Origin of the sequence: Streptomyces sp. NPDC048462 (assembly GCF_043200175.1) — a bacterium.
Classification (GTDB): Bacteria; Actinomycetota; Actinomycetes; order Streptomycetales; family Streptomycetaceae; genus Streptomyces.
Window position 1 is genome coordinate 112,894 of record NZ_JBICXG010000020.1, and the last position, 48,212, is coordinate 161,105.

Sequence of the window (48,212 nt, forward strand, 5' to 3'; positions counted from 1 at the left end):
GCCGCTCTACCGGCGTCCCGGCGGCCTCGAACCCAATCTGGCGCCCGGCCTGATCGCGCTGCTGCGCGCCCGGCACGGGGACGCGGTCTCCTGCGAGTCCGTACTGGCGTGGATCCTCGCGGCGGCCCGGCACTCCCCGGCCGGCTGCGTGGTGCCGCTGCCCTCGGACACCGCGCGCTGGACGACGGGGGTGGAGCTGGGGCGGGAGCTGCTGAGGCTCCAGCTGCGCGGGGCCCGCGGCGGGGAGCGGCCGAGGCTGCCGGGCGGACGCCGCCCGTACGTGCGGGCCACCGTGCCGCCCGCCCCGTCGGAGCTGGCCTACGACGCCGAGGAGCAGGTGCTGCGGATCGGTACGGGGCGCGTCTCGCCGGTGCCCGCGGGGGCGTGGGAGTTCCGGGTGGGCGGCGTACGGATGCTGGAGCTGTGGTTCGGCCGGCGTACGGCGGCGGCCGGGGCTGACGGGCTGGAGTCCGTACGGCCGCGCGCCTGGCCGCAGGAGTGGACGTCCGAGCTGCTGGAACTGATCACGCTGCTCGCCCTGCTGGCCGAACTGCGGCCCCGGCAGGACGCTCTGGCACCCGGCCCGCTGATCGGCGCGGCGGAGCTGCGGGCGGCGGGCGTGCTGCCGGTGACGCCCTCGGCCCGGCGGCCCGCGTCCGTGCTCGACCACCAGGAGGAGGGCCCGGACGGGCAGTTCGCGCTGCTGTGACCGGGCCCGCCCTGATCCGAACTAGGGGCGGTCGAACCCGTCCAGCACCCGGGCGAGCGCCCGCTCGAAGACGGCCTCCAGGTCGATCGGCCCCGGGTCCTCGGCGAATCCGGCCGCCATCCGCGGGTACTTGCCGGTCATGATCTGACTGATCAGATACTCGGTGCGGGCCGCCTGCTCCTGCTCCTCGGACCAGGGCAGCGACCGGCTGCGCTCCGCCGTGGCGATCTCGTTGGCGGTGTAGGTGGTGACCACGCCGTTGATCATGGCGATGAGTTCCATCTTCTCGCCGAACCGCACGTCGAGCCCGTCCAGACAGCTCAGCGCGTACTCCAGGTAGCGCAGGACGTTCGGGCTGAAGCCGTACACCGGTGACATCAGCCGGGGCATCCAGGTGTGGCGGTGCATCATCGCCCGGGCCTGGTGGGCGACGGCGAGGAGATCGGCGCGCCAGTCACCGGACGGGTCCGGGTAGTCGTAGTCGGCGCTGACCGTGTCAAGCATCAGCTCGTACAGATCCTCCTTGCGGGGCACGTAGTTGTAGAGCGACATGGTGCCGCAGCCGAGCTCGGCCGCCACCTTGCGCATCGACACCGCGTCGAGCCCGTCCGCGTCCGCGATGCGCACGGCGGCCGCCGCGATGTCCGCACGGCTGAACGCGGGTTTGGGCCCCCGGCCCGCCCGCTCGGGACGCGCCCAGATCACTTCCGGTACAGCGGGTCGCCCCACCATTGATCATCACCTCGACCACCATGGTAGTTACGTACACCGTACGTAGTGCGCTATCGTTGCGACATGACAACTACGTACGCCGTACTTAGTGAAGGTCTGGAGAAGCGCTACGGCTCCGTCCACGCGCTGCGCGGCCTCGATCTGGCCGTCGCCGAAGGCACCGTCTGCGGAGTGCTGGGGCCCAACGGCGCAGGCAAGACCACCGCCGTCCGCGTCCTCACCACGTTGACCGCGCCCGACAGCGGGAGCGCGCGGGTCGCCGGTCACGACGTGGTGCGCGAGGCCGGCGCGGTACGGGCGGCGATCGGCGTCACGGGGCAGAGCGCCTCGGTCGACGGCGAGCTGTCCGGCCGGCAGAACCTGCGGCTCTTCGCCCGGCTGCTCAAGTTCCGCGGCGAGGCCGCGCGCGGCCGGGCCGACGAGCTCCTCGAACGCTTCGAGCTGACCGACGCGGCCGACCGCCCGGCCCGCACCTACTCCGGCGGGATGCGGCGCAGACTGGACCTCGCCGCCAGCCTGCTGACCCGCCCGCACGTGCTGTTCCTGGACGAACCGACCACCGGTCTCGACCCGCACAGCCGCAACCAGATCTGGACCGCGGTGCGCGAGCTGACGGGCGCCGGCACCACGGTGCTGCTCACCACGCAGTACCTGGAGGAGGCCGATCAGCTGGCCGACGACATCGTCCTCATCGACAGCGGCCGGGCGGCCCACCGGGGCACCCCCGCCGAACTGAAGGCGCAGATCGGCAGCTACGCCGAGGTGGTCGTCGGCCATGCGTCGGCGCTCCTCCCGGCCGCCGCCGTACTGGACCGGCTGACGGGCTCCGAACCGCTCCTGGACCACGAGCGCCGCACGGTGGGCGTCGTCGCCACCGACCCCACGCTCACGCTCCCCCGGATCGTGCGCGAGCTGGACGCGGCGGGCGCCGCGGTGATCGACGCGAGCCTGCGCCCGCCCACCCTCGACGAGGTCTTCCTCCGGCTGACCGGCCGCGACAGCGGCCGGGCGGCCCCAGCGACGAAGGAGATGGCGGCATGAGCGGAAACGCACTCGTGGCGGAGCGGCCCACCACAGGCGCCGGGAGCGGCGCGAGCACACCGGTCACGGACGGACTGGCCGTCCTGGGCCGCCACCTGCAGCGGATCAAGGCGGCCCCGGGCGTACTGATCCTGACCCAGACCATGCCGATCACGATGCTGCTGTTCTTCGGGTACGTCTTCGGCAGCGCCCTGGCCGTGCCGGGCCAGGAGTACCGCTCCTTCCTGGTGCCGGGGCTGCTGGCGGCGACCGCCGCGAACGGCATCATGACCGGGATGTTCCAGTCCGCCCAGGACTGCCACCGGGGCGTGATGGACCGCTTCCGGACGCTGCCGATGAGCCGTTCCGCCGTGCCGTTCGGGCAGACCTCGGCCGATCTGCTGACCACGGCCGTCGGCATGATCCCGCTGGTTCTGGTCGGGCTCGCGGTGGGCTGGCGGATCGAGGGCGGCCCGGCTGCGGCGGTGGGGGCGTTCGGCCTGCTGATGCTGTTCCGGTTCGCCACCTCGTGGGTGGGCTGCTGGCTCGGACTGCTGATCCGGAACGAGGAGGCGGCCGGCCAGATCGGCTCCGCCACGTTCATCCTGCCGCTGCTCTCCAGCGCGTACATCCCGACCGGCAACCTGCCCGGCTGGCTGCGGGTCCTCGCGGAGTGGAACCCGATCAGCGCCGCCGCCTCGGCCGTCCGCGACCTCGCCGGGAACACCGCACCGGCCGCGGACTCCGCCTGGCCGGTCGCGCACCCGGTGGCCGGGACGCTCCTGTGGTCGGCGGTACTGCTGGCGGTCGCCGTACCGCTGTCCGTACGCCGGTACGCGCGCGGCGGCGAGTGACGGGCGCGGGGAGCCTCAGGGGCCGTCGGGCAGTGCGGCCGGGCGGTCCAGCGCGCCCAGCAGTGAGATGAAGCTCGACTCCAGAAAGGCGCCGAGCTCCACCAGCGCGTCCGGCTCGTCGAGCGGCCAGCTGGTGACCGCCTCCTCGGCGAAGGCCATCCAGGCCCGTGCGGCGACGAGCAGCCGCGGCGAATCCGGCATCCCGAGCCGCCGCTGCCCCTCCTCCACCCGCCGGGCCAGGGTGGCGCGGGTGGACTCGACGATGTCCTCCACCGCCGGATGGCTGCCGGCGGCGCCGCGCACCAGGGCGAGGTAGACCTTGCGGTGCTCGGTGACGTAGGCCGCGAATCCGGCGATGAACGACCGCAGCCAGGGGACGGGCTCCAGTGAGGGGTCCGGCTCCGTGGCCGCGGCGAAGTCGTCGCACTCCCGCCGCACCACACTGCGGTAGAAGTCGCGCTTGGAGTCGAAGTAGTGGAAGAGCAGCCCCCGGGAGATACCGGCGCGGCGCGCCACGTCGTCGGTGGAGAGCTCGTCCAGCGAGCAATCGGCGAGCATGTCCACGCCAATCGATACCAGCTGCGCCCTTCGCTCGTCGGGACTCAGACGCGCGGCTCGCTTCTCGGGCATGCCGTCAGTCTAGAAGTATTTCGGCGCCGAATTACCTGGACACCCGCTCGACCCCCGTCCGACATGCACCCCCGGCGACACCGAAGCCCCCACGCGGACATGGCGACGCGCCACTGCCGACTCCGGGGATGACGGAAGAGTGGGCAGCAGCGCGATACCTGGACCGGGGCCGTCGAATCAGCGGCGGCTGCCGAAGAGCGAGCGTCGCAGTCGTCGCAGAGGCGCGAAGAGCGAGACCCGCGCGCTCTTGCTCCGGCGTGTGTGCGCGGCGTCGCGCGAGGTCAGCTCGCGCATCAGCAACGTCGCCTCCGCGGAATCGCGCTGCGGGACGACAGGGCCGCCCAGCACCGCGAGATGGCGGTCGAGGCGCGAACTCGTCGCACCGCTTCCGCAGGTAATAGCAGGCACTCGCGGCCTGCTGCGCACCGTTATCTGTTCCATGTCACTCCCCACCCGTACGAGGGCACCCGACCCGGGCAGGTTAACCCTATCCCCCCGCGGCGACACTCGTGTATCCCGGGCACAGGATTGAGCACACACATACGGAGGTTGACGACGGTACTCCGGATTTGCCCGATTCCAGGGCGAGTTGGACAGAACGTCGAGGACCGGACACCGCCGGCCCGGTCTGCGGAAGGCACCCGGAAGAGGGCCCCGGCCTGCGGGACCCCCTCCCTGCGGAAGGGTTCTGGCGCCGGCTCAGGCCACCGAGTCCAGGACCGGAAGATAGCCACCGGACTGCCCGGCGGCGAAGGGGTGGTAGGACTCGCCGATGTCGAGCCAGTTGAGACTGTGCAGCCAGGCGCTCCCCGAGCAGATCTCGTGCCCGGTGAACTTCCCCGCGACATCACCGAAGGTGAAGCCGTGGTCGGCCGCACGCTTGGCGGTGGCCGCGTTCAGGTAGTCGGACGCGCCGTTGATGGCGGCGCGCACCTTGTCGCTGAGCCCGACGACACAGCTGCCGCCGATCTTGTAGAAGCGCGGGTAGCCGAGGACGACGACATGGGCGGACGGGGCCTTGGCACTGATGGCGTCGTACACCGTATTGAGCTTGCCGGGCAGCGTGGAGTCCACGTAACTGCGAGCGGTGGCGATCCGGTTGAGGCAGGTGGCCTCCGACTGGAGGACGCAGGTAGTCATGACGTCGGAGAACCCGGCGTCGTTGCCGCCGATGGAGATGGAGACGAGGTCGGTCGAGGCGTTGAGCGGGCCCAGCTGGCCGGCCGTCACATCGCCGGTGCGCGCCCCCGAACAGGCGGTGAAGGCGAACGAGGCGGGCGAGTTGGCGGCCGCCCAGAGCGAGGGGTACGCGAGGGTGCTGCGCTTGCAGTCACCGCTGGAGCCGATGTAGCTGCCGGAGCCGACACCCGAGGAGTACGAGTCGCCGAGGGCGACATAGTCGACGGCCTGGACGGACGGAGCGGCGTTCGCGGTGGCCACCCCGGTCAGGGCGATGACGGCACCGAGCAGGAGCGAGGACGAGAACGCCACGAGTCTGGACATTTTCATGGAACCTCCCTTGGACCGACCAGCAGGATCTCTGCCACATACGTGGTAGCAGCAGGGACAGCCATTCCGGAAGTGTGCATGCCAAGTCCATCGGATGAGCTTTTGGCGCCGGTCCCCTGAGGGCGCGTCACTCCGGCGCTCCGGGGGAGCGCGCGCAACGGCGGGCACCGCGGTCCGAGCCGCGCAAGGAGCGAAACCTGGGTGCGCCCGGTGCCCCGGTGCCGGATCATGGGCGCCATGTCTGCCACCCCCGAGTCAGCTCTGCCGATCCGGCTCACCATCGACGACAGCGACTCCCCGTCCGACGTCGTCGACGCCCTGTTCCTCGGCCGGTTCGCGACGGGCGAGCAGTCGTACGCGCACGCCACCTCGCTCGACCGGGTCCGGAGCGGGGCGACGCTGCTGCCCGCCTCCGCCACGGTGCTGCGCGCCGCCCGGGACGACTCCCGCAGCGCCATGCTCGCGGAGGGCGAGGGCTGGACGCTGCTCGTCTCGCGGTGGAACCGGGGCGCCGACGTCACCGTCACCGCGACCAGCCCCGAACTGGCCCGGAAGGTGCTCGACGAGGCCACCGACGGCGCCCAGGACGAACCCGAGCCGCAGCCCGACAGCGTGACGATGGGCTTCTGGCACATGTCGCCGCGCCGCGGCCCGAGCCGCACCACCCGGCAGATCACGGCCGGCGCCTGGGACGAGGTCCGCGCCAACTACACCGCACCGGTGGCCGATGCCATGGACGGGCTGATGAAGCTCACCCCGCAGGACATCGCGGGCCGGCTGCTCCTGCTGCACGGTCCGCCCGGCACCGGCAAGACCTCCGCGCTGCGCACCCTTGCACGGTCCTGGCGGGACTGGTGCCAGGTCGACTGCGTCCTCGATCCCGAGCACCTCTTCAACGACGTCGGCTATCTGATGGACATCGCGATCGGCGAGGACGACGGCACGGCGGAGGGCCGTTGGCGGCTGCTGCTCCTGGAGGACTGCGACGAACTGATCCGCGGCGAGGCCAAGCACACGGCCGGCCAGGCGCTCTCCCGGCTGCTGAACCTCACGGACGGGCTGCTGGGCCAGGGCCGCAACGTCCTTGTCGGGATCACCACCAACGAGGACCTGGAACGCCTGCACCCGGCGGTCGTCCGGCCGGGCCGCTGCCTGGCCCGGATCGAGGTGGGCCCGCTGACCCGCAAGGAGTCGGTCGCGTGGCTGGGCAACGACGAGGGCCTGGCCCGCGACGGGTCCCCCGGCGGCGTGACCCTGGCGGAGCTGTACGCGCTGCGCCGCGGCAAGGGTCCCGCCTCGGTCCCGAAGCAGGACTCGGGCGCGGACGCGGGTCTGTACCTCTGAGCACCGGGCCGGACCCGCGCGGGCCCGGCCGCGACAGCCCGCACGTCCCGAACCGGCCCGTACGGCCCGATCCGCCCGGCCCGAACCAGCCCCCCGGCGCGCACCGCCCTCACCTCACCCCGCGTACACCGCCCGCACCGCGTCCTGGGCGAGCGCGAGCGCCCGTGCGCGGGACAGCCCGAGCCGCCGGGCCTGTTCCGCGTACTCCCGCGCGGCCGAGGCGGCGTTGCGCTCGGCCGCGTCCCCCGCGGCGGCGATGAGCGTCCCGTTGCGCCCACGGGTCTCGATCACCCCGTCCGCCTCCAGGGCCCGGTACGCCTTGGCGACCGTGTTGGCGGCGAGGCCCAGCTCCTCGGCCAAGCCGCGTACGGTCGGAAGTCTGTAGCCCACCGGCAGGGCGCCGGAGCGCGCCAGTTCGGAGATCTGGGTGCGCAGCTGCTCGTACGGGGCGGCGCCGGAATCCGGGTCAACGGAGATCTTCAGAGTCACGGCCCGATTCTCCCCCCACCCCCCGGGGCCACCCGCGCCCGCCCCGCCGACGCCTCCCGGGGCGGCCCCCACCGCGGCAGGGGCCGGCGCCGGGAAAATCACGGGCGGACCGGCGGTGCCTCCGGGTACGGTCCGGCGCATGACTGTCATCGTTCGCGAGTTCCGCACCTCCGACGCCGAGGACTGGGTACGGGTGCGACGCGCGGCGCTCCCGTTCATGGTGACCACTCCGGAAGCGGTCGTCTCCGGCCTGGCGAACGCCCATCCCGACAAGCGGTCCCGCCTGCTGGTCGCGGAGGAGGACGGTGAGATCATCGGAACCGCCGAGGCCGGTCTCGCTCATGAGAGCCCCACACCCGGTCAGGCGTCCTGCAATCCGCACGTCCATCCGGAGCGGACCGGCCGGGGTGCGGGTTCGCTGCTGCTGCGCACGGCCGAGGAGTATCTGGCTCTGGCCGGTGCGAGCGAGGTCTACGCCTGGGTGCTGGACACCCCGCGCGACCGGGCCTTCGCGGAGCGGCACGGCTACGCGCCCAGCCGGCCGGCGCACTTCATGCACCTGGATCTGGCCGGCGGCACGCTGCCGCCCCGTCAGGAGCTCCCGCCCGGTGTCGAGCTGCGGACCGCCGCCGATTTCGATCACGATCCGCGACCGCTCTTCGAGGCGGACGCCGAGACGACGGCGGACGAGCCGAGCGACACTCCGGCCCAGCTGTCGGGCTACGAGGAGTGGCTCACCGAGATCTGGGGCAATCCCGCGTTCGACCACCGCCTCACCTCGGTCGCGATGGTCGACGGCGAGGTCGCCGCGTTCAGCGTGGCGGAGTGCGACGGCTCGGGCCGTTACTGGTCGGGGATGACGGGCACCCGGCGGGCGTACCGCGGCCGCGGTCTCGCGAAGCTCGCCAAGAACGACTCGCTGCACCGGGCGCGCGCCGCCGGGTACACCGACGCGTTCACCGGCAACGACGCCGACAACGGTCCGATGCTGGCGATCAACCGCTGGTTCGGCTACGAGATCTGCGCCTCGGAGGTACGCCATGTCCGCAAGCTCGGCTGACACCGGACGGAACGCCGGACCGGACTCCGCGACCGGCACCGGGCTGACCGTCGTCCTGGTCAAGGCCGGGAAGACCAAGATCCGGTACCCCGCCGCCCTGGTCGCCGACGACGGCACCCGGGTGACGGTGCGGGCGCCCTGGGCCGCCCCCGGGGTCCGCGACTTCGGCTTCGTACGCTTCGAACCGGGTGACGTCTTCACCGAGCACTACTGGCGCGACGCCTGGTTCGCGGTGAAGGAGGTCCGCAGCGGCGCGGGTGAACTCAAGGGCTGGTACTGCGATGTGACCCGCCCGGCCGTGCTGCGGGGCGGTGAGCTGCTCGTCGAGGACCTGGACCTCGACCTGTGGGTGTCGGCGGACCGCTCCGGCGTACTGCGGCTGGACGAGGACGAGTTCGAGGAGAGCGGGCTGGCCGGACGCGATCCCAAGGCGGCGCGGGCCGCCCTCGCGGCGCTGGACGAGCTGGAACGCCTCGCCCGCACACCGGAGGGTCTCGCCGCTCTGCTGGGCTGAGACCCCGCACCGCCCGGCCCGCCCGCGCGCGGGGCCCCTCAGCCAGCCACCAGCTCGACCTCGTACCCCGCCGCGTCCTCCAGATACGCGGCCACGTGCCCGTCGCCGCCCGCATGCGGATGGCGGTCCGGGAAGAGCAGCCGCCAGCCGTGCTCGGGGGCTCGGGCCACCAGCGCGTCGAGGGCCTCCCGGTCCGCCACGTGGAACGCCAGGTGGTTGAGGCCCGGACGGCGCCGCTCGTGGGCCCCGGGGACCAGGTCGGGCGACTGCTCGACGACCACGTAGCCGTCGCCCCGGCGCCAGCTGCGCCCGTGCGCCCACCGCTGGTACGGGACATGGCCCAGCTCACCGAGGAGCCAGCCCCACCCCGCCTCGGCCGCCGCCAGATCGGGCACCCACAGCTCGATGTGGTGGACCCGGCCGGTGCGGTCCCCGCCGGCCGGCAGCGGGACCGCGCGACGGGGGCCGCGCGGTTCGTAAGCGACGGTGTCGCCGTCCTCGTGCCAGTGGACCAGGAAGCGCTCCCCCGCCCGGTAACCGTCGAGCCCGGCCCGGCAGTACGCCACCATGTCGTCCGGAAGGGCGTCCAGCGGGAACCAGGCCAGCTCCGAGCACTTGTCCGGTTCGCGGTTGTACGGGGGTCTGGCCGGGTCGTACTCCGCCTCGAAGAACCAGCCGGTCCTGGGGCTGCCGCCCGGCCCCCGGTGCTGCATGACGAGGGCCACCCGCAACTCCTCCGGCTCCAGGGCGATCCCGGTCTCCTCGGCCGCCTCGCGGATCATGCCCTCGCGGACGTCCTCGCCGTCCTCCAGATGCCCGGACGGGGCGTGCAGCAGCCCGTCCGCGTACCCCGTACCGGCGCGGCGGGCGAGCAGGACCTCGGAGCCGCGCCGCAGGATCAGATGCACGTCCACCACCTCGGTGTGCCGGCGCGGCGGTTCGGCGCGGGCCACCAGGGTGTAGCGCTCGTCGTCGACGTCCTTGCCCCAGAGGTCGCGGTCGCCGGAGAGCCGTTCGTGATGGATGCGTTCGGTGAACGGGGCGAGCAGCGCGGTGAGCTGCCGGGCGGACAGCCCGGCCCCGTTCCACACGCCCTCGATCAGCACCAGTCTGCCGCCGGGCCGCAGCAGGCCGAACCAGTGCCGCAGGACCGCCGCCGGGTCGGGCAGCAGCCACACCACGTGCCGGGCCAGGATCACGTCGAACCGCTGCTTGCCGACGGGCGGTGCCGCGGCGTCCCCGGTGAGCACCTCGGTGCCGGTGCCGGCCAGCTTGGCGCGCGCCTGCTCCACCATGCGCGGCGAGCGGTCCACGGCGGTGACCCGGTGCCCCTGCCCGGTGACGAGCAGGGCCAGGCTTCCGGTGCCGCATCCGAGGTCGAGGACTTCGGAACGCTCCCGGGGCAGCCAGCTCTCCAGGCGTTGCGCCCACGCGTGCCGGACCACGGGGTCGAGCAGTCCGTGGTCCGGCTCCTCGTCGAAGGAATCGGCGGCGGAGTCCCAGTCGATCGTCGTCATGCTCCGATCGTGCCATCCACCGCTGACAGTGGCGGATCCCCCGGGAAGCCCGGTCCCGGGGGAGGGACGGAGCGCCCTACCCGACGGCCGAGGCGCAGTTGGTCCTGGTGGCGTGCGCCGGGTCGAGGGCGTTGACCACCTCGTGGTAGGCGACCCGGTCGACGGTCCCGATCGCCACGTGCTCGGACAGGTCGACCGGGCACAGGTCCTGGAGCAGGACGTTGTGCACGTCGGGTCCGTCCAGGAACTGTGTCCGGTACGGGGTCACGACCTCGTCGTACTTGGTCGCGATGACGGTGTAGTGCACGCCGGGCACGGTGTCGGGTACGGAGTTGAGCTTGGTCACGAAGGGCGAACCGGCCACCTGGTCCGCGAGTCCGGGCGTGTGCTCGTTGAGCAGGTCGCCCGCGCCGGGGAAGTACGGCAGGAGCTTGGTCAGGCCGAGGAGGGTGGTGCCGTGGTTGTCGGGCGCGAGCCCGATCATGGCGTTCACCTTGGCCGCCCCGCCCAGGAACTTCAGGTAGTAGTTCGGCATCATGCCGCCCTGGGAGTGACCCACGATGTCCGCCTTGGGCGCCCCGGTGGAGGCGAGCACCTTGTCGACGAACGTGGCGAGCTGCCCGGCCGACTTGTCGATGGGGCCCAGGCCGTTGAAGAGCGGCACACCGGGGAGCTGCCCGTAGTCGAGCGAGTAGACGCAGTAGCCCCGGTTCACCAGGTAGGGGGCGAGGACCAGCCAGTTGTCGACCGAGTTCCCGAAGGTTCCGTGGACCAGGACGACGGGCCGGGGGTGTGCTGCGGAGGGTTTGCAGGAGTAGTCGTTCCAGCCGTGTGAGGTGGCCGTGGCGGCGGTGGGGGTGGCGGCAGCGGCGGTGGCCGTGGGGGTGGCGACCGCGGCGACTGCGAGGAGCAGTGCGGCGAGGGTTCTGCGCGCTCGTGGGGTGCGCGGCGCACGGGTCCAGGGCAGCATCGTGGGTTCTCCTTGCGGCTCAAGGGAGTTGCGATGTCTGTGCACCCTGCGGTCCGGACCACAAGTGATGACGGTGTTCTGCACGCTCACGTTCTGCGTGCTCATGCCAACTTACGCACGAGTAGGGTTTCCTGGGAAGTTACGCGTCGGTAAAAACTGACCGGCGGTAACCGCGACTTCCGGACAGGCCCCGCCCGGCGGTTCAGGCCGCGAGCCGCCCCGGCATCACGGCCTGCGGCCCGAACCTGGCCCGCAGCCGGTCCGCCACCGCCTCGATCCGCCGCGCCCGCTCGTCCACCGGATCGAAGGTCAGCTGGTGCGCGGCCCGCCCCGCGTCCCCGAGCCCCTCGGCACGCAGGGCGATCCCCCGCACCCGGGCGCGCTGCAGGGCGAACGAGTCATGGATGCGGTAGGCGAGCGCGGTGAGCTCCGCGGAGTGCGCGGTGGGCTCGCGGAGCGTACGGCTGCGGGTCAGCGTCGAGTAACCGGTCCGGTCGGCATAGCGCACGGAGACCGCGAGCGAGCGGCACACCTGCCCCTCACCGCGCATCCTCGCCCCCAGCTCCTCGGTGAGCGACATGAGCGCACGCCGCTGCCGCTCCCGGCCCAGCTCGTCGCGCGGGAAGGTGCGTTCGGCGGCGACCGACCGGGCGGCGGCGTTCGGTACCACCGTCGTACGGTCGATGCCCCGGGCCCGCTCCCACAGCTCGCGCCCGGTCCGCACCCCGGTGATCCGCTGGAGGGTGCCGAGCGGGGCGGCCGCGATCCGGCCGACGGAGTCGAGCCCGTACCCGCACAGGGTTCGGGCCGTCGCCGCCCCGACGCCGTCCAGCGCGGCGGCCGGCCGGTCCGCGAGAAAGGCGGCGCCCCCTCCGACGGGCACCACGAAGGTCGTCCCGGGCGTCGCCCGCCGCGCCGCCATCCGCGCCAGCATCGGGTTCTCGGCGGCCCCGATCGCGCAGTCCACGCCGTGCAGGGCCAGCGCGCGGACCCGGACGACCGCGGCCAGCCCGGCCGCGTCCCGCCCGAAGTAGCGCAGCGCGCCCCGCACATCGGCGAGCGCACCGTCCGGCGGCGCCGCCTCCACGAGCGGGGTGAACGAACCGAGCAGGTCCAGCAGTCCCGCGTAACCGGCCCCGTCCATAGGCCCGCCGCCGACCCGCCGGAACCGCAGACAGAGGATCCCGGGCCGCTCGTTCGCCCCGGGCCGCTCGTTCATCCCGCGCTCCCCGGGCTCTGGTGCCACAGCTTCCTTCCGGTGGGCGTGCCCTCGCCGGGCGGCTGGAGGTCCGCCCAGGGGTTCATCTCGTAACCGGTCGGCATCCGGATGCGGCGGCCGTCGTCCCCGCCGGCCGGGGACTCGTCCGGCGCGGGGGCGTCCTCGGGCTCGGGCTCCCGCGCCAGCCTGGCCGCGACCGCGTCGAGCCCCCCGGTACGCCGCAGTTCGGCCAGCTCGGCCAGATTCCAGGCGGCGGCGCCCACCACGCTCAGGCTCCGCGGCCCGCGCCGCTGCACCACTCCGCGCACCAGCAGCAGCCAGGAGTGGAAGACGGTGTACGCGCAGTCGGCGTGGCTGTCGTCGAAGAACGCCAGGTCGACCAGGCCCGTGCCGTCGTCCAGCGTCGTGAAGACGACCCGGCGCCCGGAGCGCACCGGCGGGGTCTGGGTGGCCGCCTTGGCGCCCGCGACCAGCACGGTCTCCCCGTGCCGCGCCTCGCGCAGCCGCTTGGCGGATACCGCTCCGAGCTCGGCCAGGAAGGCGTGGTGATCGCTCATCAGGTGGCGTGAGACATCCATGCTCAGCACGCCCAGCTCGGCGCTGAGCCGCTCCGCCTCATTGAGGTCGGGCAGGCCGATGGAGCCGGTACGGTGTCCGCCGCCGAGCGGGAGCTGCGCGCCCGAGCCGCCGGAACCCGCGCCCCGCTGGGCGCGGTGGAGCTCGGACAGATGCAGCAGCAGATCACGGCGGTTGGCGCCGAACGCGTCCAAAGCGCCCACCTGGGCCAGCCGTTCGGCGGCCGGCTTGGCCGGACGGGCCCGCTGCCAGAAGTCCAGCAGCGAGGTGTAGGGCTGCCCGTCCTCGATCCGGGCGACCTCGGCCGCACTGATCCCGTGGACGTCGGAGAGCGCCAGCCGCAGCCCCCAGGATTCCCCGCCCTCTCCATTACCGGACACCAGTTCGATTCGGTGAGCGGCCGCCGACCGGTTCACGTCCAGCGGCAGCACCGGCACCCCGCGCCGCCGCGCGTCCGCGAGCAACAGCCGCTTCGGGTACATCCCGGGGTCGTGGGTGAGCAGCCCGGCGTAGAAGGCCGCCGGGTGGTGCGCCTTCAGCCAGGCCGACTGGTAGGTCGGCACCGCGAAGGCGACCGCGTGCGCCTTGCAGAAGCCGTAGCTGCCGAACGCCTCGATGATCTCCCAGGCGCGGGCGATCACTTCGGCGCCGTACTGGCGCGCCGCCGCGTGCCGGGCGAACCAGATCCTGATCCGGCCCTGCGACTCGGGGTCGGAGAGCCCGCGCCTGACCCGGTCGGCCTCGTCCCGGCCGCAGCCGGTCATGATGTCGACCATCTCGATGATCTGCTCGTGGAAGACCACCACCCCGTAGGTCTCGCGCAGCGGCCCCTCCAGGTCGGGATGCGGATAGCGGACGGGCGCCCGGCCGTGCCGGGCCTCGATGAACGGCCGCACCATGTCGGCGGCGACCGGTCCGGGCCGGAACAGCGATATGTCGACGACCAGGTCGTGGAAGCCGTCCGGCTGGAGCCTGCCGATCAGATCGCGCTGGCCGGGCGACTCGATCTGGAAGCAGCCCAGCGTCTCGGCGGTCCTGATCAGCCGGTACGTCTCCGGGTCGCCCGGCTCCACGGCGTCCAGGTCGATCTCCTGGCCGGAGGCCCGCTTCACCTCGGTGACCGCGTGCGCCATCGCCGACTGCATCCGTACGCCCAGCACGTCGAGCTTGAGCAGCCCGAGGTCCTCCACGTCCTCCTTGTCGAACTGGGCCATGGGGAGGGGGGCACCTCCCATGCCCTTGAGGCTATGGGGGATCTCACCGCTGGTGGGCATGACGGGGGTGCGGCGCAGCAGCGAGGCGTCCGAGAGCAGGACCCCGCACGGGTGCATGGCGATGCCGCGCGGCAGCCCGTCCAGCGCTTCCACCAGCTCCCACAGCCTTCCGTACCTCTCCTTCGTCCGTGCCACCTCACGCAGTTCGGGCAGTTCTTCCATGGCCGCGCGGGCGTCGCGGGCCCGGATGTGCGGGAAGGCCTTGGCGAGCCGGTCGGTCTCGGCCGGGTTCATGGAGAGCGCGGCGCCGACGTCCCGGATGGCGTGGCGGACCCGGTAGGTCTCGGGCATGGCGACGGTGGCGACCCGTTCGGTGCCGAAGCGGCCGATGATCGCGCGGTAGACGTCGAGGCGGCGGGCCGATTCGACGTCGATGTCGATGTCGGGCAGCACGAAGCGGCGCTTGGACAGGAAGCGCTCCATCAGCAGCCCGTGCTCGACCGGGTCGGCGTGGGCGATGCCGAGGAGGTGGTTGACCAGGGAGCCGGCGCCGGAGCCGCGGGCGGCCACCCGGACCTTCATCTCCCTGATGTCGTCGACCACTTGGGCGACGGTCAGGAAGTACGAGGCGAAGCCGTGGTGGGCGATGATGTCCAGCTCGTGGTGCATCCGGTCCCAGTAGCCGGGCCTGCGGTCGTACCCGCGCAGCACCATGCCGGCGGCGGCGCGGGAGGCCAGCACCCGCTGGGCGGTGCGGCGGTCGGCGCCGACGAGGTGCGGTTCGGGGAAGTGGACGGAACCGAGGCCGATGTCGCCCTCGGGGTCGACGGCGCAGGAGTCGGCGGTGCGCCGGGTCTCCGCGAGCAGCGCCGCCCCGGCACTGGGGCCGAGCCCGGCGGCGGCGGTGATCCGCTCGGCGGTCTCCGCCATCGCGCGGGCGTCCTTCAGCCAGCGCTCACCGCTGTCGAGCGGGGCGCGGCGCGGGTCGACGGGGACGAGCCCGCGGGCCGAGTCGAGCACGTCGGCGACCGGGCCCTGCCCCGCGTCGGCGTACCGGACGGCGTTGGTCAGCACGGCCCGTATCCCCTGTTCGGCGGCGAAGCCGACGGTACGGGCGGCGAGCCGCAGCGAACCGGGTCCGGTGCCGCCGCGTCCGTGGTGGACCGCTTCGAGCCGCAGGTCGTCGCCGTACGCCTCCCGCCAGGGGGCGAGCAGGGCGGCGGCCCGGTCGGGGCGGCCGGCGGCGAGCGCCCGGCCCACCTCGGAGGCGGGGCCGAGCAGCACGGTGAGCCCTTCGGCGGGCGGCGCGGACCGGTCGAGCAGGGGCCGGCCGCCGTCGGGAACGGCGGCGTGGGCGGCGGTGACGAGGCGGCACAGCTCGGCCCAGCCCCGGGCGCCGTCGCGGGCGAGGAAGGTGACGCGGGGGGCGGATTCATCGACAAAGGCACCACCGCGGACCGGGGTCCGCAGCCGGTGCGCACGCCCGTCGCCCTCCGCACGCCCTGCGGGGGCAACCGCCAGCTCCACCCCGAAGACCGGCCGCACGACTGCCCGCTCGCAGGCCTTGGCGAACCGGACCGCACCCGCGAGGGTGTCGCGGTCGGTCAGCGCGAGGGCGTCCATCCCCCGTTCGGCGGCGCGCTCCGCCAGCCGCTCCGGGTGCGAGGCCCCGTACCGCAGGGAGAACCCGGAAACGGTATGCAGATGCGTGAACCCTGACACCCGCACCTCCTGGACCTGTCCGTGACTCTCCACCCCCTCGCTCTCCACCATAGACCACGTTCGAACATTCGTGCGATATCCGAGAAGTGAGTCACCCCTCAGCCATTCGGCCCGGCCCCGACTGCGTGGACAGCGGGCGCGCAGGACGGTGGGGGCATGACTTTCGCTGATGAGGTGAAGAACGCCGTCACTCCGCGGGCCGCACTGCTCGTCATCGGCGTACTGGCGCTGCAACTGCTGTTCATCGCGTCCTATGTCGGAGCGCTGCACAAGCCGAAGCCGACGGACGTCCCCTTCGGCGTCGTCGCACCCCAGCAGATCTCCGCCCGGCTCCTCACCGAGCTGAAGGACCTCCCCGGTGGCCCGCTGGACCCCCGCACGGTCACCGACGCGGCCACCGCCCGCAAGCAGATCCTGAACCGCGACATCGACGGCGCCCTGATCGTCAGCCCCAGGGGCACCACCGACACCGTGCTGGTCGCCTCCGGCGGCGGCACCGTCCTGGCCAACTCGCTGACGGCGATCATCACGAAGGTCGATCTCACCCAGCGGCGCACGGTGCGTTCCGTGGACGTGGCCCCGGCCTCGGACCAGGACTTCGACGGGCTCTCGTCCTTCTACCTGGTGGTGGGCTGGTGCGTGGGCGGCTACCTCTGCGCCTCGATCCTGGCGATCAGCGCCGGCACCCGCCCCGCCAACCGTCAGCGCGCGGTGATCCGGACCGGGGTCATGGCGCTCTACTCGATCGCGGGCGGAATCGGCGGCGCGATCATCATCGGCCCGATCCTCGGAGCCCTGCCCGGGTCCTTCTGGGGGCTGTCGGGCCTGGGCGCGCTGACCGTCTTCGCGGTCGGCATGATCACGCTCGCCCTGGAGGCCCTCACCGGCATCGTCGGCATCGGCCTGGCCGTCCTGCTCGTGGTGATCGCGGGCAACCCGAGCGCGGGCGGCGCCTTCCCGCTCCCGATGCTCCCGGACTTCTGGCGCGCGATCGGCCCCGCGCTCCCACCGGGGGCCGGTACCTGGGTGGCGCGCTCGATCGCCTACTTCCGGGGCAACGCGGTGACCGGACCGCTGCTGGTGCTGTCCGCGTGGGCGGTGGCCGGCACGGCCCTCACCCTGCTGCTGGCCATGCGCAGGAAGCCGGCGGCGAAGGAGACGGGCGGCGCCCCGCTCACCGGGACTGCGGGCGGCGGGACGGCGGGCGGCGGGACGGCGGGCGGCGGGACGGCGGGCGGCGGGACGGCGGGCGGCGGGACGGCGGGCGGCGGGACGGCGGGCGGCGGGTCGACGCTCGGTTAGGCCCGGGATCGGCAGACGGTCAGGGCCCCGGAATTCCCGGTCGAGCCGTCCGGAAGGCCGGCCCCCTGCGCAGAGGTGCCGCAGGGGTCCGGCCTTCCGGACGGATTCACACCCGGCTGCAGCGATCCCGAAGCTCGGAGACGACCGCTCTTTCACGGGCGTTGGCAGGACCGTCCACAGCGGCCACCCGCTCGGCCGCGTCGAGGAGGTCGCCGAGATCGCCCGGCTCGGCGTCCAGGCGTCGCCACACCTCGTCGGGGTCGACGTCGACAAGGTGAGCCAGCTCCTCGTCGACCACCTGGTGCCGGTCCCGCACCCGGCTCACCAGGTGCCGCATCAAGAGCGACTCGTCGTCGGTCGTCCTGGCGTCCGCCTTGATGACGAGCCAAGCGACCCACAGCATCAGCTGCGGGTGCCGGCTCCGCCCGCTCAGCCTCTCGGCAAGTTCGATCACCCGCGCCTCGTTCCGGAAGACGGCTTGCGCGTGCCGCCCCGCGAGCAGCGTCGTGCAGCGGTTCAGCACCACCGCGAGCGGAACGCCGACCACGGGGATACCGATCTTGATGACGTTGCGCTGCAGAAGGAACTTCCCGACGAACGGGAACCCCTTGGCGGCATTCAGCACCGCTCCGGAGTAGAAACGCTTGATCACCGGCCGCAGCATCACCGGGACCGCCTTGACCACGCCCTCCCGGACCACTTCCCCGCTCTTGATCGTGAAGGCCACGCGGATGAGCTTCCACATGTCATCGGGGTCGGCCAGATCGAGCGGTATCCGGTAGAGGACGGCGATGTCGTGGGCCAGGCGAAGCTGGAGCCGGGTGATGAACGCGACATCCACCATCATGGTCGCGACGGCGGCCGGCACGGTCGCGGACGAGGCACCCCCGAGCGTCCCGAGGGTGGCGACGACGGCTGCCGTGTAGGCCCCGGCGGAGAGCCCGCCCTCGAGCGCGGCGTACCGGGCCGCCATCTTGATCCGCTGATCGACGATCGCGTCCGCGGGCACGCCCTCGTACCGCTCCTGGAAGTACTGCCAGTTGACCTTGGAGGTGTACGAATTCAGGGCCTGGGCGCTGAGCTTGGTGAACCAGCCGCCCGACTTGATGTCGTGCGGGCTCAAGCCCTTGATGAACTCCCTCAGCTCGTCCCGCTCGCGCTCCACCGCCTCCCGGTCCACATCGCCGCCGTCCACGTCGGCCGCGTCCGTCGTAGCTTCGGTCATGACGAGTTTCCCCCAGGCAGTTCAGCGCATGGTCAGGTTGCCCGGCACGGACAACCTCGCTGACGTCTCGACACGGTGACTCAGTGGCAGACGTCTTTCGACGGATGTCCGTTGAACGACAACGCTATCGCGCGATCATGCGACTTCGGGTGAAAACGCGGCAGATCCACAAGGCGGAGGCGCCCTGCACCGGCCGGCCCGTTCGAAATGGCCGGGACCCAATTGCCGAAAACCACGTAGTAGGCATGTACATGACGGCATTCTGTAGCTACCTCATGAGACCCACGAGGCGCACCACTGCAACAACTCCCCCTACATCGCCGGAGGTTGTTCATGCGTCGCCGCTTCGCCACCTTGCTCGCCACGGCCGCCCTGTCGCTCCCGATCGCGCTGCTCCCCACCGTTTCGGCCTCCGCCGCCCCTGCGGACAAGCCCCAGGTCCTCAGCTCCTGGACCCAGACGAGCGCATCCAGTTACAACACCTGGAACGCCGCCCGCGGCAACCAGGGCGCATGGGGCGCGTACGGCTTCGACTGGTCGACGGACTACTGCAGCACCTCGCCCGACAACCCGTTCGGCTTCCCCTTCCAAACGGCCTGCGCCCGGCACGACTTCGGCTACCGCAACTACAAGGCCGCCGGCACGTTCTCCGCGAACAAGGCCCGCCTGGACTCCGCCCTCTACGCGGACCTCAAACGCGTCTGCGCCGCCTATTCCGGCGCCAAGCTGACCTCGTGCAACGCCACGGCCTGGACCTACTACCACGCGGTGGACATCTTCGGTGTCGCACCCGCGAAGACGGCCACGGGCAGCGCCCCTCGGACCGCCTGAACCACCCCGCGGATCCGCCCTCACGTACGGCGCCTTCCGGCAGGCCCGCCTTCGGGCCTGCCGGAAGGCCTGCCTCAGCGTCCCGCCCGCCCCCCTTGACAACTGCCCTCCCCTGTCGAACCGTCAGTAATCGATTAGGACGACCGGCCACCGAGCCATCGGGCAGCTCCGCGACTCTTCCGCCGACCCGAGCCGCGCCGCATCAAGGGGAGACATGAGCACTGGCGTCATAGCGTTACTGGTTGCCGTCGTCGGCGTGGCGGGCACCCTGCTGGCCCCCCATCACCACCGCGTGGGTGAGCTCGCGCTCACTGCGCCAGGAGTTCGAGCTCCAGCAGCTCGCCGACCGGGACAAGCGGCAGACCGACGCCTCGCAGGCGAACCTGGAGCGCCGTCGCGACATGTACGTCGCGCTGAACTCCGGCGCCCGCCGATACCGGTTCCGCATGATGGAGGACCTCTATGCCCTGCGAGCCGGAGCGGAACCCGACCCCGCGACGGAGTCCGTACGTATCGAGTTCCAGGACACCTACTCCCAGGCACAGATGCTCATCCCCGACGCCGTCCTGCAGCGCTGCCAAGTGGTTCGGCGCCGCCCGGCCCGGGAACCTCCCGCTGACCATCGACCCCACCCAGCCCCAGCGGGTTTCGAAAGTACCGTCTGCGTGGCTGCGTCCGGCACGCGCGTTTCGCCGTGTCGCGACCTCACATCCGCGCGGTAGCTCCGGCCCGCTTGTACGTGTGCAGGAGCAGGGACGTCTCCGCCGAGAGGAGGCCGGGGAGTCCGGCGAGGGCGTCCGGTTCGAAGGCCCGCAGCCGGGCCATGGAGGTGTGGCTCGTGTAGCCGAGGATGTTGTCCCGCCCGGTGGTCCGCACCAGGTGCCGCACCGAGGGCTCGCGCGCGAGGCTGCGCACCGTCTCCCCGACCGCCCCCGGCCGCACGGCGAGCCGGAAACGGGCCTCGACCGGGTAGCCGAGCACCGCCGGCTCGGCGAGCAGGCGCAGGTGCAGGGCGTGGGAGGCCATCAGGCGGGCCAGCCGCCGGCGCGCCGTGGTCTCCCCGACACTCAGCTCGCGGGCCAGCCGGGTCAGCGGCATGCGCGCGTCCCGTTCCAGCAGGGCGACGAGGGTACGGTCCAGCGCGTCGAGCACGGGTGGTGACGGCAGCGGGTGGCCTTCGCTGACCGCGCGCCGTACCGGGGTGGGTTCGGGATCGTGCGGGGCCCAGTCGTTGGCGGTGAGGAACAGGTCCAGGACCACGGAGGTGTGGACCCCGCGCACCCCGTCGAGGGCGCCGATCCCCTCGTCGACCGCCGCGAGCAGCCCGCCCTGGTCCTGGGCCTGGATCTCCGCGAAGACCTGCGGTTCCCCGGTGGCGACCTCGACGGACCGGATGTCGGGGCGCCTCGCCAGTGCCCCGGCGAGGCTGCCCAGGTGGCCGGGCGCGCAGCCGATGGCGAGTTCGGCCGTGATCCCCTCGCCCAGGTACTCCGGCACCAGGGCGGCGGTGAACCGGACGAGGCCCGTGGTGGTCATCCGCTCCAGGCGGCGGGCGACCGTGCGCTCGTGCACCCCGACGCGCTCGCCCACGTCGGACAGGGCAGCGCGGGGCTCGCGGCCGAGGACGCGCAGGATCGCGCGGTCCACGTCGTCGAAGGAGTACCGGGACCTGTGAGGGGCCGCCGTATCCGCCATGTCGCCTCCGTCCGTGGCCGGATTTCGCCGTTCCCGAGTGTGCCATGCCCGTATCAGCCGAGTGTCCGGCACCTTGTTGCCCCGAAATCGGGTCGTGGACGACATTGCAGTGCGCATTCCGCCGCTTCCACCTGCTCCGCCGGTCATCAGAACGGGTCACCACGTATGACTGATACTCGCGCCACCGCGCCGTCCGCGCCGGCTTCCGCGCCACGCCCCACACCGCCGGTGGCGGTGATCGCCTCGGTCGCCCTGGTCGAGCTGTCCAGCGGCATCACGCAGGGATTCCTGTCACCGCTGCTCCAGCGGCTGACGGGCACCCTGCACGTGACGGCGGCCGACCTCAACTGGCTCAGCATCTGCAACCTGCTGGCCAGCGTCGCCTTCACCCCGGTGCTCTCCCGGATGGGCGACCTCTACGGTCACCGGCGCATCCTGCGCTGGACCCTGGCCATCGTGCTGAGCGGTTCGCTGATCGTCGGGATGAGCACGTCGTTCAAGATGCTGCTGGTCGGCCAGGTGCTCCAGGGCGCGTTCGCCGGCTTCTTCCCCCTCCTCGTCGGAATCCTGCGCAACCGCACCAGCGACGGCGAGAGCAGGCGGGGCATCAGCCTCATGGTCGCCGCTCTGGTCGGCGGCCTCGCGGTCGGTCTGCTGGCCAGCGGTCTCGTCGCCCAGTACGTGGCACAGCCGACCGCGGCCCTGTGGGTGCCGGCCGTGGGCGTGGGCGTGGCGCTGATCGTGACCTGGCCACTGCTGCCCGAGAGCGATCACCGCCCCGGCGGCTCGGTGGACTGGCTCGGCGGCATCGTGCTCTCCGCGGGCCTGGTAGCGATCATGCTGGGGCTCGGCAAGGGCGGCACTCCGGGGTGGGCCTGGAACTCCGCCGCGACACTGGGCTGCCTGGCCGGCGGGGTCGCGCTCACGGCCCTGTTCGCGTGGATCGAGCTGCGCTCCGACGAGCCCATGATCGACGTGCGGCTCTTCGCGCACGGGGACGTCGTCGTGATCTCCCTGATCGCGCTCACGTTCTCCTTCTGCATGATCGGCCTCCAGGTGGCGAACCCCGTCTTCCTGAGCACCCCGGAGTCGTCCTTCGGCTACGGCCTGGGGCTGTCACCGCTGCGCACCGCCTTTGCGATGCTCCCGTACATGGGGGCGCTGGCGATCGGCTCGCTCACGGCTCCGGCGGTGGCGGTCAGGTTCGGTGACCGGTTCACGCTGGTGGCGGGATCGCTCCTGATGGCCGCCGGTTACGCCGGGGCGCTCGTCGCCCACCAGTCGCTCTGGCCCTTCCTCGTGACGACGCTGGTCTCCGGGGCGGGCTGCGGGTTCCTCCAGCAGTCGACGCGCACCCTCGCCGTCGAACTCGTCCCCCACGACCAGACATCGGTGGGGTCCGGAATCAACGAACTGCTGATCAACGTGGGCGGATCGCTGGGCGCGGCCGCGGTGCTGGCCGTCTCCGCGAAGGCCACACCCGCCGGGAGCCCGCTGCCGCGCCTCGGCGCGTACACCACCAGCTGGACCGTGTGCGTCGGCGTCTCCCTGCTGGGCGCGGTGATCGCCCTCTTCCTGCGCCGGTCCCCCGCGAAGCACTGACCCGTACGTGCCCCACGCACCCCGTCGTCCCCCCGCCCACCGCTTCCTGCTCCCTGCTCCCTGCTGGAGAACCGCATGAACACGTCCGCTCTGCGTGAGCGCAGCCGCACCGCCCTGTCCTCCTGCCGGGACCGGATGACGGACCTGAGCCACAGCCTGCACGCCGAACCCGAACTCGCCTACGAGGAGCACGAGTCCGCCCGCAAGATCGCCGACGAGCTGGAGCGCGGCGGCTTCGACGTGACCCGCGGGGTCGCGGACCTGCCGACGGCGTTCACCGCGACCGCCGGGTCCGGTGAGCTCGTGATCGGCATCTGCGCCGAGTACGACGCCCTGCCCGGCATCGGCCACGCCTGCGGCCACAACGTCAACGGTGCCGCCGCCACCGCCGCCGCGCTGGCCCTCGCGCCCCTCGCGGACGAGATCGGCGTGACCGTGAAGCTCCTCGGCACACCCGCCGAGGAGTACGGCGGCGGCAAGGCCGACATGCTGCGCGCCGGGCTGTTCGACGACGTCGCCGCCGCGATGATGGTCCACGCCGCGCCGCAGGATGCCGTGGGCATGGCGTCCCTGGCCATCAGCAGCTGGAAGGTCGCCTACACCGGGCGCACCGCACACGCCGCCGCCATGCCGCACCGCGGTGTCAACGCCGCCGACGCGATGATGATCGCCCAGGTCGCCATCAGCGCCTACCGCCAGCAGATGGCGCCCGGCGGAATCGTCCACGGCATCGTGACCTCGGGAGGCGAGGCGCCCAACGTCATTCCCGGCCGCACCACCGCCGACTACGACTGCCGGGCCGGGACCGTCGAGGAACTCGCCGTGCTCCAGGCCCGCATCCGGGCCTGCTTCGAGGCCGGCGCGCTGGCCACCGGAGCCGAGCTGAGCCTGGAGACGGTGGGCAACGACTACGCCGATCTGCGGCAGGACCTGGCGATGGCGGACATCTACCGCGACGTCGCCCGCGACCTCGGCCGCACCATCCGGGACGAACCGGGGCACCGGGCGGGCTCGACCGACATGGGCAACGTCTCCCACCTGGTGCCGGCCATCCACCCCATGATCGGCTACGACTGCGGCGACGCCATCATGCACAACCCCGACTTCACGGCGTACGGGACCGGCCCCGGCGCCGACCTCGCGGTCCTGGACGGCGGACTGGCCATGGCCTGGACCGCGATCGGCCTGGCCTGCGACACCGGCCACCGCGCGACGCTGCTCGAACGCCTGGCGGCACGGCGCGCGTGATCCGACGTGCACGAACGGCCCCCGGCGGGTGCCGGGGGCCGTTCACCACTGCGTTGCGGAGGGTCAGCCGATCTCCGCCCCGGTGGCCGCCAGCGCCTCCGGCACCGGCTGGAAGAACGTCTCGCCGCCCGAGGAGCAGTCACCGCTGCCGCCCGAGGTCAGGCCGATCGCCGTGTCACCGGCGAAGAGCGAGCCGCCGCTGTCGCCGGGCTCGGCGCAGACCGTCGTCTGGATCAGCCCGTTGACGATGTCGCCGTTGCCGTAGTTGACGGTGGCGTCCAGCCCCGTCACCTCGCCGTCGTGCACCTGGGTGGTGGAACCGCTGCGCGACACCGTCATCCCGACGGTCGCCTCGCCCGCCTTGGTGATCGGCTGGGTGGAGCCGTTGTAGAGGTCGACCTCGCTCGGGTGCGCGGTGTCCGAGGTGTACTTCACCAGGCCGAAGTCGTTGTCCGGGAACTCCGACGCCGCGTTGGTGCCGATCTCCCCGCCGCCCTGCGAGTCCGACCAGCTGGTGATCGCGTCGGTGCAGTGCCCGGCGGTCAGGAAGTACGGTTCGCCGTCCTTGACCACGTTGAAGCCGAGCGAGCAGCGTGCGCCGTCGCCCCAGATCGCGTCGCCGCCCGCGATGAGCGGCTTGAACTCCCCGGCGGACTTCTTGAGCTGGGCCTTGCCGCCCAGTGACTCGACCACCGAGCTGATCTTCTGCCAGGCCGCGCCCTTGACCGTACGGTCGGCGGTGACGACGACCTTGTTGCTGACCGGGTCGACGGCCCACGAGGTGCCGGGGATCGTGGCCTTGCCGGCCAGGGTCTGCCGGGCCGACTTCAGTTCGGCGAGCGAGTTCGGTACGACTCTGGCCCGGCCGCCCGCCTGCTGGACCTGCTCGGCGGCCGCCTTGTCGACCACGTTCATCACGAGGTTCTTCGACTTGGCGTCGTAGTACGAGCCGGCCGCGTCGCCGCCCAGATCCTTGCCCAGACCGGTCGCCAGCTTCCCGGCCGCGTCGGCCGTCAGCGTTCGCGCGGTGACCTCGGGCGTTCCTTCACTGGCGTTCGCACTCTGGAACGTCGCGCCCGCTGCGACCAGGGCGACCACCGCCGAACCCGCCAGCACTGCGCGCTTCCTGGATATGCGTCGATGCTTCAACTTCGACCTCCTGTGGGGCCGCGCACGGGTGATGTGGGGTCGCCCGTACACGGAGGATGAGGCGCCCACTATTCCGACGGAGCGGATAGCACACAAGGCCGACCTCAGGACGCACACACGACAACACCCCTTCGGTCTCACCGTGTTCACTTACCGGCGGTCACCCCCCTACTGTCCGGTATCCACCTGCGCGCGTCCGGTTCTCGACGCGTGCGGCCGGTTCTCGGCCGCGCGCCCCCTCGAAGCGCCCCGTATTCAATCAACGCGCAGTCCCCATAAGCGCTTTGATGGTCCATCATCGAATCAATACGGGGAAGTCGGGCACGTCGTGCCCGCACGGACACAAGGAGGCGCGGAGTGCGCAGTCGCGTGCGCGCAACCGACGGACGGCAACTGGTGGTGGAGCGTCTGGGGGATCCTCGTGGCAGACCGGTCTTTCTGCTGCACGGGATGCCCGGCAGCAGGCTCGGTCCGGCTCCGCGCGGCATGGTGCTGTACCAGCGCAAGACACAGCTGATCACCTACGACCGGCCGGGATACGGCGACTCCGACCGGCAGCCGGGCCGCTGCGTCGCCGACGCGGTGGAGGACGTCCGGGCCATCGCGGACCACATCGGACTCGAACGGTTCGCGGTCGTGGGCCGGTCCGGCGGGGCGTCGCACGCCCTGGCCTGCGCCGCGCTCATGCCGGAGCGGGTCACGCGTACCGCGGCCCTGGTGGGGCTGGCCCCCTGGGACGCCGCCGGACTCGACTGGTTCGACGGGATGGCCGCCTCCAACGTGGAGGCGTACACCACGGCGGCCGACGATCCGGACGGGCTCGCGGAGTCGTTCATCTCGCGGTCCGCGGTGATCAGACGGGATCCGGTCCGGCTCATCGACGATCTGCGCCGGGAGCTGACCGACTCCGACCGGATGGTGGTCAACGACGTCGGCGTACGCACCATGCTGTTGCGCAACTACCGCGAGGGGCTGCGCACTTCGGCGTACGGATGGATCGACGACGCGCTGGCGTTCAGCCGTCCCTGGGGGTTCGACCCGGCCGACATCACCGGACCGGTGCTGCTGTGGCACGGCGAGAAGGACGTCTTCTCACCGGTCGGGCACACCCGCTGGCTGGCGAGCCGAATCCCGGGTGCCACCGTCGTGGTGGAACCGGCGGCAGCGCATTTCGACGCGCTGCACGCGCTCCCCCGGATCCTCACCTGGCTGCTGGACACGGCCGAGCGGTGAGGTGAACGGGGGCGGGGGCGTCCGGCGACGGCCGGACACCCCCGTTTCCGTTTCCTCATGCCGCACGCACCCCCGTGCGGCGGGCTCCGTCACACGGCGAGCGGTTCCAGTTCGCGCTGGAACCGGCGGTCGTCGCGGGCGATCCGGGTGAGCGGGTGTTCGTCCCCGAGCTGCCGGGCGAGCTCCTCCACGGTCTCCGCCCTGACCTGCAGCGCTTCGTCCTTGCGTCCCATGGCGTCGAGCGTGACCGCCATGTTCGACCGCATGGCCAGCGTCTCCGGGTGATGCGCCCCCAGAGCAACCCGGAACTGCCCGGCCAGCCGCCGCTCGGTCTCCAGCACGAGGTCCAGATCGCCCCGGTCCGCGGTGGTGTTGGCCAGGTTCATCACGCTGAACAGCGTGTTGGGGTGCTCGCGCCCGTACACCTCCCGCATCGAGGCGACCACCCGGGTCAGCACCTGCTCCGACTCCTCGACGGCACCGGCCCCCAGCAGATAGACGCCCAGGTTGTTCAGGGCGGCCAGGGTGTACGGATGCTTCTCGCCCGGCACCTTCATGTACTGGTCGACGACGTCCCGGGCGGTGTCCCTGGCCTCGATCGCCTCGCCCGCCGCGTACAGGTCGGCCGCCAGGTTGAGGTCGCAGGCCAGCCACTCCGGGTTGGCGGAGGTGTACTTGGCCCGGTACCTGGCCCTGGTCGCCACCGTGAGCCGGCGCGCGTCCTCCAGCCGCCCCGCTCGCCGCAGCGACACGGCCAGCGCCTTCGCCGCACTGAGGGTGCCGGGGAAGGACCGGCCGAGCGTGGCCTTGTAGCTGTCGTACGTACGGCTCAGCAGGCCCACCGAGTCCTCGTACCGGCCCACGTCACGCAGGTCGCGGGCCAGGCTCATGGCCGAGGAGAGGCTGTAGGGGTGCTCCTCGCCGAGCACCTCGCGGCGCCGGTCGAAGACGTCCTGGTCGATCTCGCGGGCCTTGGCGTACTGGCCGATGGACCGAAGCGTGAACGCCAGGTTGTTGGCCGCGGCCAGGGCCCTGGGGTGCGAGTCGTGGAAGATCTGGTTGAAGCCGTCGGTCGCCTCGGTGGCCAGCTCGATCGCCCGGGTGTACTCCCCGAGCGTCCCGAGGTCCGTCGCCAGGCTGCTGGTGCTCATGTAGGTGTGCGGGTGCTCCGGGCCCAGCACCTCGCGCTGGGTCGCCAGGGTGATCTCGTCGAGCTCCCGCGCTTCGACGTAGCGGCCGCGCGAGCGGTAGATGTTGGACAGGTGGAAGCAGAGGTACAGGTACTGGATGTCCCGCTCCCCCAGCGTCTCGCGCCAGATGTCGCGCAGCTCCTCGCAGAGCGTGGTGGCCGTCCTGAAGTCACCGCGCTTCCAGAGGTAGCGGACCCGGTCGATCATGAGCCTGCGGGCCTCGGGCTCCTGGCAGTTGCGCGCGTCGGACGGGCCCAGGTGTGGCCATATGGTCGAGAACTGGGGCCAGTTGGCCGGGTTGTCGATCGGCTCGTCGTCATCGGGCCGGGCGCCCGCCAGGATGCGGTGGACGGCGTGCCGGGCGTCCCGCTGCTCCTCCTCGGTGAGCTGCGCCCGGATGACGGCCTGGACGAGCCGGTGCACCTGGATCGAGTTGGAGACCTGGTCGACCTTGGCGAGGGCGAACCTGCCGATCTCCCGGATGACCCGGCCCAGCACCAGCTTCTCCTGGAGGGAGGCGTCGTACGGCTTCAGCGCCTCGATCATCTCCTTGCTGTACAGCAGGTTGCCGGAGATCGGCTCGGGGGCGAAGAAGGCGCAGAGCTGAAGGAGGCGCACCGCGGCCGGCGAGCGCTCCTTGAGCCGCTGGATGGAGATGTTCCAGGTCGCGGCGACCGGCTCGGGGTAGCCGGCCGGCTGGTTGAGCGCCAGGACCTCCGGTGCTTGCTGGGCCAGCTGCTCCAGATAGGTGTCGATCGGGGTGGCGGTCTCCGCGATCCAGGCGGCGGCCTGTTCGACGGCCAGCGGCAGGTCGCCCACCGCGGTGGCCACCTGGGCGGCGTCCTCGTCGCTCAGCCCCGGCGCCCGGCGCTGGAGGTGTTCGATGGACTCCTCGCGCAGGAAGACGTCGACGGGCAGCGCGTCGCCGTGCTGGGACCAGGCCTGGTTGCGGGAGGTGACCAGGATGTGCCCGGAGCCGCCCTGCGGGAAGTAGCGCCGCAGCCGCTCCGGGTCGTCGGCGTTGTCGAAGACCAGCAGCCAGCGGTCCGAGGGCACCCCGCGCCGCAGCAGGTCGACCGCTTCCTGGGAGGCGGCCGCCATGTCGTCGCCGCCCTGGGCGCCGAGCCGGACGGCGAGTTCGGCCAGACCGGCGACCACGTCGTCGGTCTGCTCGGACGATATCCACCAGACCAGGTCGTAGTCGGCCATGAACCGGTGCACGTACTCCAGGGCGACCTGGGTCTTGCCGACGCCGCCGAGACCGTACAGCGTCTGCGGCTGCGGCAGCACGACGGCCATGCCGCCGCCGAGCTGGTCGCGCATCCGCTCCAGGACCATGGAACGGCCGGTGAAGCCGGGGTTGCGCGGCGGTGCGTTCCAGATCCGGGGGACGGTGCCGGGGAAGCGCGGTCCGGGCGAGACCCCGTCGGTGATCTGCACGGGCCGGTCCAGAGCCCGTAACAGGGCCGCGGTGGCGTGCACCTCGTCGAGCCGGAAGAGGTCGACGGGGTTGCGGTCGATGTAGGGCGCGGACAGCCGTACGTCACCGACCCTGAGCGGCACCAGATGGCGCCGCCCGCCGCCCGGGTCCTCGGCGACGGCCCGGTCCCAGAGCCCCACCGCGCGGCTCGACTTGAGATAGGCGCTGGAGAGCAGCACCACGGTCCGGGCCGCGTTCTCGGCGGTGACGGCCGACGGTTCCTGGGGGCCCCGCTCCGCGGACACGTCGCGCGGCACGACCCGGAAGCCCGCCCGGGTGAGCGCGGACTCGATCCAGTCGGCCCACATCCGGTTCTCCGCCACGTAGCAGAGGAAGAGGTCGGCGGGCAGGGCCGGCCTGCGCCGGGTGAAGGCGTCGCGGATGCGCAGCCGTACCTCCTCGCCGACCGGGGGCATCGAGGTGACCTGCTGGTCGGTGATGACCGAGGTGAGCCGTTCGAAGGCGGAGAGCAGGGAGTTGCTGAGCCCCGCCTCGTCCCCGAAGGTCGCGAGGGTCTCCTCGTAGGCGTAGTAGGGGCGGTACGGAATCTCCACCGCGCCCCAGTAGGCGGTGAGTTCGTCGCCGGACAGGTCGCGCGGCAGCCGGTCGAACTTCAGCCGGGCCAGGGCCCGGCCGGCGTCCGCCTTCTCCTTCTCGCCCTCGTCGATGCGCATCGGGACGGGGAAGATGGAGATGGGGCGGCCGGTGTACCGCTCGGAGATCTGCCGGGCGACCGAGGCCGCGCCGTCGATGGACTGGTCGCTGAGGGTGAAGCAGTCGACGAGCGCGTCGGGCAGGTGGACGGTGCAGATGTCCGCGATGTCGCTGAGGCCGGTGCGGCTGTCGATGAGGACGTAGTCGTAGTTGGCCTTCATGTCGTCGCGCAGCGCGTCGAAGAAGTGCCCGCCACCGAGGCGGTCGTAGAAGTTGTCCCAGTCGAAGGTGGAGACGGTCGCGGAGTACTCGCGGTTCTGCCGTCCGGCGGAGACGAAGTCGAGCGTTCCGCCCTGCGGGAACTGCCACCCGAGCGCCTCGGGGGTGAGCGAGACCGCGTGCGGCTGGATCCGGGCGTAGTCCCGGTGCCAGTCGTCGGCGCGCGGCACCGGGCTGGTCGCGGCCCAGGCGTACTCGGTGATCAGGTCGATGACACCGGTGGTGGCCCCGAGGGTCGAGGGGTCGAGGAACGGGTGGAAGAACCGGTGGAGGCCGGGTGCCTCCAGGTCCCAGTCGACAGCCAGTACCCGTTTGCCGTTTGCGGCGAGGATCCAGGCGGTGTTGGCCAGGGCCATGGTGCGCCCGGTGCCGCCCTTGTACGAGTAGAAGGTGACGATGCGCCCGTCACGACTGGCCGTCATCCGTGTCCTCCGCGTCCGTCGCAGGGTCATGTGTCTCGGGGATGTACTGGGTCTGCGCCATGGGTCCCATCAGCCGCGTGCGTTCGCTGTGTCCTCCGCCGCCGGTGGCGGGCAGATAGACGGCCGCGTGTCTCAGGTACTGCTGGGCGGCCACCTCGACCACCTGCGGCAGGATCTGACCGAAGGCCTCCATGCTCGGTACGCCCTTGGCCGCGGCGCGGCAGTAGGCCCGGCCCTGGCGCATCTTGGTCGGCATGGTCCGCTCCAGCTTCGCGGTCAGCTCCGCCTCGGCGGCCCTGCTCTGGTGGTCGTCGCGGTTCCACGGGACGACCATCGTCACCCAGGGGCGGTTCTCCGCGTCGAAGGCGGCGAGCCTGCGGCACCGGTCCTCGTCCTGGAGCGCCCAGCGGTCGACGAGCAGGATCTCCGGTGTGGTCGGGGGCTGCTTGCCGCCGTGGTGGCTGGGTTCCTCGTCGAAGGAGGCGACAGTGGCCTGGTAGTTGAGGGAGCGCACCAGGTCCTCGGCCACATAGGCCAGCGGGCGGGCGGCGTCGGGGTGGTAGGGGTTCCAGTCCTGCGGGTTGTCGCCGTAGTAGTCGGCGTCGCGTCCCTCGGGCAGGTCGTGGCGGGTGGCGGCGGCGATGGTGACCTGCATGGGGCGGGGGCCGCCGGCGCCGCCGCCCGTCGAGCCGAAGGCGCTGGGGGCGAGCCGGTAGTCGACGGGCCGGCCGGTGCCGATCCGTACCGTGTCGGCGACGCTCACGATGCGCTTGGCGAGCTCGTACACGGCGCGCTCGTAGTCCTCGGCGAAGAGCCTGAGCTTGATCAGCCCGTACAGACCGTCACTGACGTAACGGTCCCCGAAATCACGGTGGTTGAACTGTAATCGTTCGGCCGGCCCGGGGAGCTGGCTGGGCGGTACCGGCACCCAGAGCGCCGGAACGATCGCCTCGGCCGACTGGTTGGAGCGGGCGCGGTAGTGGATGGCGCGCTGAGCGAAGGCGTACCACTCCTTGCCGCACATCTCGCTGGCGAAGTAGCGCGGCGAGAACAGCGGGACGAAGACCCGGCAGGTGGCGAGCACCTCGCCGAGCCGCTCCGACCAGCCCTCGCCGGAACGTATCTCACGGTCGATGAACCCGGCCGGTGCGCCGGCGGGCAGATCGGTCATGGCCATCACATGGCCGCAGAGATCCTGGAAAAGCCGTTCGACCCACATATCGGGGTCCGTTCCACCGCCGTACCCCGGTGTGTGGGCGTAGCTCAAGAAGAAGTACGGCCGATGGTCCGCCGATCGCTGCTGCGTAGTCGCGTGCACACGACCCCCGTCCTGTGTGAGCACCCGCACCCGAGGAGTGAAAAGAATGCGAGCGAATTCATCATTCCGGAGCGGACCTTGCTCCACCCCCATGGCGTTCGGTCATTCAACGCCACTTTTCAGTCATCTATGCCCAGGGCTTATCGATCACACTCCTGATCGAATTCGGTCTGCGCCCGTTCCTCCCAGTTGTCCCGACCCCGCGCATGATCTTCCCCGAACCGGAATCCGGGATTCAGAATTCTTTTCGCATCAGAGCGAGCAGCCGTTTCCCGCCGACGGTGAGTTCGGCCGCCCCCTCCAGTGTGTCGAGTGCCTGCGCTACGCCGACCCGGTACCCGGGGTCGAATGCCGCGAGCGCCAGCCGTTCATACGTACCGGCCAGCAGCCGGGAAAACGGAACCAATTCTTCCCGCCAGGGCATTCGATGTTCCCAGGAGCCGTCCGCCGCGTAAAGATCCGTGACGTCCACAAGTGCGCGGAATCCGGCCCGCCGCACTCCGCGCACCAGGGCGAGCGCGAGCGCCCCCACCCCGTCGTCCACTCCGATGCCCAGCGCGCCGTACCCGTGCCGCCCGACGTGGGGGCCGCCCGGTTCCGGGCCGGTCAGCGGAGTGAGCGTCAGCGGCACGGAGGCGGACCGCGCCCCGTACGCGGGGGCCCGCTCCTCGATCAGCGCCCAGGCCTCGGCGACCGAGGCGGCCAGCCGGCCGGCGGCGGGCCCGTCGAGCGTGGCCGAGGCGGGCACGGCGAAGCAGTCGCGGTACGGGTCCAGGTCGTCGATCACGAAGCCGGGACCGCCCCCGGGCAGGGCGTACCCGCGCACCGGAAGCCAGCCGGGGGCCGCCGGCGCGGGCCACGCGATCCGCAGCTCGCCGGGTCCGTCGTCCCGGCCGACCAGGAAGCCGTCCCCGGTGGCGCGCACCCGGACCGTGCCGTGCTCCCCCGGGCCGCCGAGTGCGAGCCGCCCGAGGGTGGGCAACACCAGCCCGCCGTCCCGGTAGGGCACCGGCACCCAGTTGTCGAGCCCCGCGCGCACGACGGCGGCCGCGAGGCGGGCCGGCAGGGCGTCCGCCGCGTCCCGGGCCGCTCCCGGCCGTTCCCCGTGCAGGGCGTCCAGCGCGTCGAGCAGCCAGGTGCGGGTGTACGGGTGGGCGAGCACGTGGTCCAGGCCGCCCGCGCCCCGCTCCGAGCCGTCCAGAGCGGCCGCCAGCTCCCACGCCCGGTCCCATCCCTCGCCGCCCCGGCCGTCCAGGTCCCCGTTGAGCCGGGCCAGCAGCGTGCGGGTCAGATCCTCCTGGGCCGTGAGCAGTTCGCCCCGGTCGGCCACCGCGGGCGCCGCCGAGTCGGCCGGTGTGCGGGCCTCGATGCCGCGCACCAGGGCGGCGAGATCCTGGCAGTAGACGGACGGGTTGTCGAAGCCCTCGTCCGGCCCGGCGGAGCTGTAGCGGTGGGTGTACAGACCTCCACCGCACGAACGTACGACGGGGCAACGGCGGCACGTCTCGCTGACGCCCGCCAGGCCAAGCTGCCGGGCCCGCACCCCGGGATGCGCCGCGACCTCGTCGAAGGCGTGCGTGAAGACGTCGAACCCCGTGGCCGCCGCACCTTCGTAGGCGCTCTTGAGCGAGTCGACCTGTTCCAGGCTGCCGTCGGTCTCGACGACGACGAGATCCGTGGGGGCCAGACCCAGGGACTCGGTGAGGCTGGGGCCGCCGTTCAGCGTGGACAGGACGGAGGAGAAGATCCGCACCGGCACCGGCCGCCCCAGCTCCTGCCAGCGGTCGAAGACCGCGAGGAGCCACTCGGCATAGGCGGTGGGCGATCCGTCCGGACGCGGCGGCGGGTCGTCCCAGGTGGCGTGGGGAAGCAGGAAGTCGATGTGCGGCGGTTCGAGTTCGGTGAGGGCGTCGAGGACCGCGCGCGGATCGTTCTCGATGTCGATGGTGCACAGGAGACCGAGGTTGAGGTGGCGGTAGCGCTCTTCCCGGAGCAGCTCGACGGCCTTGAGCACCAGGGGGTGGCTGCTGCGTCCGTCGGCGAAACGGCGGTGCCGGTCGTTGGCCGCGCGGTCGCCGTCGAGGGAGATACCGACCTTCACGCCGTACTCGCTGAAGAGGTCCAGGTAGCGCGGGCTGAGCTGCAGGCCGTTGGTGTGGATCCGGAGATCGAGCGCGGCGATGCCCTCGAAGGCGGAGGTCAGCTCTTCGCAGATGCGCCGCAGGCGTGCGGGGCCGGCGAGCAGAGGCTCCCCTCCGTGCAGGATTACTGACACGGAGGGCAGTGCGTGTGTCTTGGCATGCTCAGCCAGGCGCTGAGCAGTCCGGAAAATGACTTCATCAGAGATTGTCTTCGGACGGGTTCGCCAGCTCTGATCGGCATGTTCGTAGACATAGCAATGGTCACAGGCAAGATCGCACCTGCTGTGAACCTTGAGGACTACTTCACGGAAAGGGACCAGGGGTCCTGTCATTCCGCCAGTCTAGCCAGGCCGGAAGGGTGGTCCGACGGTCCGGCCGTACCGGAGGAGTGCTCCGTGTCAGCGGGTCGGAGGGATTTCAGAGGGAGGAGTTGAAGGTGGCTGCCTGGGTGGGGCGACCGGCGGACGCGACATGCACCCGACCGAGCTTCCTGGCAGCTTCGCCACCACGCGCGTCGATCGCGGTGAGCGGCACACGGCTCTTCTTCGCAACGGCGAAGGAGAGGGAGGATTCAGAGGTCTTCACGGCCGTCCTTGAGGGGGTTCGTTCCAATGGAATGGTTCCGGACAGGAAACCAATGTCGGCACCTGCACCATTGCAGTGTCCGGCGGCACGACTTTACTCTCATGGCCTCGGTTGGCAACTGAGGACGGCCACTTGGCAGCAGAGGGTCGCACGGGAGCCGGCGTGATCGACCGGAACTAGAGATTCCGCCATCAGGGTGACCACATAACCGCAGACGGGAGTAAACATGACGGCGATTCCCGGACCGCTGCAGAGCATGGTCTTCAGGAACGCTGATCTGCCCGAACTCTTTCACCATACGGACGCCATCGCGGTCGCACGCCAGCGGGAGGCCGTGAACACCACCCGGTGGCAGCTGATACTGCTGGTGGGGGGCACTCTGCCGGCCGCGCTGCCCTGGCACGCCGAGGTCGCCGGCACCCTCCAACTCACGGACTGTGCGGCGGCGTTGGCGTACCTGGGTGTCCTGATCGCGACCTACCTCACCTCCCGGCGGAAAGCAAAGTCGCATTGGCAACTCAATCGCTCCGCAGCAGAGTTCATCAAATCGATGTGTTGGCGTTACTCGGTGCACGGCTCACCTTTCGACACCGGCACCCAGCACCCGGAGGCGGTGTTCGCCAATCGCCTCGAAGAGGGGCTGCAGGAGCTCCGCAAGGTGGGCTGGTCGGACCCCCGGGACCGGACAGCCGATTCCGGCGGACTCATCACCGATTCCATGCACGCCCTGCGGGAAAAGGCATTCACCGTCCGTAAGGAGACATATGTACGGGACCGGCTGATCGAACAACGCAGCTGGTACCGCAGACGCCAGGAGGTGTCCCGCCGGGCCACCGTGATCTGGTCGAGCACCATCGCCGTGCTGACGGCGCTCGCCCTGGCCCTCGCCCTGTTCAGGGCGTTCTCGGTGGGCCAGTCCTTCGCGCTGACCGGGGTGCTGTCCGCCGCGGCGGCGGCCTGCCTGGCCTGGGCCGAGATGCGCCGCCACCATCCGCTGATCTCGGCGCACTCCCTGGTGGAGAAGGACCTGGAGTCGATGCAGATAGCGATGGAGACCACGCTGAACGAGCGCCAGTGGCCCCGGGCGGTGTTCGAGACCGAACGCATCGTCTCGCCCCAGCACACCGACTGGCTCGCCCGGCACCAGATGTGACGGTGCCCCGACGGCCGCCGCGGGGTCAGCCGCGCACGACCCCGTCGCGCCAGATCACCGTGACCGGGCGGCCGAGCCGGCGGGCGTAGGTGACGATGTCTCCCGTGCCGCCGAGGCCTCGGGCGGGCAGCCCGTCCCAGACGGCGAGCAGGCGGTCGCAGTGGTCGGCGATGTAGGCGCCCGCCGCGTAGTAGGCCTCGTCGGTGGAGTGCGGGTAGTCCAGCCGGACCTCCCGCACGGCACGGGCCTTGAGGTCTCGGTAGCGGGCGAGTTCGGCGCCGTCCGCGAAGCAGGCCTCGTAGTCGCCGCTGGGGATGACCGCGGTCAGTTCCGCGCCGTGGGCGAGCGCGAGGCCGGCGAAGAGCTGGTCCGCCCCCACCGCCAGGCTGGACAGCGCCTCCACCGAGCCGTCGAACGCGCCGAGCGCGGCACGCATCGCGGCCAGCACGTGGGCGTGCACCTCCTGCGGAATGCTGCGGTGGCCGGTCACTCCGATGCGATTCACGGACCTGGATCCCCCTGGGGTCTGAGCCGGGGGTTCCCGGAGGGCATCCCTCCGGGAGGCACAGCGTCCGCCCCCGTTGTTCCTGCGCGACCGTCCTGTGCCACATCCTCTCAAAAGCCGCGGGGTCAGCGGGAGCCCCCGCCCGGAATTCGGGCGGGGGCTCGGCGTGTTCGAGCTGAGCTTTCGAGGCGGCGGCCGGCCCCGGCGTACGGAACCGGCCGCCCGGCTGTCAGTAGACGCTGACGCCGTACGCGCTGAGCGCTTCGGTGACCGGCTGGAAGAACGTCGTGCCGCCCGAGGAGCAGTTGCCGCTGCCGCCCGAGGTGAGGCCGATCGCCTTGGAGCCGGAGTAGAGCGGACCGCCCGAGTCGCCGGGCTCCGCGCACACATTGGTCTTGATCATGCCGTACACGACGTCGCCGTTGCCGTAGTTGACCGTGGCGTTGAGCGCGGAGACGGTGCCGCTGTGGATGCCGGTGGTGGAGCCCCGGCGGGTGACGGACATGCCGACCGTGGCGTTGGCCGCGCCGGTGATGTCGACGCTGCCCACGGTCCCCTCGTGGGAGATCGAGGCGTTGTCGTAGCGCACCAGGCCGTAGTCGTTGGTCGGGAAGCTGGTCCCGACCGTCGGTCCGATGGTCGTCGAGTTCGACGAGTTGCTGTAGAACGGCGGGCTGCCTTCGGTGCAGTGACCGGCCGTCAGGAAGTAGTAGGTGCTGCCGCTACGGACGTTGAAGCCCAGGGAGCAGCGGAAGCCGGGCCCGTAGACGGCGTCACCGCCGGAGATCAGCTTGCGGATCTTCCCGGAGGTGCGTTCGATGCGCAGGGCGCCCGCGTTGGTACCCGCGGAGTCCTTGATCTGCTGGATCTGCGCGGCGGAGACCGTGCTGTCGGCGGTGACCACGACCTTCTTGGTCGCGGGGTCGACGGTCCAGGCGGTGCCCGCCACGTCGGCGCCCAGGACGGCGTCGCTCGCGGCGGTGAGCTGGTTGGCACTGAACGTTCCGTCGGAGGTGGAGCTGGCCTGGGCGCTGGGGGCGGCGAGCGCGGCGACCGCTACGAGTCCGGCGGCAATGGCGACTGCCCTGCTGCGTCTCGCGGTACCGCTGAGGGGGGTGGTGCGCTTGATCCTCACTTGTCATTCCTCCCGAGGGGGGTGGGGGCCCGCCCGTGGGGTGGCCGGACCCGTGAGGCGCAGTCAGCCGCACGGCAGCGTGTCCGCATTCCGAACCTGCCGTGCTCCTGACAAGCGCTGTTCGGGAGTATTCAAGGCGTCAACTTCCCGCGCAAGAGGGCCTCTTGGCCTGAGCTTCGCACCGGGCCGCTCGACGCGCCCGTGCGTCCGGCCCCGGCGGATGAGGAGTGCCGGGGCCGGAGGCCGATGGAGCGGAGGCGGATGTTCAGCCGTCGAGCCGGTTGCGCTCCCCCGCCTCGACAGCGAACGACAGGGTGTTGCCGGGCGGCGGGAAGGGGCAGATGAAGTGGTCCGCGAAGGCGCACGGCGGCAGCAGGGCGCGGTTGAGGTCGACGGTCACCCTGCCGTCCGCGGCCGGTGCGGCCGGGCGCAGGAACCGGAAGCGGTAGCTGCTGTTCCCGCTGGTGGCGTCGGCGAAGACCGCCCAGAGCGAGCCGTCGTGCTCCACGGCGACCTGGAGGGTGTGCTCGGCACCGTCCACCTCGAAGGCGATCTCCCCGGCGAGGCCGAGCCCGCGCTCGACACCGTCGGCGTTCTCGACCCGGACGGTGCGGGAGCTGTCGTACGGGCGGAAGATCCCGGGCAGCTCCCAGCGCGGGTCGTACGGCGTGGCCTCGATCGCCCGGAAGGCGCGCCGCGCCGCGGAGTCCGGGTCGAAGTCCCGTACGGCCCAGAGCCCTTCGCGGCTCAGCACGAACAGCCGCCGCTCCCCGTGGGCCACCCGTGATCCGTCGATCGGACCGCGGTCGGCGCCGAGCCGTACCTGTCCGGCGAACGGTTCGCCGTCGACGGTCAGCCCGTCCTCGGGCACCGCGGTGAGCTCCACCTCGTCGCCGTCCTCGCGCCACCGGCCCGGAACGGCCGGAATTCGCCCTTCCGGGTAGTCGGAGAGCCAGTGCGTGCCGGTGAGGGAGAGCGGTCCGTACGGTGCCGAGACCGTGGCGGTGCGTTCCTCGTGCCAGCGGTCCCGGTCCTGCGCTGCCTGCTGCTGTGCGTCCGTGCTCATGGGCTCAACCTTTCCATACGGGCTCCACGAGCCCGAGGTGCGACCGGAATGTGGAGCCGTGGTACGCGGAGCGGAAGACCCCTCGTTCCTGGAGGAGCGGGACGACCTCGTCGACGAAGTCGTCGAGCCCCGGGTCGCCGCGTTCGAGGCGATCCTGCCCGCGCTCGGCAGCGGGAAGTACGACGTGGGCACCGGAGACTTCGGCGTCACCGACGAGCGCCGCAAGACGATCGACTTCGTCACCTACCTCAACGACGGCCAGGGCTTCGCGGTCCGCGACGACAGCGAGCTGGGCAAGGTCACCGATCTGACCCAGCTCTGCGGCCTGACGGTGGGCACCGCCGCGGGCACCACGTTCGAGGTGACGCTGGAGGAGAGCAGGCACCGGTGCTCCGAGGCCGGCAAGAAGCCGTACGACGTGAAGACGTACTCCGATCCTGCCGCGGTCTGGAGCTCGCTCCAGCAGGGGCGGACCGACATCGTGATGTCGACCATCAACGGGCTGCGCTACGCCGTGAAGCAGCAGGAGGGCGTGCGCTTCCTGAACGAGTTCGCGCGCCTGGACGTCGGCTTCGCCTTCAAGAAGGGCACCCCGCCGGCGCCCGCCTTCCGGGCCGCGGTCAGCAGCCTGGAAGCAGACGGCACCTACGACCGGATCCTGAAGAAGTGTGGCATCGACGAGTCAGCGATCAAGGCCTCGCGGATCTCGCCCCCCGAGATCAAATGACCTGGGACCGGAGATGATGACGCCACATCAGCAGCTGCAGTCACAGCCGCAGTCGCAGCAGTCGCACCCGTCACAGCAATCTCCGCAGCCGCTGCAATTGCCGCAGCAGTCGCAGGCATCGCAGCAGTCACCGCAGTCGCACTGACTGCACAGCCCCTCGCGGCGCTGACGGCTCCACGGATCGTCGAAGGTGCCGCAGCACATCTGACAGGTGCAGGCGAGACCGGCCCACACCAGGCACCCCACTATGAGCCCCCGCCGGTCGCGCGGCGGCTCCGGCGGCGGCTGCGGGGGCCCGAAGGGGACGCCGGGCCCCGAGGGGCTGTACGGGTTGCCCGGCGGGGGGCCGAACGACGCCGTGGGGACCACTCCTGACGGATGGCCGGCTCCATCCGGACCTCCGGGCGCCCCGGTGAGCAGGCCCCCCGACTGGTGGGAGCAGACGTCCGTGGCGAAGGCGCGGTCCACCGAGCGCCGCAGTTCGTGCGCCAGCAGCACGTGCGCCAGCTTGCCGTCGGTGAACTCCGCGTCGCGCAGTGCCAGCCGCACGCCGCGCAGCGCGTCGTCACAGAGCCGGCGGGCCTCGGCGCGCGAGGTGCCGGTCGCGGTGAGCGGGTTCCAGGCACCCGACGCGGCGTCAGCTTCCTGGTCCTCCACGGCATCCAGCAGATGCGCGAGGCGCCCGAAGAGGCGGCCCGCCTCGGCGAGCGGCGCGGCGTTCTGCGGCTTGCCCGCGAGTACGGCGGTGTGCGCGAAGGCCGCCGCGGTGGCCGTCTCGGTGGGCTCGGTGACCGTCAGCAGCGGGGTGCCGTGGCCGGCGAGCAGCTCGATGCCGGTCTGCCGGTCGACCGCGTCGACGAGCAGCGCCGTGTCGAAGCCGAGCTGTGCGCCGGTACGCGCTCCGGCGCGGTCCCAGCCCGCCGCCACCCTGCGGGCCGCGGCCGCCACCGGGCGCCGCTTCAACAGCCCGTCGCGGTCGGCGACGTGGTCCCGCACCTTGGCCGACGCCAGCACCAGCGAGACGGCGGCCGCCAGCCTGGCGCCCTCACCCTTCGCGACCGGGGCGGTCCGCATGGCTCGCAGGGGGCAGGGGCCCGCCGTGCGGCGCTGTGCGGGGGTGCGTTCGGCCTGAGCCTCCGTCAGGACCGAGACGATCAGGCCGTCATAGTTCGTGACGATCCGGGCGAACTGCCCGTGGTGGGATCGAAGTGCCAGACAGAGCCCGCAGAGATGGGCCATCCACTCGGTCCTGAGCCCGTCCGACAACCGGTGGACGCAGGGCCTGACTATTCCGAACACGACGGTCCCCCGGGTCTCGTTCAGCTGTGCGCCGCGCTCGGGCGAGGGCGCGCCGTGCATCGTATCGAGCGTCCCGTTCACCCGTACGTCCCCCATGTCACCCGTACGGCCCGGAGCATCATATTTTCTTTCTTCAGGGCCCTTTAGCAGGAGGAACCTTGACTAATCGCCACATCCTCTGCACCAGTACCGTCACGAATGCCCTGCGCGCCGCCTATCCCCTTGGCGCACGATCCGCATCATGGACGACCATAGGGATACGAAAGAGATGCGGAACGCCAAGGAACCGCGGTGAGAGGAGGCGTCCATGGGATCGGTGCGCAAGGCGAGTGCCTGGCTGGGCCTCGTAGAGGACAACGACGAGCGGTACTACGACGACGACGAGTACTCCGATGGTGCACGGACCGGGACCGGACAGGCCTGGGTGACCGATCCGCGGGTGCGGGTGGTTTCCGAGGCGGCCGAGGAGACGGGCCGCCGGATCGCCACCGTGACCCCGGACAGCTTCCGGGACGCCCGGAGCATCGGTGAGCTCTTCCGGGACGGCGTCCCGGTGATCATGAACCTCACTTCCATGGACTCCGCCGACGCCAAGCGCGTGGTGGATTTCGCCGCAGGGCTGATCTTCGGACTGCGCGGGTCGATCGACCGCGTGGCCACCCGGGTCTTCCTGCTGACCCCCGCCGACACCCAGGTGGTCAACGGCGAAGCCGCCGGCCGGCCGGCCGACGGCTTCTTCAACCAGAGCTGAGCGGGGCGCTCACCGGATCGGTCCGGAGGCCGTCCTTCACCGGAACGCGTCCAGACCGGTGAGCGCCTTGCCCAGCACCAGCTGGTGCATCTCCACGGTTCCCTCGTAGGTGAGCACCGACTCCAGATTCGTCGCGTGCCGCATCACCGGGTACTCCAGTGAGATCCCGTTGGCGCCGAGAATCGTGCGCGAGGTGCGGCAGATCTCGATGGCCTCCCGCACGTTGTTCAGTTTTCCGAAGCTGACCTGTTCCGGGCGGAGCCTGCCCGCGTCCATCCGGCGGCCCAGGTGGTGGGCGAGCAGGATGCCCTTGTGGAGTTCGACGGCCATGTCGGCGAGCTTGGCCTGGGTGAGCTGGAAGCCGCCGATCGGCCTTCCGAACTGCTCCCGGGTCCGCGCGTAGTCGACGGCTGCCTCGAAGCTGGCCCGCGCCGCCCCCATGGCTCCCCAGACGATGCCGTAGCGGGCGTGGCTGAGACAGCTGAGCGGGCCGCGCAGGCCGGTGACACCGGGCAGTACGGCGTCGGCCGGCAGCCTCACGTCGTCCAGGACCAGCTCGCTGGTGACCGAGGCGCGCAGGGACCACTTGTGCCTGATCTCGGGTGCGGAGAAGCCGGGCGCGTCGGTGGGCACGACGAATCCGCGGATGCCGGCACCCGCGGTGCCCTCGTCGGTCTGCGCCCAGACGACGGCGACCCCGGCGACCGAGCCGTTGGTGATCCACATCTTGCGGCCGCTGAGGACCCAGTCCTCGCCGTCGCGCCTGGCGTGGGTGCGCATGCCGGCCGGGTCGGAGCCGTGGTCGGGCTCGGTGAGGCCGAAGCAGCCGATGATCTCGCCGGCCGCCATGCCGGGCAGCCACTGCAGCTTCTGCTCCTCGGAGCCGAAGCGGTGGATGGCGTACATGGCAAGGGAGCCCTGGACGGAGACGAGGGAGCGGATGCCGGAGTCGGCCGCTTCCAGCTCCAGGCAGGCGAGCCCGTACTGCACGGCGGTGGCGCCCGCGCAGCCGTAGCCCTTCAGGGACATGCCGAGCGCGCCGAGCGCGCCGAGTTCGCGGGCCAGCTCGCGGATGCCGGGCAGTTCGCCGTCCTCGTACCACTGCGCGATGTGCGGCAGGACACGGTCGGCGGCCCAGGCCCGGACCGTGTCGCGGATCGCGAGGTCCTCGGCACCCAGGAGGTCGTCGATGCCGATGGGGTCGCTGGGGTCGAAGGGCGGGAGCTTCGAGGACGGAGCGGTGGACATGAGGATGTGCCTCCGGCGGCTCGCAACGGTACTGAGAGGTCGGTACGGAACGCCGAAAACTAGCAGTGTTAGTTACGGCGTCGTGCCGACGTTACGGCTCAGTGTGCCGCGCGTCCAGAGCCGGTCGCCTCTACGGGACGCCGCGCGGCGGGCAGCGGGACCAGGGCCTTGGGCCGGTCCGCCGCCGGCGCTTCGTGGCCCCGGTGGCCGCGGGGATCCTCGGCCCGGCCGGAGTCGCCGGCATGGCCGGAGTCGTCGGCATGGCCGCCGTCCGGGGAATCGCCGGGTTCGCAGAGCAACGGCGGGCACTCCATCACCCGCGGCAGCCGCAGCGCGGCGAGTGCTCCGAGCAGCAGCAGTGCGGCGCTGACCAGCAGCGCGACGTGCAGCCCGTGGACGAAGGCGTGCCGGGCCGTGGAGCGCAGCACCCGGCCGAGCGGGCCCCCCAGCTGCGCGGCCACCTGATAGGCCTCACCGAGCGAGCGGGAGGCGGCGGCGCCGGCCGAGGCGGGGACACCCGCTTCGGGGAGCCGTGCCAGGCCCGGGGTGTACGCGGCGTTCATGACGCTGCCGAGCAGCGCGATGCCCATGCCTGCGCCCAGCTGGTACGAGGTCTCACCGATCGCGGCCGCCCCGCCTGCCCGGTCCGCGGGGACCTCGCTGAGCATCGACTCGTAGGCGCCGAAGAGGGCGGACTGCAGGCCGAAGCCGAGGACGACGCAGGACACCGCCAGCAGGGCGGGCCGGTCGTGCTGGCCCATCGCGGTCAGCATCAGCACCGCGACGGCCGTCAGGACGAAGCCCCAGCCCACCATCCGGCGCGGCCCGACCCGGCGCAGGGTGTACGAGCCGGTGGCGCCCGCGGCCATCGCGGCGAAGGTGAGCGGCAGCAGCCGCAGGCCGGTCTCCAGCGGGCTGAGGCCCAGGACGAGCTGGAGGTACTGGACGGCGATCAGCTCCAGGCCGACCAGGGCCAGCATGGCCAGGACGATGCAGCCCACCGCGGTGGAGAAGGCCGGCCTGGCGAACATCCCGATGTCGATCAGCGGGTGCGTCCGCCGCTTCTGGCGGCGGACGAAGACGACGAGCAGCGCGGCCCCGGCCAGCAGGGGCACGAGCGTGGCCGGCCCGAGGAGACCCTCGCCGGTGCCCGCCCGTTTCACGCCCAGGACGACTCCGAGCACACCGGCCGCGGCCATCAGGGCGCCGAGCACGTCCCAGGGGCCGTCGTCGCTGCCCCTGGACTCCGGGAGCAGCAGCCGGCCGACCGGGAGGATCAGGGCCATCAGCGGGATGTTGATCAGGAAGACCGAGCCCCACCAGAAGTGCTCGACGAGGAAGCCGCCGATGACCGGTCCGGCGGCGGCGCCGACCGCGGCGACCGCCGACCACACGCCGATCGCCACCGCCCGTTCGCGCCGGTCCGGGAAGACCTGGCGGAGGATGGACAGGGTGGCCGGCATGATCATCGCGCCGCCGACGCCGAGCAGCGCCCGCGCCGCGATGAGCACGCCCGCGCTGTCGGCCATGGCGGCGACGGCGGAGGCGGCCCCGAACAGGGCGTAGCCGACCAGCAGGACGCGCCGCCGCCCGACCCGGTCGCCGAGGGTGCCGAAGAGGATCAGCAGCGAGGCGCAGACCAGCGGATAGGCGTCCACGATCCACAGCAGGCCGGTGGCGCTGGGCCGCAGGTCCTCGGTGACGGCGGGGACGGCGACATGCAGCACCGTCGCGTCGAGTGCCACGAGCAGCAGGCTGAGGCAGAGGACGACCAGGACGACCCATCGATTGGCACCGTCGGCGGCTGCGCGCAGGCGGGTTCGGGCTGTGGTCGTCCCGGACATGCATCTACCTCCCAGAAGGTCCCTCGCGCTCGGCAGGCCCGCTGGGGATTCAGCGTCCGCTGTCCCTCCGGGCCCGGCATCGACGGGCGAGTGAGCCGTCAGCGTACGCGAGTTCGGCAGGGGCACACGTGGCCCATCTCATACCGCCAACGGCCTCCGAGTGTGCTGTACGCCACTGCTCGCCGCCGGACCGACCCGCCAGGGGACCCCTCCCGACCTGCGCGGACCGGCCGTTCGGCGGGGCGCGCGAGGGGCTGCGGGGGGCGCGGCGGAGCGCTCGTCGAGTGGCGAACGAAGGCGTCGAGTGACCGGACCGATACCGTCCGTTCCGCTTCCCGAGAGGCCCCGGTAAATGCACTTCGATATCCCGTGCGCTTTTACTTCAATATCCAGAAACCTCTGCGGCGCGAGAGCCGGAGTAATGAAACGGAAGGAATCCAGGATTCTCCGGAGGCGCGGGAAAACCGGCCGCACTGAGACATAGTCCACATCACATCGTCATCACAAAGCGGCCGGATCGACCAGGTCACCCACTCACTCGCTGTAACGTCGATTGGGTGCGTACCGACATCTTCGCCCGCCTGGACCGGGAGCCGGAACCGCCGAAGATAGAGACACCGCGGATGAGCCGTCACCGCATCGCTCTCTTCGGCGGGACGTTGGCGTTCTATCTCGCCATCGTCATTGCCGTGCTCATGTCGTCCTGGCTGGTGACCCTGGACTGGAAGGTCATGCTCTTCCGGCCGTACCAGCAGTGGCCCCAGATCCATGCCTTCCTCGACTACTACGTCGTACTCGGTCAGCGCGGACCCACGGCCGTCATGGTGGCCTGCTGGCTCGGCTGGCGCTCCTGGCGGCAGCACACCCTGCGCCCCCTGCTGACGCTGGGCGCGTCGCTGCTGCTGCTCAACGCGACAGTGGGGGCGGTCAAGTACGGCCTCGGCCGGCTCGGCCCGCACTACGCGACCCAGATCGGATCGGCCGAACTCTTCGCCGGCGGCGATATATTTCCGTCCGGGCACACCGCCAACGCGGTCGTGACCTGGGGAATCCTCGCCTACCTGGCCGCCACCCCGCGGGCCAGGCGCTACCTCTCGGCGATGTCCGCCGTCGTGTCGCTCGGGGTCGGCCTGACGACCGTCTACCTCGGTACGCACTGGCTCAGCGATGTGGTGCTCGGCTGGGCGGCGGGCCTGCTGATCCTGCTCGGCCTGCCGTGGTGCGAGCCGCTGATCACCCGTGCGGAGAACTGGATCTTCGCCGCCCGCGAGCGGCTCAGCGCCCGCAGCAGGCTCGTACCGGCCCCGCCCGTCGCAGCCGGCGCCCCCCGGCCGGTTCCGGCCGGACAGCCGGCCGCCGCCGAGACCGCGGCACAGACCCAGGTCCGCCCGCCGGCCGCCACGGGCAGCCGCCCGGCGACGGTGGTCACGGCCGCGGGCGGCCGCACCCGCGCCCACACCGCACCCCCCGCACACCAGAGCCACCCGGCGCGCTCGGAGCGCACTCCGGTCACCCCGGCGGGCAGCCGCCGGCCGCCGCACGCGGACCGCACCCCGCACGGCGGCACGGCGCCGGCCCGGCCGGTGGCGGGCGGCTGACCCGGGCGAGCCGCAGGAAGGCGAGCGGCGGGAAGGTACGCACAGCCGCTCCCCCGCATGAGTGAAGGCCCCGACTCCGGTCGGGGCCTTCCTCGTGCGTACGGGCCCCGCACAGAGCCGCGCGGGACCCCTGCGGGACCGGCGCGCGGGCCGTACGGGGGCTCAGCCGACCCAGCAGCGCTTCACCGCGCCGTCGTCGACCTCGAAGTTGATGCGGCCGCCCTGGAACTCCATGGTGATGACGGTGCCCGGCGGCAGGGCTCTGACCGTGGTCCAGCCCCGCTCCCGGGCCCTGCGTTCGGCGGCCTCGGAGCCTAGGCCGACATAGGCGCCGGGTGTGTCGTCGGGCTGGGCGGAAGGAGTCGGTATGGGTGCCATACCCCTCACCGTAGGCGGCCCCGGACAACGGTGGAAGCCGGGGCGCCGGCCGGTCGCACCGCATCCTCACGTCCCTCACCGGTCACGCTTGTGTCACAGGATCACCACACACGTTCGCGCCGGAATCCCTCACCCGAACGCGCGGTTCACAACCGGACGCACAGTAATCGCACAGGCCGGAAAACGATCCGCGAAGAGGGCGCAGAAACGGTCCGGATATCCGCTGCCGGGGCGCGTCGATTTCCCTTCGGAATAACCTCCGGCAATCGAAATGACCGTCCGGAATTCATCCTTCCTTATCGCACCCTTATCTCATGCTCACAATATCCACACCATCGGACCGGCCCGGCCGGACGGTTCCGCCCGTATAGCCGACGGCCCGAATCACCCGCTTTCCGGCACCGGAAGGGCCGCCCCCGGCGCCCGCGCGGCGGGGGCGGCACGAGCGCGGCTCCCGCCGGGACCGGGCACCGCCCCGCGGGCGGGGCGCAGCCGCGCGTGGGGCTTCACGATTTCCTGACTTGTCGGCGTATCACCTGCCGGCCGGCGCCCCGGTTCGATTCCGTTCGCCTTCTCGCGTGACCCCGGCAGCGACTCACCCGTTGTCTTCTTCATGAGCCGGGAACCACCCGGCGCACGTACCGAGTTCGAGGAGCCACCCGTGCCGCGCATGCTCGACGTCAGCGAGGACGTACGCGCCGAGATCGGCGACGCCGAAGCCGACCGGCTGCTCGTCGGCGACAACGCCCCCGGCAGTTACGACTGCACCTCCTGCCGCACCCCCGGCGACTCCGAGCAGGAACGCACCAGCACGGTGCTGTTCGTCGGTGACGAGACGGCGGTCCTCGCCTTCGCCCACGCCACCTGCATCCCCTCCCAGGTCGTCCAGGTGGCCGAGGAGCAGTTGCAGGGCGCCGTGCGCAGCATCACCGGGAGCGAGCAGGAGGCCCCGGACGGGCTCAACCCCGAGCAGGCCGTGCTGGGCATCACCAGCGGCCTCGTCCTGATCGACGACGAACTGCACCCGGCCCTGGTCGTCGAACCGACCGGGGCCATCGCCCGGCCCGGCACGGACGGCAGCGGCGGCGACGAGTTCCTGCAGCTGCTGCTGGAGCAGGGCTTCCACCCGGTCCAGCGGATGGACCAGGTCCCCGAGGTACTGCACGGCTGGTCGATCCTGCTCGCCATGGGGCAGCTGCACGCGGTGCTCCAGCCGGGCACCGGCGGTGGTGCCCCGGTGGCCTGGTGGCAGGCGCACGCGCCGCTGCAGGTGACCGAGGGCTGGCGGACCGCGGCGAACAAGTCGCAGACCGTGCTCGTCTACGCGGCCCCGGCCGGTTCGATCGGCCAGCAGCCCCGCGAGGACCTGCTGCGCGACGCCCTGGAGAAGGCCTCGGCCGGCGGGATCCTGGTCGCCGCGGCGATGCCGCTGGCCGGTACCTGATCGTGTCCGGGCACTTTGGGAGCCCTGGGCGAACAGCTATTTCTCCGGCGCGCCCGCATCCGACGGGCGGTGGGGTCGTTGGCACATACGTGCACTCATACGACCCCTCCCACCAGCGTCCGAGCCCGATCCCTGCCATGCGCCCCGCGCAGGACCCATCGGGTGGCCCGTCCCGCACCCCGATCTACGACGCGCTGTACTCCGAGTACCGCCGATCGTTCCGGGCGTTGCCGGGTGACCGGAGCGGGGAGGAGAGCCTGGGGCTCCCGAGTTTCGGCAGCGGGTTCTTCGGCTCCCGCGCCCCGCTGAGCGGCCACTCGGGGCACGGCGGAGCGGGCACGTCCGGTGCGGCGGGCACAGCGGCCGGGCACGGCAGCGGCAGCCCCTCCACGCACACCGGGAGCCTGGGCTCCTGGCAGCGCGTGGGGCGGCACGCGGGGCGGGTCCAGGCCGCGCTTCCGCCGGGCTCCCGGGGAGCCTGACCCTACGACTGAGCCCCGGACCACTCGGAGAGCGAGGGCGGGTTCTATCGATCACCGCAACACCCTGGAGTTCAGGGAGTTGCGGGGATCGTGGATTTCGCGGTGTTGAAGGCGCGGTTCTTCGAGGCGTTGGACCGGGAGGACGGCAG

At 71.7% G+C, this 48,212-nt stretch carries 41 protein-coding genes (1 of these 41 running past the window's edge); 17 read left to right on the forward strand and 24 right to left on the reverse strand.

The features are described from left to right. On the forward strand, positions 1-709 hold the 3' portion of the coding sequence (locus ACGFU6_RS28355) for a type ISP restriction/modification enzyme (RefSeq protein WP_393614951.1). The gene continues 554 nt to the left of window position 1, outside the view; only the last 709 of its 1,263 coding nucleotides appear in the window; the start codon falls outside the window, past its left edge; the stop codon is at positions 707-709. 21 nt (positions 710-730) lie between these two features. Here the strand turns inward: ACGFU6_RS28355 and ACGFU6_RS28360 are convergent, their stop codons facing one another. Beyond that, positions 731-1,441: a TetR/AcrR family transcriptional regulator C-terminal domain-containing protein gene (locus tag ACGFU6_RS28360; protein WP_393614953.1), complete on the reverse strand. Its 711-nt coding sequence runs from the start codon at positions 1,439-1,441 to the stop codon at positions 731-733. Positions 1,442-1,504: 63 nt separating this feature from the next. On the opposite strand from ACGFU6_RS28360, the gene ACGFU6_RS28365 reads away from it, so the two are divergent. Further along, the gene (locus ACGFU6_RS28365) at positions 1,505-2,482 is read left to right on the forward strand and encodes an ATP-binding cassette domain-containing protein (protein WP_393614955.1); all 978 of its coding nucleotides are present in this window, start codon (positions 1,505-1,507) and stop codon (positions 2,480-2,482) included. After that, positions 2,479-3,315 (forward strand): ABC transporter permease, encoded by an 837-nt coding sequence (locus ACGFU6_RS28370; RefSeq protein WP_393614957.1) that lies wholly within the window; start codon positions 2,479-2,481, stop codon positions 3,313-3,315. Before ACGFU6_RS28365 ends, ACGFU6_RS28370 begins: the two co-directional genes overlap by 4 nt. A 15-nt stretch (positions 3,316-3,330) precedes the next feature. Here the strand turns inward: ACGFU6_RS28370 and ACGFU6_RS28375 are convergent, their stop codons facing one another. The 3 genes from ACGFU6_RS28375 to ACGFU6_RS28385 all read right to left on the reverse strand — a co-directional run bounded on the left by ACGFU6_RS28375 (position 3,331) and on the right by ACGFU6_RS28385 (position 5,454). Continuing rightward, positions 3,331-3,945, reverse strand: a complete 615-nt coding sequence (locus tag ACGFU6_RS28375; RefSeq protein WP_393614959.1) for a TetR/AcrR family transcriptional regulator — start codon at positions 3,943-3,945, stop codon at positions 3,331-3,333. Positions 3,946-4,122: 177 nt separating this feature from the next. Then, a complete protein-coding gene (locus ACGFU6_RS28380; protein ID WP_123528064.1) occupies positions 4,123-4,386 on the reverse strand; it encodes a hypothetical protein in 264 nt (87 codons plus the stop codon). A gap of 258 nt (positions 4,387-4,644) precedes the next feature. Continuing rightward, positions 4,645-5,454 carry an SGNH/GDSL hydrolase family protein gene (locus tag ACGFU6_RS28385; protein WP_393614961.1) on the reverse strand — a complete coding sequence of 270 codons (810 nt, stop codon included), beginning with the start codon at positions 5,452-5,454 and terminating at the stop codon, positions 4,645-4,647. Between the two features lie 237 nt (positions 5,455-5,691). Between ACGFU6_RS28385 and ACGFU6_RS28390 the strand changes: the two genes are divergently transcribed. After that, a complete protein-coding gene (locus ACGFU6_RS28390; RefSeq protein ID WP_393614963.1) occupies positions 5,692-6,798 on the forward strand; it encodes a DUF5925 domain-containing protein in 1,107 nt (368 codons plus the stop codon). Positions 6,799-6,912: 114 nt separating this feature from the next. Here the strand turns inward: ACGFU6_RS28390 and ACGFU6_RS28395 are convergent, their stop codons facing one another. Beyond that, positions 6,913-7,287: a GntR family transcriptional regulator gene (locus ACGFU6_RS28395; protein ID WP_123528062.1), complete on the reverse strand. Its 375-nt coding sequence runs from the start codon at positions 7,285-7,287 to the stop codon at positions 6,913-6,915. 139 nt (positions 7,288-7,426) lie between these two features. Between ACGFU6_RS28395 and ACGFU6_RS28400 the strand changes: the two genes are divergently transcribed. Both ACGFU6_RS28400 and ACGFU6_RS28405 read left to right on the forward strand, forming a co-directional pair. Continuing rightward, on the forward strand, positions 7,427-8,347 hold the full coding sequence (locus ACGFU6_RS28400) for a GNAT family N-acetyltransferase (protein ID WP_393614965.1): 921 nt from the start codon (positions 7,427-7,429) through the stop codon (positions 8,345-8,347). After that, positions 8,328-8,861: a DUF402 domain-containing protein gene (locus ACGFU6_RS28405; RefSeq protein ID WP_393614967.1), complete on the forward strand. Its 534-nt coding sequence runs from the start codon at positions 8,328-8,330 to the stop codon at positions 8,859-8,861. The genes ACGFU6_RS28400 and ACGFU6_RS28405 overlap by 20 nt, the downstream gene beginning before the upstream one ends. Positions 8,862-8,899: 38 nt before the next feature. Here the strand turns inward: ACGFU6_RS28405 and ACGFU6_RS28410 are convergent, their stop codons facing one another. The 4 genes from ACGFU6_RS28410 to ACGFU6_RS28425 form a co-directional block, all read right to left on the reverse strand. Continuing rightward, positions 8,900-10,378 (reverse strand): trifunctional class I SAM-dependent methyltransferase/NUDIX hydrolase/VOC family protein, encoded by a 1,479-nt coding sequence (locus tag ACGFU6_RS28410; protein ID WP_393614969.1) that lies wholly within the window; start codon positions 10,376-10,378, stop codon positions 8,900-8,902. A gap of 76 nt (positions 10,379-10,454) precedes the next feature. Beyond that, positions 10,455-11,348 carry an esterase/lipase family protein gene (locus tag ACGFU6_RS28415; protein ID WP_393615026.1) on the reverse strand — a complete coding sequence of 298 codons (894 nt, stop codon included), beginning with the start codon at positions 11,346-11,348 and terminating at the stop codon, positions 10,455-10,457. 202 nt (positions 11,349-11,550) lie between these two features. Beyond that, positions 11,551-12,567 (reverse strand): hypothetical protein, encoded by a 1,017-nt coding sequence (locus tag ACGFU6_RS28420; RefSeq protein ID WP_393614971.1) that lies wholly within the window; start codon positions 12,565-12,567, stop codon positions 11,551-11,553. Beyond that, the gene (locus ACGFU6_RS28425) at positions 12,564-16,130 is read right to left on the reverse strand and encodes a DNA polymerase III subunit alpha (protein ID WP_393614973.1); all 3,567 of its coding nucleotides are present in this window, start codon (positions 16,128-16,130) and stop codon (positions 12,564-12,566) included. The genes ACGFU6_RS28420 and ACGFU6_RS28425 overlap by 4 nt, the downstream gene beginning before the upstream one ends. A gap of 105 nt (positions 16,131-16,235) precedes the next feature. Here ACGFU6_RS28425 and ACGFU6_RS28430 point away from each other — a divergent pair, with 105 nt between their 5' ends. Then, on the forward strand, positions 16,236-17,381 hold the full coding sequence (locus tag ACGFU6_RS28430) for a DUF3533 domain-containing protein (RefSeq protein ID WP_393614975.1): 1,146 nt from the start codon (positions 16,236-16,238) through the stop codon (positions 17,379-17,381). Between the two features lie 106 nt (positions 17,382-17,487). Here the strand turns inward: ACGFU6_RS28430 and ACGFU6_RS28435 are convergent, their stop codons facing one another. Next, a complete protein-coding gene (locus tag ACGFU6_RS28435; RefSeq protein WP_393614977.1) occupies positions 17,488-18,606 on the reverse strand; it encodes a hypothetical protein in 1,119 nt (372 codons plus the stop codon). A gap of 333 nt (positions 18,607-18,939) precedes the next feature. Between ACGFU6_RS28435 and ACGFU6_RS28440 the strand changes: the two genes are divergently transcribed. Continuing rightward, the gene (locus ACGFU6_RS28440) at positions 18,940-19,437 is read left to right on the forward strand and encodes a phospholipase (RefSeq protein ID WP_393614979.1); all 498 of its coding nucleotides are present in this window, start codon (positions 18,940-18,942) and stop codon (positions 19,435-19,437) included. Between the two features lie 235 nt (positions 19,438-19,672). Here ACGFU6_RS28440 and ACGFU6_RS28445 read toward each other — a convergent pair whose 3' ends face one another. Then, a complete protein-coding gene (locus ACGFU6_RS28445) occupies positions 19,673-19,885 on the reverse strand; it encodes a hypothetical protein (protein WP_393614981.1) in 213 nt (70 codons plus the stop codon). A 257-nt stretch (positions 19,886-20,142) separates the two neighbouring features. Next, the gene (locus ACGFU6_RS28450) at positions 20,143-21,132 is read right to left on the reverse strand and encodes an Lrp/AsnC family transcriptional regulator (protein ID WP_393614983.1); all 990 of its coding nucleotides are present in this window, start codon (positions 21,130-21,132) and stop codon (positions 20,143-20,145) included. Positions 21,133-21,297: 165 nt separating this feature from the next. Here ACGFU6_RS28450 and ACGFU6_RS28455 point away from each other — a divergent pair, with 165 nt between their 5' ends. Then, positions 21,298-22,734 carry an MFS transporter gene (locus ACGFU6_RS28455; RefSeq protein ID WP_393614984.1) on the forward strand — a complete coding sequence of 479 codons (1,437 nt, stop codon included), beginning with the start codon at positions 21,298-21,300 and terminating at the stop codon, positions 22,732-22,734. Between the two features lie 75 nt (positions 22,735-22,809). After that, positions 22,810-23,982: an amidohydrolase gene (locus ACGFU6_RS28460; RefSeq protein WP_393614985.1), complete on the forward strand. Its 1,173-nt coding sequence runs from the start codon at positions 22,810-22,812 to the stop codon at positions 23,980-23,982. A 63-nt stretch (positions 23,983-24,045) separates the two neighbouring features. Here ACGFU6_RS28460 and ACGFU6_RS28465 read toward each other — a convergent pair whose 3' ends face one another. After that, positions 24,046-25,131: a S1 family peptidase gene (locus ACGFU6_RS28465; protein WP_393614987.1), complete on the reverse strand. Its 1,086-nt coding sequence runs from the start codon at positions 25,129-25,131 to the stop codon at positions 24,046-24,048. Between the two features lie 357 nt (positions 25,132-25,488). Here ACGFU6_RS28465 and ACGFU6_RS28470 point away from each other — a divergent pair, with 357 nt between their 5' ends. Further along, positions 25,489-26,364, forward strand: a complete 876-nt coding sequence (locus ACGFU6_RS28470; protein WP_393614989.1) for an alpha/beta fold hydrolase — start codon at positions 25,489-25,491, stop codon at positions 26,362-26,364. Between the two features lie 89 nt (positions 26,365-26,453). On the opposite strand, the gene fxsT is transcribed toward ACGFU6_RS28470, so the two are convergent. From fxsT to fxsA, 4 genes are all read right to left on the reverse strand, one after another. After that, entirely contained in the window at positions 26,454-30,389 is a 3,936-nt protein-coding gene (gene fxsT / locus ACGFU6_RS28475) for an FxSxx-COOH system tetratricopeptide repeat protein (RefSeq protein WP_393614991.1), read from the reverse strand. Then, positions 30,373-31,731: an FxsC protein gene (gene fsxC / locus ACGFU6_RS28480; RefSeq protein WP_260256030.1), complete on the reverse strand. Its 1,359-nt coding sequence runs from the start codon at positions 31,729-31,731 to the stop codon at positions 30,373-30,375. The genes fxsT and fsxC overlap by 17 nt, the downstream gene beginning before the upstream one ends. A 211-nt stretch (positions 31,732-31,942) precedes the next feature. Further along, positions 31,943-34,180 (reverse strand): radical SAM/SPASM protein FxsBH, inactivated beta-hydroxylase extension form, encoded by a 2,238-nt coding sequence (gene fxsBH, locus ACGFU6_RS28485; RefSeq protein WP_393614993.1) that lies wholly within the window; start codon positions 34,178-34,180, stop codon positions 31,943-31,945. An 85-nt stretch (positions 34,181-34,265) separates the two neighbouring features. Further along, positions 34,266-34,433: an FxSxx-COOH cyclophane-containing RiPP peptide gene (fxsA, locus tag ACGFU6_RS28490; protein ID WP_393614995.1), complete on the reverse strand. Its 168-nt coding sequence runs from the start codon at positions 34,431-34,433 to the stop codon at positions 34,266-34,268. A 226-nt stretch (positions 34,434-34,659) separates the two neighbouring features. On the opposite strand from fxsA, the gene ACGFU6_RS28495 reads away from it, so the two are divergent. Further along, positions 34,660-35,586, forward strand: a complete 927-nt coding sequence (locus ACGFU6_RS28495; protein WP_393614997.1) for a DUF4231 domain-containing protein — start codon at positions 34,660-34,662, stop codon at positions 35,584-35,586. 25 nt (positions 35,587-35,611) lie between these two features. Here ACGFU6_RS28495 and ACGFU6_RS28500 read toward each other — a convergent pair whose 3' ends face one another. From ACGFU6_RS28500 to ACGFU6_RS28510, 3 genes are all read right to left on the reverse strand, one after another. Further along, on the reverse strand, positions 35,612-36,091 hold the full coding sequence (locus tag ACGFU6_RS28500) for a hypothetical protein (protein WP_393614999.1): 480 nt from the start codon (positions 36,089-36,091) through the stop codon (positions 35,612-35,614). A 229-nt stretch (positions 36,092-36,320) separates the two neighbouring features. Further along, positions 36,321-37,226 (reverse strand): S1 family peptidase, encoded by a 906-nt coding sequence (locus ACGFU6_RS28505; protein ID WP_393615001.1) that lies wholly within the window; start codon positions 37,224-37,226, stop codon positions 36,321-36,323. A 265-nt stretch (positions 37,227-37,491) separates the two neighbouring features. Next, a complete protein-coding gene (locus tag ACGFU6_RS28510) occupies positions 37,492-38,292 on the reverse strand; it encodes a DUF1684 domain-containing protein (RefSeq protein WP_393615002.1) in 801 nt (266 codons plus the stop codon). On the opposite strand from ACGFU6_RS28510, the gene ACGFU6_RS28515 reads away from it, so the two are divergent. Then, a complete protein-coding gene (locus ACGFU6_RS28515) occupies positions 38,186-39,019 on the forward strand; it encodes a transporter substrate-binding domain-containing protein (protein ID WP_393615004.1) in 834 nt (277 codons plus the stop codon). The two genes, ACGFU6_RS28510 and ACGFU6_RS28515, sit on opposite strands and share 107 nt — an antisense overlap. A gap of 27 nt (positions 39,020-39,046) precedes the next feature. On the opposite strand, the gene ACGFU6_RS28520 is transcribed toward ACGFU6_RS28515, so the two are convergent. Continuing rightward, on the reverse strand, positions 39,047-40,378 hold the full coding sequence (locus tag ACGFU6_RS28520; protein ID WP_393615006.1) for a DUF5685 family protein: 1,332 nt from the start codon (positions 40,376-40,378) through the stop codon (positions 39,047-39,049). A gap of 247 nt (positions 40,379-40,625) precedes the next feature. Here ACGFU6_RS28520 and ACGFU6_RS28525 point away from each other — a divergent pair, with 247 nt between their 5' ends. Continuing rightward, complete coding sequence (locus tag ACGFU6_RS28525; protein ID WP_393615008.1) at positions 40,626-41,069, forward strand: cell division protein SepF; 444 nt, start codon at positions 40,626-40,628, stop codon at positions 41,067-41,069. A 36-nt stretch (positions 41,070-41,105) separates the two neighbouring features. On the opposite strand, the gene ACGFU6_RS28530 is transcribed toward ACGFU6_RS28525, so the two are convergent. Both ACGFU6_RS28530 and ACGFU6_RS28535 read right to left on the reverse strand, forming a co-directional pair. Further along, positions 41,106-42,317: an acyl-CoA dehydrogenase family protein gene (locus tag ACGFU6_RS28530; protein WP_393615010.1), complete on the reverse strand. Its 1,212-nt coding sequence runs from the start codon at positions 42,315-42,317 to the stop codon at positions 41,106-41,108. Between the two features lie 98 nt (positions 42,318-42,415). Next, positions 42,416-44,161, reverse strand: coding sequence for an MFS transporter (locus tag ACGFU6_RS28535; RefSeq protein WP_393615012.1), 1,746 nt, complete (start codon positions 44,159-44,161; stop codon positions 42,416-42,418). A 557-nt stretch (positions 44,162-44,718) separates the two neighbouring features. Between ACGFU6_RS28535 and ACGFU6_RS28540 the strand changes: the two genes are divergently transcribed. After that, a complete protein-coding gene (locus ACGFU6_RS28540) occupies positions 44,719-45,759 on the forward strand; it encodes a phosphatase PAP2 family protein (protein ID WP_393615014.1) in 1,041 nt (346 codons plus the stop codon). 162 nt (positions 45,760-45,921) lie between these two features. Here the strand turns inward: ACGFU6_RS28540 and ACGFU6_RS28545 are convergent, their stop codons facing one another. Next, positions 45,922-46,137 (reverse strand): I78 family peptidase inhibitor, encoded by a 216-nt coding sequence (locus ACGFU6_RS28545; RefSeq protein ID WP_393615016.1) that lies wholly within the window; start codon positions 46,135-46,137, stop codon positions 45,922-45,924. Positions 46,138-46,798: 661 nt separating this feature from the next. Between ACGFU6_RS28545 and ACGFU6_RS28550 the strand changes: the two genes are divergently transcribed. Continuing rightward, positions 46,799-47,581, forward strand: coding sequence for a hypothetical protein (locus ACGFU6_RS28550; protein ID WP_393615018.1), 783 nt, complete (start codon positions 46,799-46,801; stop codon positions 47,579-47,581). 137 nt (positions 47,582-47,718) lie between these two features. Then, on the forward strand, positions 47,719-48,063 hold the full coding sequence (locus ACGFU6_RS28555; RefSeq protein ID WP_393615020.1) for a hypothetical protein: 345 nt from the start codon (positions 47,719-47,721) through the stop codon (positions 48,061-48,063). The last annotated feature ends 149 nt before the right edge of the window (positions 48,064-48,212 follow it).

Excerpts from the sequence above, each read along its gene's own strand:
- ACGFU6_RS28375 (WP_393614959.1), bottom strand. The coding sequence starts at position 3,945 with ATGCCCGAGAAGCGAGCCGCGCGTCTGAGTCCCGACGAGCGAAGGGCG.
- ACGFU6_RS28445 (WP_393614981.1), bottom strand. The coding sequence starts at position 19,885 with ATGCGGAACCGGTATCGGCGGGCGCCGGAGTTCAGCGCGACGTACATG.
- ACGFU6_RS28535 (WP_393615012.1), bottom strand. The coding sequence starts at position 44,161 with ATGTCCGGGACGACCACAGCCCGAACCCGCCTGCGCGCAGCCGCCGAC.
- ACGFU6_RS28455 (WP_393614984.1), top strand. The coding sequence starts at position 21,298 with ATGACTGATACTCGCGCCACCGCGCCGTCCGCGCCGGCTTCCGCGCCA.
- ACGFU6_RS28510 (WP_393615002.1), bottom strand. The coding sequence starts at position 38,292 with ATGAGCACGGACGCACAGCAGCAGGCAGCGCAGGACCGGGACCGCTGG.
- ACGFU6_RS28380 (WP_123528064.1), bottom strand. The coding sequence starts at position 4,386 with ATGGAACAGATAACGGTGCGCAGCAGGCCGCGAGTGCCTGCTATTACC.
- ACGFU6_RS28435 (WP_393614977.1), bottom strand. The coding sequence starts at position 18,606 with ATGACCGAAGCTACGACGGACGCGGCCGACGTGGACGGCGGCGATGTG.
- fxsT (WP_393614991.1), bottom strand. The coding sequence starts at position 30,389 with ATGACGGCCAGTCGTGACGGGCGCATCGTCACCTTCTACTCGTACAAG.
- ACGFU6_RS28555 (WP_393615020.1), top strand. The coding sequence starts at position 47,719 with ATGCGCCCCGCGCAGGACCCATCGGGTGGCCCGTCCCGCACCCCGATC.
- ACGFU6_RS28370 (WP_393614957.1), top strand. The coding sequence starts at position 2,479 with ATGAGCGGAAACGCACTCGTGGCGGAGCGGCCCACCACAGGCGCCGGG.
- ACGFU6_RS28390 (WP_393614963.1), top strand. The coding sequence starts at position 5,692 with ATGTCTGCCACCCCCGAGTCAGCTCTGCCGATCCGGCTCACCATCGAC.
- ACGFU6_RS28365 (WP_393614955.1), top strand. The coding sequence starts at position 1,505 with ATGACAACTACGTACGCCGTACTTAGTGAAGGTCTGGAGAAGCGCTAC.
- ACGFU6_RS28385 (WP_393614961.1), bottom strand. The coding sequence starts at position 5,454 with ATGAAAATGTCCAGACTCGTGGCGTTCTCGTCCTCGCTCCTGCTCGGT.
- ACGFU6_RS28360 (WP_393614953.1), bottom strand. The coding sequence starts at position 1,441 with ATGGTGGGGCGACCCGCTGTACCGGAAGTGATCTGGGCGCGTCCCGAG.
- ACGFU6_RS28410 (WP_393614969.1), bottom strand. The coding sequence starts at position 10,378 with ATGACGACGATCGACTGGGACTCCGCCGCCGATTCCTTCGACGAGGAG.
- ACGFU6_RS28450 (WP_393614983.1), bottom strand. The coding sequence starts at position 21,132 with ATGGCGGATACGGCGGCCCCTCACAGGTCCCGGTACTCCTTCGACGAC.
- ACGFU6_RS28545 (WP_393615016.1), bottom strand. The coding sequence starts at position 46,137 with ATGGCACCCATACCGACTCCTTCCGCCCAGCCCGACGACACACCCGGC.
- ACGFU6_RS28430 (WP_393614975.1), top strand. The coding sequence starts at position 16,236 with ATGACTTTCGCTGATGAGGTGAAGAACGCCGTCACTCCGCGGGCCGCA.
- ACGFU6_RS28420 (WP_393614971.1), bottom strand. The coding sequence starts at position 12,567 with ATGAACGAGCGGCCCGGGGCGAACGAGCGGCCCGGGATCCTCTGTCTG.
- ACGFU6_RS28530 (WP_393615010.1), bottom strand. The coding sequence starts at position 42,317 with ATGTCCACCGCTCCGTCCTCGAAGCTCCCGCCCTTCGACCCCAGCGAC.
- ACGFU6_RS28415 (WP_393615026.1), bottom strand. The coding sequence starts at position 11,348 with ATGCTGCCCTGGACCCGTGCGCCGCGCACCCCACGAGCGCGCAGAACC.
- ACGFU6_RS28520 (WP_393615006.1), bottom strand. The coding sequence starts at position 40,378 with ATGCACGGCGCGCCCTCGCCCGAGCGCGGCGCACAGCTGAACGAGACC.
- ACGFU6_RS28405 (WP_393614967.1), top strand. The coding sequence starts at position 8,328 with ATGTCCGCAAGCTCGGCTGACACCGGACGGAACGCCGGACCGGACTCC.
- fxsBH (WP_393614993.1), bottom strand. The coding sequence starts at position 34,180 with ATGACAGGACCCCTGGTCCCTTTCCGTGAAGTAGTCCTCAAGGTTCAC.
- ACGFU6_RS28460 (WP_393614985.1), top strand. The coding sequence starts at position 22,810 with ATGAACACGTCCGCTCTGCGTGAGCGCAGCCGCACCGCCCTGTCCTCC.
- ACGFU6_RS28440 (WP_393614979.1), top strand. The coding sequence starts at position 18,940 with ATGCGTCGCCGCTTCGCCACCTTGCTCGCCACGGCCGCCCTGTCGCTC.
- ACGFU6_RS28495 (WP_393614997.1), top strand. The coding sequence starts at position 34,660 with ATGACGGCGATTCCCGGACCGCTGCAGAGCATGGTCTTCAGGAACGCT.
- ACGFU6_RS28525 (WP_393615008.1), top strand. The coding sequence starts at position 40,626 with ATGGGATCGGTGCGCAAGGCGAGTGCCTGGCTGGGCCTCGTAGAGGAC.
- ACGFU6_RS28425 (WP_393614973.1), bottom strand. The coding sequence starts at position 16,130 with ATGGTGGAGAGCGAGGGGGTGGAGAGTCACGGACAGGTCCAGGAGGTG.
- ACGFU6_RS28400 (WP_393614965.1), top strand. The coding sequence starts at position 7,427 with ATGACTGTCATCGTTCGCGAGTTCCGCACCTCCGACGCCGAGGACTGG.